31 protein-coding genes and 1 riboswitch (1 of these 32 running past the window's edge) are annotated in these 57,671 nt (G+C 74.8%); of the genes, 12 read left to right on the top strand and 19 right to left on the bottom strand.

Going from position 1 to position 57,671, the window contains the following annotated elements:
- Positions 1–343, bottom strand: the beginning of a protein-coding gene (locus ACGF15_RS28730; RefSeq protein WP_392803183.1) for a ScbA/BarX family gamma-butyrolactone biosynthesis protein. 617 nt of this gene lie to the left of the window's left edge; 343 of the gene's 960 nt are visible here — the first part of the coding sequence; it begins with the start codon at positions 341–343; its stop codon lies beyond the left edge, outside the window.
- 100 nt (positions 344–443) lie between these two features.
- On the opposite strand from ACGF15_RS28730, the gene ACGF15_RS28725 reads away from it, so the two are divergent.
- Entirely contained in the window at positions 444–1,115 is a 672-nt protein-coding gene (locus ACGF15_RS28725; protein ID WP_345615918.1) for a ScbR family autoregulator-binding transcription factor, read from the top strand.
- Positions 1,116–1,770: 655 nt separating this feature from the next.
- Here the strand turns inward: ACGF15_RS28725 and ACGF15_RS28720 are convergent.
- The 4 genes from ACGF15_RS28720 to ACGF15_RS28705 form a co-directional block, all read right to left on the bottom strand.
- The gene (locus ACGF15_RS28720) at positions 1,771–3,474 is read right to left on the bottom strand and encodes an AMP-binding protein (RefSeq protein WP_362607186.1); all 1,704 of its coding nucleotides are present in this window, start codon (positions 3,472–3,474) and stop codon (positions 1,771–1,773) included.
- Positions 3,471–4,226 (bottom strand): class I SAM-dependent methyltransferase, encoded by a 756-nt coding sequence (locus tag ACGF15_RS28715; protein WP_345615916.1) that lies wholly within the window; start codon positions 4,224–4,226, stop codon positions 3,471–3,473. The genes ACGF15_RS28720 and ACGF15_RS28715 overlap by 4 nt, the downstream gene beginning before the upstream one ends.
- Before the next feature lie 62 nt (positions 4,227–4,288).
- Positions 4,289–5,200 (bottom strand): helix-turn-helix domain-containing protein, encoded by a 912-nt coding sequence (locus ACGF15_RS28710; protein WP_345615940.1) that lies wholly within the window; start codon positions 5,198–5,200, stop codon positions 4,289–4,291.
- A gap of 531 nt (positions 5,201–5,731) precedes the next feature.
- The gene (locus tag ACGF15_RS28705; RefSeq protein WP_345615915.1) at positions 5,732–6,094 is read right to left on the bottom strand and encodes a metalloregulator ArsR/SmtB family transcription factor; all 363 of its coding nucleotides are present in this window, start codon (positions 6,092–6,094) and stop codon (positions 5,732–5,734) included.
- Between the two features lie 213 nt (positions 6,095–6,307).
- On the opposite strand from ACGF15_RS28705, the gene ACGF15_RS28700 reads away from it, so the two are divergent.
- Positions 6,308–7,672 carry an NAD(P)-binding domain-containing protein gene (locus ACGF15_RS28700; RefSeq protein WP_362607192.1) on the top strand — a complete coding sequence of 455 codons (1,365 nt, stop codon included), beginning with the start codon at positions 6,308–6,310 and terminating at the stop codon, positions 7,670–7,672.
- A 476-nt stretch (positions 7,673–8,148) separates the two neighbouring features.
- Here the strand turns inward: ACGF15_RS28700 and metE are convergent, their stop codons facing one another.
- The 4 genes from metE to aceA form a co-directional block, all read right to left on the bottom strand.
- Complete coding sequence (gene metE, locus ACGF15_RS28695) at positions 8,149–10,467, bottom strand: 5-methyltetrahydropteroyltriglutamate--homocysteine S-methyltransferase (RefSeq protein ID WP_392803177.1); 2,319 nt, start codon at positions 10,465–10,467, stop codon at positions 8,149–8,151.
- Positions 10,468–10,631: 164 nt separating this feature from the next.
- A riboswitch (cobalamin riboswitch) is annotated at positions 10,632–10,850 on the bottom strand.
- 197 nt (positions 10,851–11,047) lie between these two features.
- The gene (locus ACGF15_RS28690) at positions 11,048–11,941 is read right to left on the bottom strand and encodes a 3-hydroxybutyryl-CoA dehydrogenase (RefSeq protein ID WP_392803174.1); all 894 of its coding nucleotides are present in this window, start codon (positions 11,939–11,941) and stop codon (positions 11,048–11,050) included.
- Positions 11,938–13,530 (bottom strand): malate synthase A, encoded by a 1,593-nt coding sequence (gene aceB / locus ACGF15_RS28685; RefSeq protein ID WP_345615911.1) that lies wholly within the window; start codon positions 13,528–13,530, stop codon positions 11,938–11,940. The genes ACGF15_RS28690 and aceB overlap by 4 nt, the downstream gene beginning before the upstream one ends.
- A 107-nt stretch (positions 13,531–13,637) precedes the next feature.
- On the bottom strand, positions 13,638–14,921 hold the full coding sequence (gene aceA / locus ACGF15_RS28680; RefSeq protein ID WP_345615910.1) for an isocitrate lyase: 1,284 nt from the start codon (positions 14,919–14,921) through the stop codon (positions 13,638–13,640).
- Positions 14,922–15,311: 390 nt separating this feature from the next.
- Between aceA and ACGF15_RS28675 the strand changes: the two genes are divergently transcribed.
- Entirely contained in the window at positions 15,312–16,763 is a 1,452-nt protein-coding gene (locus ACGF15_RS28675) for a short-chain fatty acyl-CoA regulator family protein (RefSeq protein ID WP_392803171.1), read from the top strand.
- Positions 16,764–16,835: 72 nt separating this feature from the next.
- On the opposite strand, the gene ACGF15_RS28670 is transcribed toward ACGF15_RS28675, so the two are convergent.
- Together ACGF15_RS28670 and ACGF15_RS28665 are read right to left on the bottom strand one after the other, a co-directional pair.
- Positions 16,836–17,927 carry a winged helix DNA-binding protein gene (locus ACGF15_RS28670; RefSeq protein ID WP_392803168.1) on the bottom strand — a complete coding sequence of 364 codons (1,092 nt, stop codon included), beginning with the start codon at positions 17,925–17,927 and terminating at the stop codon, positions 16,836–16,838.
- Between the two features lie 213 nt (positions 17,928–18,140).
- Positions 18,141–19,088: a methionyl-tRNA formyltransferase gene (locus ACGF15_RS28665; RefSeq protein WP_392803165.1), complete on the bottom strand. Its 948-nt coding sequence runs from the start codon at positions 19,086–19,088 to the stop codon at positions 18,141–18,143.
- A 256-nt stretch (positions 19,089–19,344) separates the two neighbouring features.
- On the opposite strand from ACGF15_RS28665, the gene ACGF15_RS28660 reads away from it, so the two are divergent.
- From ACGF15_RS28660 to ACGF15_RS28625, 8 genes are all read left to right on the top strand, one after another.
- Positions 19,345–20,682 carry a lysine N(6)-hydroxylase/L-ornithine N(5)-oxygenase family protein gene (locus tag ACGF15_RS28660; RefSeq protein WP_392803162.1) on the top strand — a complete coding sequence of 446 codons (1,338 nt, stop codon included), beginning with the start codon at positions 19,345–19,347 and terminating at the stop codon, positions 20,680–20,682.
- 213 nt (positions 20,683–20,895) lie between these two features.
- A complete protein-coding gene (locus tag ACGF15_RS28655; protein ID WP_345615905.1) occupies positions 20,896–21,957 on the top strand; it encodes an iron ABC transporter permease in 1,062 nt (353 codons plus the stop codon).
- 80 nt (positions 21,958–22,037) lie between these two features.
- Complete coding sequence (locus ACGF15_RS28650; protein ID WP_392803159.1) at positions 22,038–23,096, top strand: FecCD family ABC transporter permease; 1,059 nt, start codon at positions 22,038–22,040, stop codon at positions 23,094–23,096.
- Positions 23,097–23,311: 215 nt separating this feature from the next.
- Complete coding sequence (locus tag ACGF15_RS28645; protein WP_362607213.1) at positions 23,312–24,163, top strand: ABC transporter ATP-binding protein; 852 nt, start codon at positions 23,312–23,314, stop codon at positions 24,161–24,163.
- Positions 24,164–24,263: 100 nt separating this feature from the next.
- Entirely contained in the window at positions 24,264–25,325 is a 1,062-nt protein-coding gene (locus ACGF15_RS28640; protein ID WP_392803156.1) for an iron-siderophore ABC transporter substrate-binding protein, read from the top strand.
- 139 nt (positions 25,326–25,464) lie between these two features.
- Positions 25,465–27,252 (top strand): ABC transporter ATP-binding protein, encoded by a 1,788-nt coding sequence (locus ACGF15_RS28635; protein WP_392803153.1) that lies wholly within the window; start codon positions 25,465–25,467, stop codon positions 27,250–27,252.
- Positions 27,253–27,308: 56 nt separating this feature from the next.
- On the top strand, positions 27,309–38,252 hold the full coding sequence (locus ACGF15_RS28630) for an amino acid adenylation domain-containing protein (RefSeq protein ID WP_392803150.1): 10,944 nt from the start codon (positions 27,309–27,311) through the stop codon (positions 38,250–38,252).
- A complete protein-coding gene (locus ACGF15_RS28625; protein ID WP_345615897.1) occupies positions 38,239–39,942 on the top strand; it encodes an ABC transporter ATP-binding protein in 1,704 nt (567 codons plus the stop codon). The genes ACGF15_RS28630 and ACGF15_RS28625 overlap by 14 nt, the downstream gene beginning before the upstream one ends.
- 128 nt (positions 39,943–40,070) lie before the next feature.
- On the opposite strand, the gene ACGF15_RS28620 is transcribed toward ACGF15_RS28625, so the two are convergent.
- Positions 40,071–41,243: an alpha/beta hydrolase-fold protein gene (locus ACGF15_RS28620; protein WP_392803147.1), complete on the bottom strand. Its 1,173-nt coding sequence runs from the start codon at positions 41,241–41,243 to the stop codon at positions 40,071–40,073.
- A gap of 251 nt (positions 41,244–41,494) precedes the next feature.
- Here ACGF15_RS28620 and ACGF15_RS28615 point away from each other — a divergent pair, with 251 nt between their 5' ends.
- Positions 41,495–43,069: an amidohydrolase gene (locus ACGF15_RS28615; RefSeq protein WP_392803144.1), complete on the top strand. Its 1,575-nt coding sequence runs from the start codon at positions 41,495–41,497 to the stop codon at positions 43,067–43,069.
- A gap of 161 nt (positions 43,070–43,230) precedes the next feature.
- On the opposite strand, the gene ACGF15_RS28610 is transcribed toward ACGF15_RS28615, so the two are convergent.
- The 7 genes from ACGF15_RS28610 to ACGF15_RS28580 form a co-directional block, all read right to left on the bottom strand.
- A complete protein-coding gene (locus tag ACGF15_RS28610) occupies positions 43,231–43,899 on the bottom strand; it encodes a 4'-phosphopantetheinyl transferase family protein (protein WP_392803141.1) in 669 nt (222 codons plus the stop codon).
- A gap of 11 nt (positions 43,900–43,910) precedes the next feature.
- Positions 43,911–44,534 carry an isochorismatase family protein gene (locus tag ACGF15_RS28605; protein WP_392803138.1) on the bottom strand — a complete coding sequence of 208 codons (624 nt, stop codon included), beginning with the start codon at positions 44,532–44,534 and terminating at the stop codon, positions 43,911–43,913.
- Between the two features lie 82 nt (positions 44,535–44,616).
- Positions 44,617–46,278 carry a (2,3-dihydroxybenzoyl)adenylate synthase gene (locus ACGF15_RS28600; RefSeq protein ID WP_392803135.1) on the bottom strand — a complete coding sequence of 554 codons (1,662 nt, stop codon included), beginning with the start codon at positions 46,276–46,278 and terminating at the stop codon, positions 44,617–44,619.
- Positions 46,275–47,486 carry an isochorismate synthase DhbC gene (gene dhbC / locus ACGF15_RS28595; RefSeq protein WP_345615891.1) on the bottom strand — a complete coding sequence of 404 codons (1,212 nt, stop codon included), beginning with the start codon at positions 47,484–47,486 and terminating at the stop codon, positions 46,275–46,277. Before dhbC ends, ACGF15_RS28600 begins: the two co-directional genes overlap by 4 nt.
- 80 nt (positions 47,487–47,566) lie before the next feature.
- Complete coding sequence (locus ACGF15_RS28590; protein ID WP_392803131.1) at positions 47,567–48,382, bottom strand: 2,3-dihydro-2,3-dihydroxybenzoate dehydrogenase; 816 nt, start codon at positions 48,380–48,382, stop codon at positions 47,567–47,569.
- Positions 48,383–48,502: 120 nt separating this feature from the next.
- The gene (locus ACGF15_RS28585) at positions 48,503–55,660 is read right to left on the bottom strand and encodes an amino acid adenylation domain-containing protein (RefSeq protein ID WP_392803188.1); all 7,158 of its coding nucleotides are present in this window, start codon (positions 55,658–55,660) and stop codon (positions 48,503–48,505) included.
- 20 nt (positions 55,661–55,680) lie between these two features.
- On the bottom strand, positions 55,681–57,671 hold a 1,991-nt coding region (locus ACGF15_RS28580; RefSeq protein ID WP_392803128.1), incomplete at its 5' end, for a condensation domain-containing protein.

Raw genomic sequence — 57,671 nt, 5'->3', positions numbered from 1 at the left:
AGTGGAGGTCCTCCATGAGGAAGTGGTGGTCGAGCGGGACGGCGAACGCGGCGTGGCACAGTAAGATCGCGCTCTGCCGCAGGGTCTCCACGAGGAGCACGGGGTCGGGCCTTCCGTCCGGCGCGACGAAGACCTCATGGGTGTCCGGCCACGTCACCCGCACGGTGAAGCGGTCCTCGCCGAGGCTCTCCCAGGAGGCCGGCAGCACATCGGTCTCGCGGGCACGGTGCACCAGTTCCCTGGTCGCCGTTCCGCGTCGGGCCGCCGCGGGGCCGATCGGCTCCCCGGTCCGCTCCGTTGTGCCGGCGGGCTGCGGGACGCCGAGCACGGGTGTCCGGTCCATGGCTCCTCCTTCTCACGGGCACGGAAGGGCCATCGATCCCCCCTTGCGGAAAGATACGTGCACAGCGGTATGGTTTCAAGGAATTAAGGGGTTGGTGCAAGTGAGCCAGCAGGAACGCGCGATCAGGACCCGGGAGCTGATCCTCGAAGCGGCGGGCGAGGTGTTCGCCGAACGGGGTTACGACGGTGCGACCATCTCCGACGTCTACTCGCGGGCCGGGCTGACCAAGGGCGCGTTCTACTTCCACTTCGCCTCCAAGGAGGAGCTCGCCGAGGCGATCCTGGAGGTCCAGGTGGGGTCGGGGGCCTATCCCGTCGTACGGCGCACCCTGAAGCTCCAGGAGCTGGTGGACGCCGGGTTCGTCTTCGGGCACCGCCTGATGTACGACCGGATGCTCCAGGGGAGCGTCGGTCTGTCGTTGGAGCGCGGAGCGCACCAACTCGACCGCAGGAGGCCCTTCCTGGCCTGGGTCGACCACAATCTGGCCGCGCTGACGGAGGCGAGCGAGCAGGGCGAGCTCTACGGGTACGCCGACCTGAGGGCCACCGCCGAACTCCTGGTGGGCGCCTTCTCGGGAATCCAGATGCTCTCCCATGTGCTCGCCGACCGCAGGGACCTCACCGAGCGGCTGTCGGTGCTCCTGGCCCAGGTGCTGCCGTCCGTCGCCGTCCCCGGCGTGCTGGCGCAGCTCGACCTCAGCGCCGACCGGGGCGAACGGGTGCTGGCCGAGGCCGAGGCGCTGGCCGCCGCGCAGGCCGGCGGCACCGCATGACCGGGTGCGGCGCCCGGGGCCGGACCGGAAGCCGCCGGGCTCGGCCGAGGTGCCCGAGGTGCCCAGGACGCCCAGTGCGCCCCGAAGAACCTGCACCCCGGTTTCTTTCTGCTCCCGTCCGCCGTCCCCGGCCCCTGAGCCGCCCGGAGGGTGTACCCGGCGCCGGAGGCCGCTGAGGAGGCGCAGCACAGGGCGGAACCACCCGCGGCGTACCGGACGGCCCCCGGACGCACGGACCGGGGCCCCGTGTCCCCCGACCGCCCCCACACGGCCGGCTCCGGCTCCGCGCGGTGCTCCGGGCCCGGCCCCCCGGACAGCGTGCTCCGGGCCAGGTCCCCGGGGCGGCCGGAGGACTGCCGCCCGCGGGCCGCCCCCCGGGCCGCCCCCGGGCGGCGGAGCGCGCGGGCGCTCCCGGCCCGGGTGAGGAGACCCCGGGCAGGGAGCGCCCGCGCAAGGCCCTCCGTGCGGTGCCGGTTCCACGGCGTCGCAGCCCACCGGAGCACACGGGCCGCGCTCGGCGCCCTGCGCTCCGCGCGGTCCCCGGGCGCCGCCGACCGGCACGGACGGCGTGCGCCTCCCGCCCCCACCCGGTCCGGTGGGTGGCGCCGGCCGTCCGCCCGACACCACCGCGCCCGCCGCCCCGAACGGGAGGGGGTCAGGGCCGCGAGGCCGCCGCGTCGGCTCCCCGGGCCCGCCCCGAGGACTCGAAGCGCTTCCGCAGCTGCGCCCTGCGGAGCTTGCCGATACCGGTCTTGGGCACGTCCTCCTTGGTGACCGGCACGACGTGCACGGAGCCGACCCCGAAGGACTCCCTCACCCGGGAGCGCACCCGTTCCCCGGCCGAGGCGGCGTCCGCCCCCTCGCGCGGATGGAAGAAGACGGCGAGCTCCTCGTCCTCACCCTCGGCGGCGTTCACCGCGCAGGCCACGGTGTACGAGGGCGCGACGCAGTCGAGTTCCTCCACCCGGGCCTCGATCTCGTGGCCGTGGAACGTGACGCCGCGGAGCTGGATGACGTCGTCCGCACGCCCGGTCACCGTCAGGATCCCGTCGCGGACATAGGCGAGGTCGCCGGACTTGAACCAGCCGTCGGGGGTGAACGACTGGCGGTTCTGCTCCTCGTTGCGGTGGTATCCGGCGGTCACGGTGGCGCCGGTGACCTGGAGCCGGCCCGTGACGCCGGGCGGCACCAGCTCGTTGCGCTCGTCGACGACCCGCAGGGCGGTGCCCGGCTGCGGACGCCCCACGGGGACGTAGCGCTCGTCTTCGGCGCTGACGGAGGAGAACTCGCAGTCGGCCACCCCGGCGGAGGTCTCCGACATGCCCCAGCCCGGGTACATGGCGTCCGAGGGCAGCCCGAAGGGGGCGAGCACCTCCAGGAAGCGGCGGACCACACCGCTGCGGACCGCCTCCCCGCCGTTCATGATGTAGCGCACGCAGGAGAGGTCCCAGGACCGCCCGGCGAGCCTGTCCGCCTGGTCGTTGATGAGCCCGAAGGCGAAGTTCGGCGCCCAGGTCGTGTCCGAGCGGTGACGGTCCATCACGTCGAGCCAGCGCAGCGGGTCGTCGAGCACCCACTCGAAGCGGGCGTGGACCTGGCGGCAGCCGAGGTAGACGTCCCGTGCGTGGAACATCACCAGACCGCCCACATGGTCCAGGGGCATCCAGTTGAAGGTGCGCGTCCGCTCGCCCAGCCGGTTCACCCGGGCGGTCGCCGCGGTCCGGCTGAGCACGTTGCGGTGGGTGAGCACGACGGCCTTGGGCACGCCGGTGCTGCCGGAGGTCAGCAGCCGCACGGCGGGATCGTCGGCGTCGGCCCGGTGCCAGGTCCGGTCCGGCGCGTGCGCGAGCAGCTCGCGGGTCGTCCCGAGCCAGGCGTCCGCCCAGCGCGGGTCGGCCGCCGTCTCCGGTGCCGGCTCCTGGCCGGCACCGGTGAGGACCCGGGGCGCGCCGTAGCCGTCCCACACCCGCCCCAGCAGGCCGGGGGCCTCCGCACGCTGGTCGGCGGTGGCTCCGGCGTTGACGGGCATCGGTACGAACCCGCCCAGGACGCAGGCCCAGAAGGCGGTCAGCAGCTCGGGGTCGTCGGCGACCTGGAGGACCACGGCCTCCCCGGGGAGGAGGCCCGCCGCACGGAGCCCGGCGAGCATGCGCGCGGCGTCGTCCAGCAGCCGCCGGTAGCTCATGCCCGTCTCGCTGCCGTCCGCGCGGATGAACCGGATGCTCTCCTCGGAGGCGTCCTCGCGCTCCGCCGCCCGCACGAGTGCCTCGCCGAGGTCGGCCACCGCCGGGGGGACGGCGGGCCCGCCGTCGAGGAAGGAGGTGCCGGAGGCCGTCGCCGCGGTGTCCGAGGTCGTCATTCCGAGTCCTCCCCCTGCGCGGTCGCCACGATCACCAGGGGGCCGCGCCCGTGGAAGGGCACCGGCTCCTTGCGGAAGCCGCCGTACTCCGCGATGATCCGCAGCCCCGCGTCGGCGAGCAGCTCCCGCACCTCCGGTCCGGTGAGGACCGCCTGGTCGAAGAAGTTGTCGTACAGGGACACCCGGCCGTCGCTCTCCCGGACGAGCAGGGTCTCCTCGTTGCGCCAGTTCGCCGCGTGCGGGTTGATCGCCTGGCGGGCGAGCCGGGTGATCAGCACTCCGTCGCCGCCACGGTGGTGGGCCACCGTGTGCTGCTGGAAGCCCTCCACGAAGTTCAGCAGGTGGCCGAACTCCAGCACCACATGGCCCCCGGGCCGCAGCAGCCCCCGCATGGTCCGCAGCACCGTGCGCAGCTCGGCGCGGGGGAGGTAGTTGAGCGTCATGAAGATGCTGTAGACGAGGTCGAACCGGTCGTCGGTGGTGAAGGTCTCGGCCCGTTCGTGCACGTACTCGACGTTCCTGCCACCGGCGCCGCGCGCGTACTCGATGAAACGTGCACTCTGGTCTGCTCCGAGGCACGAGAAGCCCCGTGCGCCGAGCTCCCGGAGGTTGGTGCCCGTCCCGCAGCCCAGATCCAGGACACGTCCGCCGGCCGAGGCGAAGGAGGACAGGAAATCCGTTTCCGCGGCAAGATCGCGGAAATCGCCCCGCATGATCTCGTAGTACTCTCCGGGGAATTCGAAGCTGGTCAATGCATTGCCTTCCGTGGGAGTGGTGACAGCATTTCCTGGAATGGAAAGGGGGGCGTCGCGTGCTAGCCGGCGAGCGCGGTTCCTCGGCTCTTTCGGAACTCCCGGGGCGTGACGCCGTACCGGTCCCTGAACAGGCGGCTGAAGTGCGAAGCCCCGTAGAACCCCGAGCGTTCGCCGATCGCCGCGATGGACAGGTGGTCGAATCGGGGGTCGGCCATCTCGGACCGGCAGCGGGCGAGCCGCTCGTCCCTGATCCAGCGCGCCGGGCTGGCGTTGTGCTCGTGGAAGATCTTCTGCAGGTAGCGCAGCGAGACGTTGTGCTGCTGGGCCACGACCGACGGGCAGAGGTCGGGGTCGGAGAGCCGCTCCCTGATGAACGCCTGGATGCTGAGCATCAGCGTCGGCCGGCCCGTTCCCGACTCCTCGGCCATCGCGCGCAGCCGCTCCGCGAAGAGCGCCGCGGCCAGCCCGGCCATGCTGCCGCCGAGCAGGTCGATGCCGGTGTCGACATGCTCGGCGTGCTGTTCGAGGCCGACGAGCAGGTTGGACAGCAGTGCTCCGAGGCCGTGCGATCCGGGCCACACCTTGGCGGTGAGCATCTCGGTGTCCTTCGCCGTCAGGCCCATCAGGCGGCGCGGCATCATGAGGGCCACCATGCGGAAGCGCTCCGGCATGACGACCTTGTACGGACGGGAGCTGTCGTAGCAGACGAGCTGGGCGCCCCGGGCCGTCGCGTGCTTCCCGTCCTGGAACACCAGGATCTCGCCGACCAGGGGGCGGCAGATGCTCAGCTGCCCTTCCCCGTGCGGTGCGAGCAGCCTGCCGGGTCTGATCATCTCGTGAGGGCCGCCCTCGACGAGCAGCGCCCGCACTTCGCCGAACCTGTTGCTCACCGTCGTTCCGTGCGGTTCTTCGTCGTGCTCCCGGATAATCTGCACACGGTCGTGGGACCGTGCGGTCACGTTGAAGCGCATCGCGGTCCGGCTCTCGGTTCGAACATCGACACGTGTCATCGGCCACATCCCCCCGTCTACTGAGGATTCAGGGGCACTCTTCACGACACGGCCGCACCACATGGCCGCCGCACCCGCGATGGGTGCGGGAGTCACCCCCTGCATCCGTAAGCCGCATCCATTGGAACATACCAGGATGCTGGTTTTCTATAGCGTTCGATTGCTGGACGGAGCTACCGCAGGCATGTGCCGCAGGCCCGCACCCGGTCCTGGCTGCGCCGACGGCTTGGGTGGACCCGTGCCGGCGCGCACGGCCGGGCCCCTGACGGAACGCAACTCGGTCAGGCCGTGTGCGCGATTCGTCAAACGGGGCCCGTGCCGCCCGTCGGCGGGGCGCCCCGTGGCGCGGGTGGCTGCCCCGCGGGGCCTCGCTCGCGGCGGCGTGCAGTGCTCGCGACGGCGTGCGGGGTGTCCCCCGGTGGGGCCGCCGGGTGGTCGCCGCCCTCGCGCGACCGGGCGCGGTGCGCGTGCGGTGGGGCCGGCTCCGGGACGTCAGGTCGCGGCGGCCTGGGTGAGCAGTGCGCCCATCGCCGCCAGGGCGGCCGGCTCGACGCGGTAGTAGACCCAGGTGCCCCGCCGCTCGGAGGAGAGCAGCCCGGCCTCCCTGAGCTTCTTCAGATGGTGGGAGACGGTCGGCTGGGAGACGCCCACGTCCGAGATGTCGCACACGCAGGCCTCGCCGCCCTGGTGGGAGGCGACCGCCGAGAACAGCCGCAGGCGGACCGGGTCGCCCAGCGCCTTGAACATGACGGCGGTCCGCTCGGCCTCCTCGGCGGTCAGGGGCCGCTCGGTGAGCGGCGGGCAGCACCAGTCGCCCTCGGGCTTGAGCAGCGGCAGGTCCCTGGTCCTCGGCATGTCCCTATGTTGACACATGTCGAAGCAGCGGGTCCCGGGGTCACCGGGTCGCGACGCCGCCCGCCGGGGGGCGGTGGAAGTACGGGGGCCGCCATGACGCCCGGGCCGCCCTCCGCGCCATGATTCGATGAACGTCTATGTTGACGCATGTCGAATCAAGTGTCACTCTGGCGGCACAAGGCATCGACGGATATCGAATCAATGAGGAGTGCCGTGAGCACCACAGCCACCGACCACCTGCCCGTCCTCGTGATCGGCGCCGGACCCGCCGGCCTGGCGGCCGCCTCCCATCTCCTGGGACGGGGCATCGAGCCCCTGGTCCTGGAGGCGGGCCCGGGCGCCGGTGCGGCGGTGCGCGAGTGGGCACACCTGCGGCTGTTCTCCACCTGGGGCGAGGTCGTCGACCCGGCGGCCGGGAAGCTGCTGGCGTCCACCGGCTGGGTGGCGCCCGACGCGAAGGCGTACCCGACCGGCGGCGACTGGGTGGAGCGGTACCTCGAGCCGCTGGCCGAGGCCCTCGGCGGCCGGGTCCGCTACGGCGCCACCGTCACCGGCGTCTCCCGCGCCGGGCGCGACCGGATCGTGGACGCGGACCGCGAGGCCCGGCCCTTCGCCGTGCACCTCGCGTACGCCGGCGGACGTGAGGAGCGCATCCTCGCCCGGGCGGTGATCGACGCCTCCGGAACCTGGTCCACGCCGGGACCGGCTGCCGCCTCCGGCCTCCCGGCCCTGGGGGAGAAGGCCGCCGCCGCACGGATCGCCTACCGCGTCCCCGACCTGAGGGACCCGGCCGTCCGCGCCCGCTACGCGGGCAGGCGCACCGCCGTCATCGGCTCCGGCGCCTCCGCCTTCACCGCGCTCGCCGCGCTGGCCGACCTGGCCGCGTCGGAGGGCGGCGCGGGGACGAAGGCGCTGTGGATCCTGCGCAGGGGGATCTCCGGCTCCACCTTCGGCGGCGGCACCGCCGACCAGCTCCCCGCCCGCGGCGCCCTCGGCCTCGCCGCCAGGGCCGCCGTGGACGAGGGCCACGCCGAGGCGGTCACCGGCTTCCGCACCGAGGCGATCGAACGCGACGGCGACCGCCTCGTCCTCGTGGCCGAGGACGGCCGGCGCCTCGACCCGGTCGACGAGATCATCGTCCTCACCGGTTTCCGTCCCGACCTGTCCTTCCTCGGCGAACTCCGCCTGGACCTCGACGAGCGCCTCCAGGCGCCGGTCCGGCTCGCCCCGCTGATCGACCCCAACCAGCACTCCTGCGGCACCGTCTACCCGCACGGCGTGAAGGAGCTCTCGCACGCCGAGTCCGGCGTCTACCTGGTCGGCATGAAGTCCTACGGGCGCGCTCCGACCTTCCTCGCCCTCACCGGCTACGAGCAGGTCCGCTCCGTGGCCGCCGCCCTCGCCGGCGACCACGAGGCCGCCGGACGCGTCGAACTCGCCCTCCCCGAGACCGGCGTCTGCGGAGGCTCCGGCCTCTTCGACCAGCCCGAGACCGGCGAGACGGCCGGCGAGGGCGGCTGCTGCGCCCCCGTGCCGGTCCCTCTCGGCACGACCGGATCCGCACCCTCCGGCGGCTGACGCAGCCCGCAGCCCGCAGCCCACCCGGCCGGCGTCCGCGCACGGTGGCGGCCGGACCGCGGCACCGCACCCCGAGGCCCCCTGGACGCAGCGCATCTGACGGGGCAACTGCCGACCGGGGCGCCGAAGGCCGCCACCGCGCACGGCAGGCCGGCCGCAGGGGCGCGTGACCGGGGGAAGCGGGTGCCGGCCCCGCCGGCCAGACTGCCCACGGTGGTGGACCACCGCCCCCGTCGGGGGCCGGACCCCGCGGACCGCGGCCTCGGGTACGCCGAGAACCTCTTCCGCACGGCACCTCGCCGAACAGCCCGCCCGCAGCGCCCAGGTCCGCCCGCCGGCCCCGTACGACGGGCCGGGCCGGCGGGCGGTGCCGGGCACCGGGTCCGGGGCGGCCGGCACCTGCTCCCGGGTCATCCGCGGCCTACCGCGGGGCCGGGGCGCAGCCGCGCCCCGGCCCCGGCAGACCGAGGAGAGGGTCAGGACGTCGCGAGCTCACCGCGGACGGTGCGGGCGGCGGCGACCAGGTTCTCCAGCGAGGACCGCGTCTCCGGCCACCCGCGGGTCTTCAGGCCGCAGTCCGGGTTGACCCACAGCCGCTCGGCGGGGATGGCCTCCAGCCCCGTGCGCAGCAGCCCGGCGGCCTCCTCGGCGCTCGGGACGCGCGGGGAGTGGATGTCGTACACGCCGGGGCCCGCCTCGCGCGGGTAGCCGTGCGAGGCCAGCTCGCGGGCCACCTGCATACGGGAGCGGGCGGCCTCCAGGCTGATGACGTCCGCGTCGAGGTCGTCGATGGCCTGGACGACGTCCCCGAACTCGGCGTAGCACATGTGGGTGTGGATCTGCGTGTCCGGGCGGACCCCGCTGGTGCTCAGCCGGAACGCCTCGGTAGCCCACGCCAGATAGGCGGCCCGGTCGGCGGCCCGCAGCGGGAGGGTCTCGCGCAGCGCCGGCTCGTCGACCTGGATCACCGAGCTCCCCGCCGCCTCCAGGTCGTCCACCTCGTCGCGCAGGGCGAGCGCGACCTGGCGCGCGGTGTCGCCGAGCGGCTGGTCGTCCCGGACGAAGGACCAGGCCAGCATGGTGACCGGACCGGTGAGCATGCCCTTCACGGGCCGGTCCGTGAGGGACTGGGCGTACGTCGTCCAACGGACCGTCATCGGCTCGGGCCGCGAGATGTCGCCCGCGAGGATCGGCGGGCGGACGTAGCGGGTGCCGTAGGACTGGACCCAGCCGTGCTGCGTGGCGAGATAGCCCGTGAGCTGCTCGGCGAAGTACTGGACCATGTCGTTGCGCTCGGGCTCGCCGTGCACCAGGACGTCCAGACCGCTCTTCTCCTGGAAGGCGATCACCTCCTGGATCTCCGCCCTGATGCGCTCCTCGTACCCGGCCGGGCCGATGCGGCCGGCACGCAGCTCGGCGCGGGCGGTGCGCAGTTCCGCGGTCTGCGGGAAGGAGCCGATGGTGGTGGTCGGCAGCAGCGGCAGGCCGAGGTGGGCACGCTGGGCGGCGGTGCGCTCGGCGTACGGCTGGGAGCGGCGTGCGTCGGCCTCGGTCACCGCAGCGGCACGGGCCCGCACGGCGGGGTCGCGGGTGACGGGGGAGTCGGCGCGGGCGGCGAGGTCGGCGCGGTTGGCGGCCAGCTCGGCGGCGATGGCGCCGGTCCCCTGGGACAGGCCCTTGGCGAGGGTGGCGATCTCGGCGGTCTTCTGCCGGGCGAAGGCCAGCCAGCGCAGGAGCTGCGGGTCGATGTCCCGCTCGGCCGCCGCGTCCAGGGGCACGTGGAGCAGTGAGCAGGAGGCGGCCACGTCGACCCGGTCGGCCAGACCCAGCAGGGTGCCGAGCGTGGACAGGGACGCGGTGAGGTCGTTGACCCAGACGTTCCGGCCGTTGACGACGCCGGCGACCAGGCGCTTGCCCGGCAGCCCGCCCGCGGCGGCGAGCGCGTCCAGGTTGGCGGCGGCGGCCCCGGTGAAGTCCAGGGCGAGACCCTCGACCGGGGCCTTGGCGAGCAGGGGCAGCGTCTCGCCGAGCCGGTCGAAGTACGAGGCGACCAGCAGCCGGGGCCGGTCAATGAGAGAGCCCAGCTCGCGGTAGGCGCGTTCGGCCGCGTTCAGCTCGGCCGGGGTGCGGTCCTGCACGAGCGCGGGCTCGTCGAGCTGCACCCACTCGGCGCCCGCCGCGCGCAGGTCGGCCAGCACCTCGGCGTAGACGGGCAGCAGCCGGTCCAGCAGGGTCAGCGGGTCGAAGCCGGCGGGGACGCCGGGGGCGGGCTTGGACAGCAGGAGGTAGGTCACGGGTCCGACGAGGACCGGTCGGGCCGCGAGACCGAGGGCCAGCGCCTCCTTCACCTCGCCGACCTGCTTGGCCGGGTCCGCCGCGAACGCGGTGTCCGGTCCCAGCTCGGGCACCAGGTAGTGGTAGTTGGTGTCGAACCACTTGGTCATCTCCAGCGGCGCCACCTCCTGCGTGCCGCGGGCCATGGCGAAGTAGCCGTCCAGGGCGTCGGCCGCGACGGCGGTGCGGTGGCGCTCGGGGATCGCGCCGACCATGACGGTGGTGTCCAGGACGTGGTCGTAGTACGAGAAGTCGCCGGTCGGCACCTCGTGGACGCCGGCGTCGGCGAGCTGCCGCCAGTTCTCCCGGCGCAGCTCGGCGGCCGTGCCACGGAGGGCGTCGGCGGTGACGCGGCCCTTCCAGTAGCCCTCGATCGCCTTCTTCAGTTCCCGGTTCCGCCCCTGGCGGGGGTAGCCGTACACGGTGGGCCGTGCTGCCGCGGCTGCGGACTTCGCTGTCACGGAGATCTCCTTCGCGAGATGAATCCCTGAGATCCCGGAGACGGGACGAGAGCGCGAAGGAACGGCGGACCGGACGGGAACGATCCCGCGCGGCAAGACGCGGTCGACCGCCTGGTGTGATCGCCGACCCGCCCTCGAGGTCACCGGGATTCCGCGCGCGAGCGGGTCGCACGCGGGCAGTCGGCAGGTCTTCGGACTCGCGGGCTCGCCCTCCCGGGGGAGGACACCTACTGGCCGTCGCTTCCCAGGCCCTTCGGGCCCAGTGCGTATGACGGCGGTCGTTCCCGCTCACCGCTGCGGGGCAGTCCCGGATTCCCACCGGGTTCCCTCTTACGACGCATCCCGCCTGGCGGACGGGGCGAACCAGCTGCACCGGGAAGCCTACGGGTAGTCGCATTGGAACGTACGCAGGTGTCCGTCATCCGGATGGGATCCGTCTCACGCGGGCACCGCCCCGGCCCCTGCCGGGGACGGGAGCCGGGCGCCGCCCGCACCCGCCGCGGGGCGGGAAGCGCGGCATCCGCGCCTCCCGCCCTCTGCCGCCCCCGGGACCCTCACCCCGGCGGGCGGTGCGGGCCCCTCAGCCCGCGTCCGGACCGGGCGGTCGGCCCCGGTCGTAGGTGTGGAACCCCCGCCCGCTCTTCCGGCCGAGGAGCCCCGCCTCGACCATGCGCTGCAGCAGCGGCGGCGGCGCGTAGAGCGGCTCGCGGAACTCCTCGTACAGGGACCGTGCGATCGAGGCGACGGTGTCCAGGCCGATCAGGTCGGCGAGCTTCAGTGGCCCCATGGGATGGGCGCAGCCCAGCTCCATGCCCGCGTCGATGTCGGCCGCGGTCGCGAAGCCCGACTCCGCCATCCGGACGGCGGACAGCAGGTACGGGACGAGCAGCGCGTTGACGACGAAGCCCGACCGGTCCTGGGAGCGGATCACCGTCCTGCCGAGTGTGCCGGTGGCGAAGTCCCGCACGGCGGCGATCGTCCCGGGGGAGGTGTGCAGGGAGCCGACGACCTCGACCAGCGGCAGCACCGGGACCGGGTTGAAGAAGTGCAGCCCCACCACCCGGTCGGCGCGCCCGGTCGCCATCCCGAGCCGCATGACCGGCAGGGAGGAGGTGTTGGTCGCCAGCACCGCGCCCGGATCCTCGACGATCTTGTCCAGCGCCGCGAACACCTCGGTCTTGGCCGCCGGGTTCTCCACCACCGCCTCGACGACGAGCTGCCGGTCCGCGAGGTCGTCGAGGGTGCCGGTGAAGACCATCCGGGCGAGCGCGTCCCGGGCGTCCGCCTCCTCGGCCTTGCCCCGCCGGACCGCCCGGTCGAGCGAGGCCACCACCCGGTCCCGCGCGGCGCGGGCGGCGGTGGCGTCCACCTCGCACACCACCGTGTCCAGCCCCGCCCGCGCGCAGACCTCCGCGATGCCTGCCCCCATCTGTCCGCCGCCGACCACGCCGACGCGCCGGATGTCCCCGCTCACGCCCCCGCCCCCGTCCGCCGCACCAGGTGCTCCGTGTAGGCCTCGGGGGTGAAGAACAGCGGCAGTTCGCCGCCCAGCGCCGTCCGCTCGAACAGCCCGCGGACCTCGTCGAGCGGAGCCCACGGGTACGCGGCACCGAGGGCGGCGAGTTCGTCGTCGAGGATGCCGAGCACCTCCTCCCTGCCGATCACCCGGTGCCGCAGCCACTGCCAGATCTGCACACGCGCGATCTCGGCGGTCGCCGCGTCCTCCATCAGCCCGTCCACGGCGACCGCGCCCCGGCCGCGGAGCCAGGCGGAGAAGTACCGCAGTGCGACCGCGACGTTGGTGCGCACGCCCTCGGGCGTCGGCGGGCCGCTGATCCTGCGCACCGACAGCAGGTCGGCGGGCGCTGCCTCCACGTCCCCGCGGGTGCGGTCGAGCTGGTGGGGCCGGTCGCCGAGGACGCCGTCGAAGACCTCCCGGCACACCCGCACCAGCGCCGGGTGGGCGACCCAGGAGCCGTCGAAGCCGTCCTCGGCCTCGCGCTCCTTGTCCAGACGGACCGTGGCGAGCGCCGCTGCGTCGGCGGCCGGGTCCTTCTGCGGCACCTGGGCGGCCATCCCGCCGATGGCGTGGGCGCCGCGCTTGTGGCAGGTGCGGACGAGGAGTTCGGTGTAGGCCCGCATGAACGGGGCGGCCATCGTCACCTTCGCCCGGTCCGGCAGGAGGAAGTCCGTGCGGTGACCGAACGTCTTGATCAGGCTGAACAGGTAGTCCCAGCGACCGGCGTTGAGACCGGCGCTGTGCTCGCGCAGCTCGTAGAGGATCTCCTCCATCTCGAAGGCGGCGGTGATCGTCTCGATGAGGACGGTCGCCCGGACCGTGCCGCGCGGGATGCCGAGCAGCTCCTGCGCGAGGACGAAGACGTCGTTCCACAGCCGCGCCTCGTAGCGGTTCTCCAGCTTCGGCAGGTAGAAGTACGGACCCCGGCCCGCGTCGATCTGGCGCCGGGCGCAGTGGAAGAAGTACAGGCCGAAGTCGACGAGGGCGGCGGGCACGGGGGCGCCGTCGTACTCCAGGTGCGCCTCGTCGAGGTGCCAGCCGCGCGGGCGGACCATGAGGGTGGCGACCCGGTCGCCCAGGTGGTGCTCCGTGCCGTCCGCCGTGCCGAAGTCGATGCGGCCTTCGATCGCGTCGAGCAGGGCGAGCTGACCACCGACGATGTTGTTCCAGGTGGGGGCGGTGGCGTCCTCGAAGTCCGCCATCCACACCTGCGCACCCGAGGTGAGCGCGTCGACGGCCGTCCGGCGGTCGGGCGGCCCGGTGATCTCCACCCGCCGGTCGCTCAGTCCGGGCGCGGGCGGCGCCACCTGCCAGGAGTCGTCGGCGCGGACCGCGGCGGTGGCCAGGGGGAAGCCGAGCGGTGAGCCCGAGGCCAGGCGCAGCGCCTGCCTGCGGCGCTCCTTCATCAGGTCCCGGCGGCGCTCGCCGAACGCGGCGACCAGCCGGCCGACGAAGTCCAGGGCGGCGGGGGTGAGGATCTCGTCGTGCCGGTGGCGCGGAGCGGCGAGCACGCGGATGCGGCGGGGCGGTGCGAGGGTGGTCATCGGAGTTCTCCTCGAAGAGGGGAGCGGAGGGCGGCGGAGACGGTCGTCCGCCCTCCGCCCCTGCCAGGGGCGGGCCGGATGCGCGAGGGGCGCCCGGCTCGGGCGGCCTAGTGGAACTGCTCCTCCTCCGTGGACCCGGCCAGGGCTGTGGTGGAGGAGGCGGGGTTGACGGCGGTGGAGACAAGGTCGAAGTAGCCGGTGCCGACCTCGCGCTGGTGCCTGACGGCGGTGAAGCCCTGCTCCTGGGCGGCGAACTCGCGCTCCTGGAGGTCGACGTAGGCGGTCATGCCCTGCTCGGCGTAGCCGCGGGCGAGGTCGAACATGCCGTGGTTGAGGGAGTGGAAGCCGGCCAGGGTGATGAACTGGAACCGGTAGCCCATCGCCCCCAGCTCGCGCTGGAACTTGGCGATCTGGTCGTCGTCGAGGGCGGCCTTCCAGTTGAACGACGGCGAGCAGTTGTACGCGAGCATCTGGTCCGGGTACCGCGCGTGGACGGCCTCGGCGAACTCGCGGGCCTGCGCCAGGTCCGGAGTGCCCGTCTCCACCCAGATCAGGTCGGCGTACGGGGCGTAGGCGAGGCCGCGGGCGATCACCGGCTCCATGCCGTTCCGGACCCGGTAGAAGCCCTCGGCGGTGCGCTCGCCGGTGCAGAAGCGGGCGTCGCGCTCGTCCACGTCACTGGTGAGCAGGTTCGCGGCGAGGGCGTCGGTGCGGGCGATGACCACGGTCGGCGTGTCGGCGATGTCGGCCGCCAGCCGGGCCGCGTTCAGCGTGCGGATGTGCTGCGCGGTGGGGACGAGGACCTTGCCGCCGAGGTGGCCGCACTTCTTCTCCGAGGCCAGCTGGTCCTCGTAGTGGATACCGGCCGCTCCGGCGGCGATCATCGCCTTGGTCAGCTCGAAGGCGTTCAGCGGCCCGCCGAAGCCCGCCTCGGCGTCGGCGACGATCGGCGCGAGCCAGTCGGTGGTGTCGCCGGCGCCCTCGGCGGTGGCGATCTGGTCCGCGCGCAGCAGCGCGTTGTTGATCCTGCGGACCACCTGGGGAACGGAGTTGGCCGGGTACAGGCTCTGGTCGGGGTAGGTGTGGCCCGCCAGGTTGGCGTCGGCCGCCACCTGCCAGCCGGACAGGTAGATCGCCTGCAGCCCGGCCTTGACCTGCTGAACGGCCTGTCCGCCGGTGAGTGCGCCGAGCGCGTGGACGTAGTCGCGCTCGTGCAGCCGGCGCCACAGCCGCTCGGCACCGCGCCGGGCCAGGGTGTGCTCCTCGCGGACGCTGCCGGAGAGCCGGACCACGTCCTCGGCCGTGTGCGTGCGCTCGATCCCCTGCCACCTGGGGTCGGTGGCCCAGCGCCGCGCGAGTTCCCCGGCCGCCTGCGTCCTCGCCTCTGCCATGACTGTCACCGTCTCCTCGGTCTGTTGTGTCTGCCAATGCGAAGCCGTTCGGCCTTCGATGGCACTGGGTGTCTCCTGAGAGGGTGCGGCCCGCCGCCCCCCCCGTAAAGGGTGGGTGTGAGCAATGCTGCCGGTGCAAAACCCCACCATCGCCGGGATCTCCGACGTCAGGGCCGTGAATCGTGCCCCGGTTCCCGGTGGTGCCACCGGTTCCGGCGGGCCGCACTACGACTGTGACACTGGCACCCAGTGCCATCAACCGTGGATGCCTGCCACGTTCTGCCAATCTTTCTCCCGGCCTTTGCCAAGATTGCGAAGGTCGAAGCGGCGGTTCGGTCACGTAGGCTGACCGGCACGCGGTGCGGCAGGAGGGGCAGGAGGGAGCGGACGGTGGGCAAGACCTACGCGGGAGCGCGCCTGCGCCGGCTGCGCGAGGACCGGCGGATGAGCCAGGCGGAGCTCGCCCGTGCCCTGGGCATCTCCCCGAGCTACCTCAACCAGATGGAGCACGACGCCCGGCCGCTCACCGTGCCCGTCCTGCTCAGGTTGACCGAGACCTTCGGGGTCGACCCCGGGTTCTTCTCCGAACGGGACACCACACGCCTGGTCGCCGATCTGAGGGAGGCCCTCGCCGGTGAGATCGCCAAGGGGCGCGTCACCCCCGCCGATCTCGCCGAACTCGCCGCCCGGATGCCCGCGGCGGCCGGGGTCCTGCTCGACCTGGGCCGCCGCAACCAGCAGCTCTCCGAGCGCCTGGCCGGCGCGGCCGACGGGCGGGACGGCGAGCCCGCCGCGGTGACCTCGCCCCACGAGGAGGTCCGGGACTTCTTCTACCGCCGCCAGAACTACCTGCACGACACCGACCTCGCGGCCGAGGACCTGGCCGCGGACATCGGCATCCGGCCCGGCGAGGTGATCGGCGCCCTCACCGCCAGACTCGCCGGCGCCCACGGCGTCCACCTGGCGGCCGAGAGCGGGGACCGGCTGCACCACTACGACGAGGCCACCCGGGTCCTCCACCTCTCCACCAGGCTGCGGCCCGGCCGGCGGGCCTTCCGCATGGCCACCCAGCTCGCCCTGCTCGAACACGGCGACGCCATCGGCCTCCTGGCCGCCGAGGACTTCCCGCGCGGCTCCGAGACGCACAGCCTGGTCCGCATCGGCATCGCCCACTACTTCGCCGCCGCACTGATCCTGCCGTACACCGCCTTCCACTCCGCGGCCGAGGAGGCGCGGTACGACATCGAACGGCTCACCGACCGCTACGGCCTCGGGTACGAGACGGTCTGCCACCGGCTGAGCACCCTCCAGCGCCCCCGGCTGCGGGGCGTGCCCTTCTCCTTCGTCCGCGTGGACCGGGCGGGCAACATGTCCAAGCGCCAGTCCGCCACCGGCTTCCACTTCTCCCGGGCCGGCGGCACCTGCCCCCTGTGGAACGTCTACGAGGCGTTCGCCGCCCCGGGCCGCATCCATGTGCAGATCGCCGAGATGCCCGACGGCCGCCGCTACCTGTGGACCGCCCGCGCCGTCACCCGCCACCGCGGCGGCTGGGGCGAAGCCGGCAGGACCTACGCCGTCGGCCTCGGCTGCGAGATCCGCCACGCCCACCGTCTCGTGTACTCCGACGGCCTCGACCTGGACAACACCTCCGCGGCCACCCCGATCGGCATGGGCTGCCGCGTCTGCGAACGCCTCGACTGCTCCCAGCGCGCCGCACCGCCGCTCGGCCGGACACTGCTCATCGACCACAACAGCAGCACCTTCGTGCCCTACCCGGTCACCGGAGAGGGGCCCGCGGGGCGGGGCCGCGCCGTGCCCCCCGGGCGACCCGGCCCGGCCTGAGGTCCCCGCGCCGTACCCGCGCCGTACCCGCACCTTCCGCGGACCGGTCCGCGGGGTCCGGGTGCCCGGGGCTCAGCCGCCCGTGCGCAGCACCGTTCCCGGGGTGCCGAAGTAGTCCCCGGCCGCCACCTCCTGCCCGTCCTCGGTGCGCAGCAGGTGCACCACGAGCCCGTGGTCGTCCTGTCGCGGGCTCTCCGGACCCGTCACGATCACCACCCCCTCGGGCTCGTGGGGGAGCACCAGTCCGGGCCGGCCCGGGTAGCGGTCCGCGGAGACCTCGGCGGAGAGGAGCTCCAGGCGCCTGCCCCTGTGGTGGGTGTACGCCGTGGGGTGTTCGCCGCGCCGCCTTCTGACGAGCGCCTCGATCTCCGGGGCCGGACGGGTCCAGTCGATGCGTCCGTCCTCGGGGGAGCGGGGGCGGACCACGTCCGCTACCGGGGCGGCAGGGACGTGCCCGGTGCCCTCGTGGACGACGTTGGCCCGGGTGAGTTCGAGGTGGGCGTGGACGCGGCGCAGCAGCGAGGACAGCTGGTCCCGTTCCGCGGGGCCCAGCGGGGCCATCAGCTCGTCGTCCGCCCGCGCGATGTCGGCGTTGAGGTCGTCCAGGGCGCTTCGGCCCTCGGGGGTGAGCCGTACGTCGACCCTGCGGCGGTCCCCGGTCCGGCGCACGCACTCCACGTGCCCGGCCTTGGCCAGATCTCCCACGATCTTGGCCAGGTCGCTCGCGTTCATGTCCAGCCGCGAGGCCAGGACCCCCTTCGGCTGGGGGCCGAGGTCGGCGACCATGGCCAGGACGGTCAGGTGCCACAGCCGCAGGCCTCTGGCCCCCAGTCGCTCCGAGAGCCTGCGCCGCGCGGCCTTGCCCGCCGCGTACATGAGGTACGCGTTGAGGCCCAGCACGCTGGGGGGCGTGGTCCGCATCCGGGGCGGGCCCGCGGTCCCGCGGCGGGCGTGCGGTGCCTCGGGGCGGCTCCCCCAGGCCCCTTCCGTGGGGTCGCCGGTGGTGGGCGCGCCCGCGGCCCGGGGCGCGGGCCCGTCGGCCAGGTCCCCGCCGAGGGCGCGCAGCACCCCGGCCCAGTCGGTCGGCGTGTTCGACAGCCCGATGAACGCGAACCTGGCTCCGGAGGGATCCTGAGCGGTCCCCGAGACGACCGATGGCTCCATGGCCCTTCCCCTCTCCCCGTTGAGACGGCGCCCCGCCGGCCTCCCCCGGGCTGCGCCGTGGTCGCGGCCGTGGCCGGGGGCATGCCGGGTATCCCCTTGACGAGGCATCACATAAGGTTAGCCTAACCTATCTATGAGGTCCGGGTCCGGAGCGCCCGGGCCTGCACGGAGGGGCGGGGTGGCGGCCCGGGTGCTCCCGGGCGTCCGCGGGGCTCAGGGCCGTGCGGTGAGGTAGCCGCCCAGGGAGGTGAAGTACTCCGGTGCGGGCAGCTCGCGCCCGTCCTCGGTCCGCACCCGGGTCAGGGCGAGTCCGCGGTTGGCGCCGGTGTGCGCGTCCGGGCCGGCCACGATCACCACGCCGTCGCCCTCGCGGTGGAAGATGCGCCCCGGCGTGCCGCCGTAGCGGCCCTCGGAGAGGACGGCGGACAGTACCTCCAGGCGCCGGCCCCGATGGTGGGTGAAGGCGCTCGGATAGGGGGCGGACTGCGCGCGGACCAGTCGCTCGATCTCCTGCGCGGGGCGGCTCCAGTCGATGCGCCCGTCCTCGACCGAGCGCTTGTGGAAGAAGCTCGCCAGGGAGCGGTCCTGCGGGGTGAACTCCGTCTGCCCCGAGGCGATGAGGTCGAGGGCCCCGACGGTCACCGGCGCGATGAGCCCGACCGTCTTGTGGAAGAGGTCGGTGGCCGTGTCGGCGGGGCCGACCGGGACGGCCTCCTGCCGGACGATGTCGCCCGCGTCGAGTTCCTCGTTCATCAGGTGCGCGGTGACCCCCACCTCGCTCTCGCCGTTGATCAGTGCCCAGATCAGCGGGGAGAAGCCGGCGTACCGGGGGAGCAGGGAGTCGTGCACGTTGAGGGTCCCGTGGCGCGGGAGGGCGAACACGCGCTCCGGGATGTGGGTCCGCCAGTTGTTGGCGACGAAGACGTCCGCGTCGGCCTCCTTGAGCCGGGTCAGCAGCTCGTCGTCGTCGGGCCGGTTGCGGATCAGGACGGGGATGCCGTGCTCCTCGGCGAGCTCGGCGACCGAGTCGTTCCAGATCCTCTCGTAGGCGTGGTCGCTCCGGGGGTGCGTGACGGCCAGCACCACCTCGTGTTCGGAGTCCAGGAGGGCGCGGAGGGTCCGATGGCCCCAGGTCTGGTAGCCGAACATGACGACCCGCATGGGTTCCTCCTCGGGGCAGGGGATGGGCGGCGTCAGTAAAGCAAGGCTTACCTAAGTTTTCAACGGGGCGCATTCGGGGGCGTGTTGAGCCCCCCGCGCTCCTGCCGGTCCGAAATGTCCATCGACAGGGCAGGTCGGTGAGCTTAGCCTTGCCTAAGTTTTCGGCATGCCGTCCCGGCACGCCCGACCTCGCGTACATCCCTCGACCACAGGCCCGCCGTCTCCGCGCGGGCGGGCCCCGAACGGCGGGAGTGACATGGCACAGGCCGGTCCCGGCGGCGAGCCGCCGATCCACGACCTCATCGGTGTCGGCTTCGGTCCCTCCAACGTGGCCATGGCGCTCGCGCTCAGCGAGCACCGGGCCGGGCCGGACGCCGAGACGCCGAGCGCGCGCTTCTTCGAGCGGCAGCCCCGCTTCGGCTGGCACCGCGGGATGCTCATCGACGACGCGACGATGCAGGTCTCCTTCCTCAAGGACCTGGTGACCCTCCGGAACCCCGCCAGCGAGTACAGCTTCCTGTGCTACCTCAAGAGCCGGTCGCGCCTGGTCGACTTCGTCAACCACAAGAGCCTCTTCCCGCTGCGCGTGGAGTTCCACGACTACTTCGAGTGGGCGGCCTCGCACGTGGAGGACCTGGTCTCCTACGGCCACGAGGTCGTCGGCGTGGCCCCGGTCGTCGAGGGAGGGTCCTTACGGCACCTGGACGTGACGGTCCGCTCGGCCTCCGGCCTCTCGGTGCACCGGACGCGCAACCTGGTCCTCGGTACGGGGCTGAGCCCGCGGATGCCCGAGGGCGTGGAGCGCGGCGAGCGGATCTGGCACACCTCCGAACTGCTGTCCAGGGTGGAGGCGTTCCACCGGGCGCCGCCCTCCCGGATGATCGTGGTGGGGGCGGGCCAGAGCGCCGCGGAGAACGTCGCCTACCTCCACCGCCGCTTTCCCGAGGCCGAGGTCTGCGCCGTCTTCTCCCGCTACGGCTACAGCCCGGCAGACGACAGCGGCTTCGCCAACCGCATCTTCGACCCGGAGGCGGTGGACGACTTCTTCACCGCCCCGGAGGACGTCAAGCGCCGGCTGATGGACTACCACCGCAACACCAACTACTCCGTGGTGGACATCGACCTCATCGACGAGCTGTACCGGCAGGTGTACCGGGAGAAGGTGCTCGGCACCGAGCGACTGCGCTTCCTCAACGTCTCGCGCATCACCGAGGTCGTGGCCAAGCCCGACCTGGTACGGGCCACCGTCGCCTCCCTCGTGACGGGAGAGGAGACGGTGCTGGACGCGGACGCGGTGGTCTTCGCCACCGGCTACCGTCCCGCGGACCCCCTCGGACTGCTCGGCGCGGTCGCCGGGCACTGCCTGAGGGACGCGGAGGGCCGCGTGCGGGTGGAGCGCGACTACCGCATCGCGACCGAGGACTCCATGCGCTGCGGCATCTACCTCCAGGGCGGCACCGAGCACACCCACGGGATCACCTCCTCGCTGCTGTCCAACACGGCCGTCCGGGTCGGCGAGATCCTCCGGTCCATCCTCGAAGAAGCGCCCCGGCGGCTGCGCACCGCGGGCCGACCGGGGGGCAGCGCGGCCTGACCCACCCGCCCCGCCCCCACCGCCTCCGCCCGGAACCGCCGGAGCACGGACGCAACGCCGACCCGCACCTCCGGATCCCGACACCCCCGTGCACCCCGCACCGAGAAGCCGTCACCCCGTACACCCCGCACCGAGAACCGCCGTGCCGCGTCCGCCCGCGGCACCGGGCCGCCCCGGCCAGGCCCCCGCACCGGAAGGAAGACGACCATCTCCATGAGCACGATCGCGCGGGAGCGCCCCGCGCCCGAGAAGGCCCCCGGCGCTCCCCGCCGGGGCCGAGCCCGCGGGCTGGGCACGGTGTCGGGGGCACTCCTGCTCGCGACGGTCCTGTCCCTGGCCGTCGGGGCGCGCGCGCTGAGCCCGGCGGAGGTCTGGCACGGGCTGTTCGCCGCGCCGGAGGCCGACCAGCGACTCACCGAGATCCGCCTCATCGTGCACACCGTGCGGCTGCCGCGCACGGCCCTGGCCGTCGCGGCCGGGACGGCCCTGGGCGTCGGCGGGGCGCTGATCCAGGGCTTCACCCGCAACCCCGTCGCGGACACCGGGCTGCTCGGAGTGAACTCCGGGGCCTCCTTCGCCGTCGTGTCGGCCATCTCGCTCCTCGGGCTCGCCAACCCCTTCCACTACGTCTGGTTCGCCTTCCTGGGCGCAGCGGCCGCCGGTGCGGTGGTCTTCTCCCTGGCGAGCATCGGCCGGGGGGCGGGCAACCCGCTGACCCTCGCCCTCGCCGGCCAGGGGGTCACGGTGTTCCTCGCGGCCATGACCACCGCCGTCGCACTGTCGGACCAGGCCGCGCTGAACGCCCTGCGGTTCTTCAACGCGGGCTCGGTGGCCGGGACCGGCTTCGACGTCATCGGTCCGGTCACCGTGTTCATCGCCCTGGGGCTGGTCCTGGCGGCGAGCGTGCTCCCCTCGCTCAACCTGCTCACCCTGGGCGACGACGTGGCCCGCGGGCTGGGGGTGGGCGTCGCGCGCACCCGGATCGCCGGCATCGCGGCCGTCACCCTCCTCGCGGGCGCCGCGACGGCCGCCTGCGGTCCCATCGCCTTCCTCGGCCTGATGGTGGCGCACCTGGCCCGCCGTCTGACCGGCCCCGACTACCGCCTGCTGGTGCCGTACGCGGGCCTGCTCGGCGCCCTCGTCCTGCTCGTCTGCGACATCACCGGGCGCCTGGTGGTACGGCCGGGCGAGCTGGACGCCGGAGTCGTGGTGTCCCTCCTCGGGGCCCCGTTCTTCGCGCTGCTGGTGTGGCGCGGGAAGTTCAGGAACACATGAGGGGCCGGGAGCCGGGAGCCGTGGACACGGCGGGCGTGCGAGGCGCGGGGACGGCGGGGCCGAAGGGAGAGGGCGGTGCGGTGCCCGGGGCGGACGGGGGAGCGGTGCCCGGGGGCGTGCGGCTGGGCACGGTGTCCTTCGTGTGGCGGCCCTGGCCCCTGTGCACGGCGGTGCTGCTGGCGGCGGCGGCCTTCCTCGTCTTCTGCCTCTCCGTCGGCGTGGGGGAGTTCCCCATCGGGGTGCCCCGGGTGATCGCCACCATCGCCGGTGGGGGCGAGCCGGTGGACCGGTTCGTCGTGATGGACCTGCGGATGCCGCGGGCGCTGGCCGGACTCTGCGTCGGCGTCGCCCTGGGCGTGTCGGGCGCCGTCACCCAGTCCGTCGCACGCAACCCGCTGGCCAGCCCCGACATCCTGGGCATCACGGGGGGCGCCGGCATGGTCGCGGTGCTCCTGGTGACGGTCTCGGGCGGCACCGCCGCGGCCGTCGCGAACTCCGTGGGGGTCTCGGCGGCGGCGCTCGCGGGCGGACTCGCCGCCGGGCTGCTCGTGTACCTCCTGGCCTGGCGGCGCGGAATCGACGGCTTCCGCCTCGTCCTCATCGGCATCTCGGTCAGCGCCGTGACCCAGGCGATCACGACCTGGCTGCTCGTCACGGCGGACATCCGGGACGTGGGGCGGGCCCAGGCGTGGCTGGTCGGCTCGCTGGACAACCGGTCCTGGCGGGAGGTCCGGCCCGCGCTGTGGTGCACGCTCGTGCTCCTGGCGGTCGTCGCGGGTGTCGCCTTCCAGTTCAGGCCCCTGCACCTGGGCGACGACGTGGCCGCCGGTCTGGGGGTGCGCATCACCCCGGTGCGGGCGGTCCTGCTGCTCTGCGCGGTGCTCCTGGCCGCGGTGTCGGTGAGCGCGGCCGGTCCGGTTCCCTTCGTCGCCCTGGTCGCGCCGCAGGTGGCGATGCGCCTGGCACGCTGCCCGACGCCACCGCTCGCGGCCTCCGGGCTCGTGGGGGCGCTGCTGCTCATCGGTGCGGACCTCCTGGCGCGCACGGTGCTGCCGACGGCGCTCCCGGTCGGCGTGGTCACCGCGGCGGTGGGCGGCCCCTTCCTGGTGTACCTGCTGGTCCGGGCGAACCTGAGGTGAGCGCGGACGGCCTCCCCGACGGGGCACGAGGCACGACCCGCCAGGACGCGGGAGCCGCCCGGGCGCCCGAACCGCCGCGGCGTACGAGCAGCCAGGACGCCCGGGCGGAGGCACGACGGCCCGTGCCGGGCACCGACCGGCGACCGCACCACCGAGCGGGAGCACCACCGAACGAGCGGGGCAACGCGCGACCGCGCCGACGAAAGGAGGGCCGGGTGGCCGTCCGGTTCACCACCACCACCAGCGAGTCGGACACCGGGGAGAGGGCCCGGCTCGCAGCCAGGGGCGTCACGGTCGGCTACGGGGACCGGACCGTGATCCGGGACCTCGACGCCGTGATCCCGCCCGGTGCCGTCACCACGATCATCGGTCCCAACGGCTGCGGGAAGTCCACACTGCTGCGCACGCTCTCACGCCTGCTCAGGCCGAGCAGGGGGACGGTGGTCCTGGACGGCCAGGACATCGCGGGCCTGCGCACCAGGGACGTGGCGAGAAGGATGGGCCTGCTGCCCCAGTCGCCCGTGGCGCCCGAGGGGCTGACGGTGGCGGACCTGGTCGCCCGTGGGCGCCACCCGCACCAGAGCTGGCTGCGGCAGTGGTCCTCCGACGACGCCGCCGTGGTGGAACGCGCCCTGGCGATGACCGGCGTGCTGGACCTCGCCGACCGGCCCGTGGACGCCCTGTCCGGCGGGCAGCGCCAGCGGGTGTGGATCTCCATGACCCTGGCCCAGGGGACGGACCTCCTCCTGCTCGACGAGCCGACCACCTACCTGGACCTGGCGCACGCGGTCGACGTGCTCGACCTCGTCGACGACCTCCACGAGGCCGGCCGCACCGTGGTGATGGTGCTGCACGACCTCAACCTGGCCGCCCGGTACAGCGACAACCTCGTCGTCATGCGGGAGGGGTCGGTCCTCGCCCAGGGGCATCCCCGCGAGGTGGTCACCGAGGAGCTGCTGCGGGAGGCCTTCGGGCTGCGCGCCCGGGTCATCGACGACCCGGTGGGGGACCGGCCCCTCGTCGTCCCGGTGGGCCGGACCCATGTGGTGACCGACCGGTTCCCCTGAGCAACGACGTCGACCGAGGCGGGGCTCGCCCTGGTCGACCGCACAAGGCGTTCCGGCGAGGTGCCGGACGCGGCAACGGCACGAAAGCAAGGGATCGCTGATGCTTCTTCGGAGAACGACCCCCACGGCCCCTCGGAGGCGGTGGACGACCGCCCTGGCCGCCGCCCTGCTCGGCGCGGGCCTCCTCTCGGGATGCGGCTCCGGCTCCGACTCCGGGAAGGCGGCCGACGGCGACGGGGCCTCCCCGGCCGCCGCCGGCGCGTTCCCGGTCACCGTGGAGCACGCCTTCGGGACCACGGAGGTCACCAAGGCGCCCGAACGGGTCGTCACCGTCGGCTACACCGACGACCAGGCCGTCCTGGCGCTCGGCACCCGGCCGGTGGGCATGGTCGACCAGTACCCGAACCCGCCCGGGCGGTCGCCCGACATCAACACCCAGTGGCCCTGGGTGAAGGACGCGTGGGGCGACGCCCGTCCCGAGGTCGTGATGAGCAACGGCGACTCCGGGCCCGACTACGAGAAGATCGCCGCCCTGAGGCCCGATCTGATCATCGCCGTCTACTCCGAGATCGACAAGGCCGGCTACGGGAAGCTGTCCAGGATCGCGCCCACCGTCGGGCGCACCAGGGCGGAGAAGGAGCCCTTCAGCGCCCCCTGGCAGGACAACGCGCGCCATATCGCCGCCGCGCTCGGCAAGGCCGAGGAGGGCGCGGCCCTGGTCGAGGGCATCCAGGACAAGCTCGACGCGGCACGCGCGGACCACCCGGAGTTCGCGGACCGCACCGCCGTCGCGCTCTCGTGGTACAAGGACTCCGTGGCACCGTTCACCACCACCGACGTACGCGGCCGCCTCGTGACGGGCATCGGCTTCCAGGGGGTCACCGAGATCGACGAGATCGCCGACGGCAGCTTCTACACCGTGCTGTCCCCCGAGCGCATCGACCTCGTCGACGTCGACCACCTCTTCGTGGTCAACGACCGGGCCGACCAGGAGGCGCTGAAGAAGTTCGAGCTGTTCGCCAATCTGCCGGCGGTGAAGCAGGGGAACGTCTCCTATCTCCTGGACAGCGAGGGTCCGGCGGTCGGCGCGGCCATGAGCCAGGGCACCCTGCTGTCCCTGCCGTACGCGATCGACGAACTCGTCGCGTCGGTCCGGCCGTGACGGCGGAGCCGTCGGCGAGCCGGGGCGCCGGACGCCGGTCCGCGGCGAGGCCCGCCGATGCGGCGCCGCGGCCCGGCTCCGCGCGGGTCCCGGCGGTCGCTGCGGTGGCGGCGCCCGCCCGGGTCCCCGGGGACACGGCGTGAGCGCCGTCGGCACCCGGCCGCCGGCCACCGCGCTGCGCACCACGAGCGGCCGGGAGGCTGCCCGCTGGGTCGCGGCGCGGTGCCGGGAGCTGCCCTGGTGGACCGCCGCCACGGTGACCACCACCGTGGCCGGTGCGGCCTTCCAGGTGCTGCCGGTGCTGCTGCTCGGCCGGGTCGTCGACGGCGTGGTCGGGGGCGGGGACCGCTCGTCCCTTCTCGCGGTCGGCGTGCTGCTGGTGGCCGCCGCCCTGCTCGGCGCGGCGGCCACCGCGGCCTCCACCTGGCTGATCGGGCGGCTGGGCGCGGAACTGCTGGCGACGCTGCGCGAGGCGGCGGTGCGGACGGTGCTGGGCATGCCCAGTGCGCGCGTCGAGCAGGTGGGGCGCGGGGACGTGCTCTCCCGGGTGGGCGACGACGTGGCCGTGCTCTCCCGGGGCATCCGCACCGCCGTGCCCACGGTGTTCTCCGCGGGCGTCCTGGTCGCCATCGCCACCATCGGCATGTTCGGGCTCGACTGGCGGCTCGGCCTGGCGGGTGCCGGCGCCCTGCCCGCGTACGCGCTCGCGCTGCGCTGGTACCTGCCCCGCTCCGCTCCCCTGTACCGGCGCCAGCGCGTCGCCCAGGCCGATCGGGCCCAGGCGCTGATCAGCGGGCTGGACGGGATCGGTACGGTGCGCGCCTACCGGCTGGAGGGCGCGTTCCAGGAGAAGGTCACCGAGGAGTCCTGGCGGGTGCGCACCCTCGGCATCGAGGTGTTCCGGCTCTTCGGCCGCTTCGTCGGCCGGGAGAACCGCGCCGAGTTCATCGGCCTCGTGCTGATCATCGGCGTCGGCTACGTCCTGCTGGAGGCCGGTGCCGCCAGCCTGGGCGAGGTGTCGGCCGCGCCGCTGATGTTCCACCGCCTGTTCACACCGCTCGGCGCCATCATGTTCACCTTCGACGAGGCGCAGAAGTCGGGCGCGAGCCTCACGCGGCTGGTCGGCGTGCTGGGGGAGCGCGCCGAGGCCCGCCTGGTCGGCGACGCGGAACCGGTCGGGGACGGGGCACCGCCCCCGGCGGTCGCGGTGGACGCGGTCACCTTCCGGTACCCGGGAGCCGAGGAGCCCGTGCTGAGGGAGGTGTCCCTGGCCATCCCGGCCGGCCGGTCCCTCGCCCTGGTCGGGGCGACCGGGGCGGGCAAGTCGACGCTCGCCGCGCTGGTCGCGGGCATCGGCACGCCCCAGGAGGGGGTGGTGCGCATCGGCACCACCGACCTGGCCGGCGTCGACGGGGCCGGGACCCGCAGGCTGGTGGGCATCCTGACCCAGGAGACCCATGTGTTCTCCGGCACCCTCGCCGAGGACCTGCGGCTGGCCGCCCCCGGGGCGACGGAGGCCGAACTGGAGGACGCGCTGCGCACCGTCGGGGCGGAGGCCTGGGTGCGGGGCCTGCCGCAGGGGCTCGACACCCCGGTCGGCGAGGGGGGCGAACGGCTCGACGGCACCCTGGTCGCGCGGATCGCGCTGGCCCGGCTGGTACTCGGCCGGGCGCCCGTGGTGGTCCTCGACGAGTCGACCGCGGAGGCCGGCAGCGAGGGCGCCGCCGAACTGGAGCGGGCCGTCTCCGCGGCCTGCGCCGGCCGCACCGTGCTGTTCGTGGCGCACCGGCTGACCCAGGCGATGGCCGCCGACCGCATCGCCGTCCTGGGCTGCGGACGGGTGGTGGAGGAAGGGACGCACGAGGAACTGGTGGCTCTCGGGGGCCGGTACGCACGCCTGTGGAGGGCATGGCGGGAAAGTAGTTAGGCAAGCCTTAGTTAGGCTAGGCTAACTTCCGTATCCGGAAGGGGTGTTGGGCTTCGATGATGGATCCGACCGCTCGTCGCGTACTGCTGTCACCCGCGTGCCTGGACGGCGTCAGGCGCCGGACCGGCGACTACACCGACGCCACGATCGCCGGCGCCTGCGCCGTCGGTCTGGCGTACTGGGCCACCGGGGCAGCCCCCCGGGGCCTCGACCTGGGCCCCGGGACGCACTTCGCCGACCTCCTGGGGTGGATCGACAACGGGGGCCCGGTGACCGCCGGCTGGGAGGTGGCCCCCGGCGCCGGGAGCATCGCCCTGCCGCACGGGGTGGACCCGGTCGAGGCCCAGCGGGCCCTCGACGACCTCGCGGACTTCCCCGACCGGCCCGTGGGCACCATAGGCCCGGCGGACGCGGCCTCCCGCCTCGCCCAGCTGGCGCGGTGGAACGACACCGCCGCCCACCGGGAGCGCCCCACCCTGATGGAGCTGTTCCGCGAACAGGCACGTACCCGGCCCGACGCCGTCGCCGTCGTCGACGACACCCGGACCCTGACCTACCGGGAGACCGCCGAGCGCTCGGCCCAGCTCGCCCACCACCTCCTCTCCCTCGGGCTCGGTGAGGAGGCGGTGGTCGGCATCTCCCTGGAGCGCTCCGCCGACATGGTGGTCGCCCTCCTCGGGGTGCTCCAGGCGGGGTGCGCCTTCGTACCGCTCGACCCGCACTGGCCGGCCGCGCGCCGCGCCGTCGTCATCGAGGACGCCGGTGCGGTGCTCCAGCTCAACCACTCGGGCGAGCACCCTCCCCGGGAGGTCGAGGCGCTGGCCGTGGACCTCGGCGACTGGCGGTACGCCACCCGCCCCGAGCGGGCTCCCGGGCTCACCGTGCCCGGCCAGGCCCTGGCCTACGTCATCTTCACCTCCGGCTCCACCGGACGTCCCAAGGGCGCCATGATCCGGCACGAGGCGATCAGCGAACGCCTGCTGTGGCAGGCGGAGGAGATCCTGGGCTTCGGCCCCGAGGACGCCTCGCTGTTCAAGGCGCCCCTGTCGTTCGACATCTCGATCAACGAGATCTTCCTGCCGCTCGTGCGCGGCGGGCGCCTGGTCGTCCTGCGCCCCGGAGGCGAACGCGACCCGCACCACCTGCTGAGCGTGATCTCCGGCAGGCGGGTCACCTTCGCCTACCTGGTGTCCTCCATGCTCGACGTCCTCCTGGAGATCACGGGCGACACCGGACGGCTGGACAGCCTGCGCCACGTCTGGTGCGGGGGCGAGGTGCTCACGCCCGAGCTGTACGAACGCTTCCGCGCCCGGCTCGGCATCCCCCTGTACCACGGCTACGGGCCCGCGGAGACGACGATCGGCGTCTCCCACGTCGTCTACCGCGGTGCCGCGGAGCGGCTGTCGACCTCGATCGGCAGGGCCAACCCCAACACCCGGCTCTACGTGCTCGACGAGCGGCTGCGCCCGGTCCCCGTCGGCGTGGGCGGCGAACTCTACGTGGGGGGCTTCCTCCTCGGACGCGGCTACGCGGGCGCCCCCGGGCTGACCGCCTCCCGGTTCGTCGCCGACCCCTTCGCCGCCGACGGCTCCCGGCTGTACCGGACCGGCGACCTGGCGCGCTACGCCCCCGACGGGACCCTCGACTTCCTCGGCCGCGCCGACAACCAGGTCAAGATCCGCGGGATGCGCCTGGAGATCGAGGACGTCGAGGCGGCACTCGGCGAGCACCCGGGCGTCAGGCACACCTGCGTGGTCGCGAGGAAGAACAGCGCGGGCGGCACCTACCTGGTCGGCTACGTCATCCCCGCCTCCGGCACCGGGGAACTCCACGCGGACGAGGTCGCCGCCTGGGCGTCCGAGCACCTCGTCGAGTACATGGTGCCCGCCCACATCGTCGTGCTCCCCGGGTTCCCGCTCACCGAGGGCGGCAAGGTCGACCGGCGGGCGCTGCCCGAACCCCGCCCGCCGGCCGTCTCCTTCCAGCCGCCCGCCACGGACGCCGAGCGCGCCGTCACCGCGGCCGCGGCCGCGGTGCTCGGGCTCCCGGAGGCCGGCACCGACCAGGACTTCTTCCACCTCGGCGGCGACAGCATCCTGGCCATCTCCCTGATGGCCGCGCTCCGCGACGCCGGACTGTACGTCACCGCCCAGCAGGTCTTCACCCGCTCCACCCTCGGCGCACTGGCGGCGGTGGCGAGCCGCGAGGACCCCTTCACCGCCGCCGCGGACGACGTCCCCACCGGCCCCGTCACCGGGTCGCCCATCGTCCGGTGGCTCGGCGCCACCACCGACGCCGTCGACGGCTTCCTGCAGTCCGTCGTCCTCAACACCCCCGCCGGGCTCACCACCGACGCCCTCGGCACCGTCCTCACCGCCGTACTGCGCCGGCACGACATGCTCCGCGCCACCCTGGTGCGCGGCGAGCACTGGAGCCTGGACGTGCCGGAGGCCGACGGCGCCGTCGCCGCCTGGCAGGAGAGCTCCCTGCCCCTGGACGACTGCCTCGCCCTCGCCGCCGCCGCACTCGACCCCGACCGCGGGGCGATGCTCCACGCCGTCTGGCGCCGCGACGAGCGCCAACTGGTCCTCGCGGCACACCACGTGGTGATCGACGGGGTGTCCTGGCGGATCCTCATGGACGACCTCGCCACCGCGTGGCGGCAGTACGCCGCGGGCCGGCCCGTGGAACTCCCCCCGGTGGGGACCTCCTTCCGCTACTGGACCGGACTGCTGCAGCGCGCGGACTTCGGCGCCCACCGGGCCCGGGCCGCCCGGCCCCTCCCCGGCCCCGACCTGCCGCTCGGCCGCCGGGCGCTGTGCGCGGACGACACCGTGGCACGGGAGCGGGCGCGGACGGTGACCGTGGACGAGGCCACCACGGCCGCGTTGCTGGGCGAGATCCCGGCGCGGTTCCACGCCGGCGTCGACGACGTCCTGCTGACCGCCCTCGCCGTCGCCCTCGCCCGCCTGCGCCGCGACCGGGGGCAGGACCAGACCTTCGCCCACATCGAACGGGAGGGCCACGGACGGGAGGTGCGGGTGGTCGCGGAGGCCACCGGCCACGAGGCGGACCTCTCGCGCACCGTCGGCTGGTTCACCACGCTCTTCCCCGTCACCGTCGACCCCGGCGGCACCGGCGACTTCACCCGTCCCGACTACCTGGCGACCGCCCTGAAGGCCGTCAAGGAAGACCTCTCGCAGGTGCCGGGCAACGGCCTGCCCCACGGCGTGCTGCGCCATCTGGACGGCATCGACACCGGCACCCCGGCCCCGCAGGTCCTCTTCAACTACCTCGGCCGCTTCGAGGCCGGCTCCTCGCAGGACTGGCGCCCCGCCGGCACCACCACCGGCCGGCTCGGGGAGCGGCGCGACCCGGGGATGCGCCTGCCGCGCCCGCTGGAGTTCAACGCGATCGCCGAGCCCGGACCGTCCGGCGGCCACGAACTGGCCTTCACCGTCACCTGGCCGGAGGGCGTCTTCACCGACGAGGACGCCGCCGCCCTGGGAAGCCACCTCCAGGAGGCCCTGCGGGGCCTCGCCTCCCTCGAAGGAGGCGGCCACACCCCGTGCGACTTCCGGCCCCTGCGCCTGACCCAGGCCGATGTCGACGCCCTGGACGGACCGGCCCTGCGCGACGTGCTGCCGCTGACCCCGCTCCAGGAGGGCCTGTACTTCCACTCGGTCTTCGACGAGGACACCGCGGGCGCCTACGTGGAACAGCAACTGCTGGAACTGGAAGGGGAAGTGGACGCCGAGCGCCTCTCGGCGGCGGCCACCCGGCTGCTCGCCGTCTTCCCCAACCTGGCGGCCCGGTTCACCGCCCTCGCCGACGGCCGGGTCGTGTCGGTGATCGAGGACGGCCGCACGGCCCCCTTCAGCACCCTCGAACGCCCCGGCATCACCGACACCGAACTCCGCGCCCTGGCCGAGCGGGACCGGCGCGCCGGCTTCGACCTCGCCGAGGGCCCGCTGATGCGCTACCTCCTCGTCCGCGCCGGGTCCGGGCGGAACGTCCTGGTGCAGACCGTGCACCACATCGTCGCCGACGGCTGGTCGGTCGCGCCGATGCTCCGCGCGCTCCTCGACGAGTACCACGCACCCGGCTCCGTCCACCCGGTCGGCCGGTTCGCCGACCACGTACGCCGGCTCGCCGCGCTGGACCGGCAGGAGAGCGCCCGCGTCTGGGACGCGGAACTCGCGGGCCTGACCTCCTCCTCGCTGGTGGCCGAGGGGCACACCCCCTCCGCACGGTTCGCCGAGGTCCGCCGGGCCGCCGGGCTCGACCTCGACGCGGCGGCGCGGGCGGCCGGGGTGCCGCTGAGCGCCGCCGTGCACAGCGCGTGGGCCCTCGCGCTGGGCCGCATCCTCGACCGCACGGACGTGGTGTTCGGCTCCACGGTCTCCGGACGGGACGCGGACGTGCCGGGGATCGAGGACATGGTGGGCCTGCTCATCAACACCGTGCCCGTACGCGCCAGGTGGACGGCCGCCACCACCGCCCGGGAACTGCTCGACTCCGTGCGCGCGCACCAACTGGCGGTGCTGCCGCACCTGCACGTCGCGCTCACGGACCTCGGACGCCGGGCCGGTGACGGCACCGGGCCGCTCTTCGACACCCTGGTCGTCTTCGACGTCGCCACCGACCCCGCCGCCCTGCGCCGCCCCGGACACACCCTCGCCGTGACCCGGGTGGACAGCGAGGGCGCCCCCCACTACCCCCTGACCCTCGTCGTGGAGCGCACCCCCGCGGGCCGCCCCCTGCTCCACCTCGTCCACGACGGCGCCCTGCTGCCGCAGACCGGCGCCCGCGCGCTCCTCGACACCGTCGACGAGATCCTCACCGCGCTGCTCACCCGGCCGGACACCCCCGTCGCCCCGCTCGCGACCCGGCCGGAGAAGCTCCCGGCCCCCCTCGCCCCGGTGACCCTGCACGGCCTGTTCGACGCGGCGGCGCGCCGCGACCCGGCCGCCTCCGCCGTCACCGAATGCCGCCTCGACGGGAGCACCCGCACACTGACCTACGGCGAACTGGCCGCGGCCAAGGACGGCCTCGCCCGCACCCTGCGCGCCGCGGGCACCGGGCCGGGCTCCCGCGTCGCCGTGGCCGTGCCGCCCTGCGCGGACCAGACCGTCGCCCTGCTCGCCGTCGCCTCCGCGGGCGGCGCCTACGTGCCCCTGGACCTCGCGCACCCGGACGAACGCCTGGCCCACCTGCTCGCCGACGCAGCCCCCCAGGCCGTCCTGGTGGCCGCCGGCCTGCGCGAGCGCTTCACCCGCCTGCTCGCCCGCGCAGGCGTCCCGGCCCGGCTCCTCGTCCAGGGCGAGGAGCCCGCGCCCTCCGACGACCCGCCGGAGCCCCCGGCCGCGGGATCCGCCGCCGCACGGGACGCCGGACCGCAGGACCCCGCGTACGTGATCTACACCTCCGGCTCCACCGGACGCCCCAAGGGCGTCGTCGTCCCGCACCGGAGCGTGGTCGCCCTGCTCGCCCGCACCCGGGCGGAGATGGACGTCGGCCCCGCGGACGTATGGGTCCAGTTCCACTCCTACGCCTTCGACTTCGCCGTCTGGGAACTGTGGGGCGCCCTCGCCCACGGCGCCGAACTGCTCGTTCCCGAGTACGCGCTGACCCGCTCCCCGGTGGACTTCCACCGGCTGGTCCGCGAACGCTCCGTGACCGTGCTCAACCAGACCCCCTCGGCCTTCCACCGCTTCATCGAGGCCGACCGGCGCTCCGGGGCACCCGTCACCTCGCTCCGGCGCGTCGTCTTCGGAGGGGAGGCGCTCGACCTCTCCCGGCTGCGGGACTGGGTCGGGACGTACGGCACCACCGCCCCCGAACTCGTCAACATGTACGGCATCACCGAGACCACCGTCCATGTCACCCACCGCGTGCTCACCGCCGAGGACTTCGAGGCCGACGAGGACGCCGGCCCCCTCGGGGGCCCCATCCCCGGCCTGGCCGTCCATCTGCTCGACGAGCGCCTGCGCCCGGTGCCCCCGGGCCGCGTGGGCGCCCTCTACGTCTCCGGCGACCAGCTGTCGCTCGGCTACCTCGGGCGGCCCGGGCTCACCGCGGGACGCTTCGTGGCCGACCCCTTCCGGGCCGACGGCTCCAGGATGTACCACACCGGCGATCTCGCCCGGCGCACCATCGACGGCGAGCTGCGCTTCGTCGGCCGGGCCGACGACCAGGTGCAGCTCAAGGGCTACCGCATCGAGCCGGGCGAGGTGGAAGCGGCGCTCCGGGCACTCGACGGGGTCGTCGACGCGGCCGTCACCGTCGCCGAGGAGGGCGACCACCTGGTGGCGCACCTCGTCGGGACGCCGCCCGCGGACGCCGCCGCCCGGCTCGCCGCCACGCTCCCGGCGCACATGGTGCCCGCCCGGATCCTGCCCCTGGACGCCCTGCCCCTGACGGTCAACGGCAAGCTGGACCGTGCGGCCCTGGCCCGCCGCGCGGCCGAGGCACCCGAGCCGGCGCCCGCCGGCCGGGGCGCGGCGGCCGACGCGCTCGCCGTGCTGATGGAGGTCTTCGCCGAGGCACTGCCCGGCTCCTCCGTCGACGCCGACACCGACTTCTTCGCCGCGGGCGGCGACAGCATCGTCGCCATCACCGTCATCAACCGTGCCCGCGCGCTGGGCCTGCCCATGGCCCCGCGCGACGTCTTCCTGCTGCGGACCCCCCGGGCCCTCGCCGGGCACCTCGCCGGGCGCACCCCGGCGGCCCCCGCCCCCGCACCGGTCTCCGCGCGCCCCGCCGACGGCCCGCTCGTACCGACGCCGATGATCCTGCGCCGGCGCGCGATGGGCGCGACGACCGCCCGGTTCGCGCAGGCCAGGGTCCTCGACGCCCCCGAGGGCACCGGCCCGGCGGACGCCGTGCGCGCCGCGGACGCGGTCCTGGCCGCCCACCCGGCGCTCCGGCTGCGACTGCGCGACGAGCACGGGGTGTGGTCCCTGCGCACCGAGCCCGCCCGCGCGGCGCGGGTGACCCGCGCCAAGGACACGGCCGCCGCGACCGCCGCTCACGCGGCGGCCGGGGCGCTCGACCCCGCCACCGGGGAGGTCGTCGCCTTCACCTGGCTGGAAGACCGCCGCGCCCTCCTCGTCACCGCCCACCACTTCGCCGTCGACGCGGTGTCCTGGCTGATCCTGCTCCAGGACCTCGCGGCCGCGATGCGCGGCGAGCCCCTCCCACCGCCGACCACCTCCTACGCCGAGTACGCCGAGGCGCTGGCCGCCGACGCCGCACCGGCCGTCGAGCACCTCGGCCACTGGCTCGACACCCTCGCCGCCCCCGCGCTGCTGCCCGGGCCCGCGCGGGTGCGCCGGATCGCCGTCGCCCTCCCCGCCGAGGTGAGCGACCGGGTGACCCTCACCGCTCCCGCGGCCCTCGGCATCGGCCTCACCGAGCTGCTGTGCGGCGCGCTGCGGACCGCGCTGACGGCCGTCCAGCCCGTTCCGGGCGACCTCGCCGTCGACCTGGAGCGGCACGGCCGGGACCCCGTCCGCGCGGACCACGACTACACCCGCACCGTGGGCTGGTTCACCGCCATCGCGCCCGTGCGCCTGGGCCCGCACACCGATCCCGTCGCCGCCGCCCGCGAGGTGGCCGGCCGGCAGACCGACGGCACCGCGCACCTGTCCTACGGCCTGCTCCGGTACCTCAACCCGCAGACCGCCCCGCTGCTGGGCGCCACCCGCCCCCAGGTGCTCTTCAACTACCTCGGGCGGGGCGAGGAGTCCCTCGCGCCCCACATCGCCGCCGAGGACGACGGCCGCCCCTACGCCGTCGAGGCCGACACCTGGACGGACGCCGCCACCGGCCGCCTCCACGCGGCCTTCACCCTCGCCGAGGGCATCCCCGACGCCCTCGCCGGGCACTGGTCCGAGGCGCTGCACCGCATCGCCGACGCCGCCCTGTCCGCCGAGCGCACGGCGCCCGTCACCCCCCTCCAGCGCGGCCTGTACTACCAGGCCCAGCTGGCCGGGACGGGCGCACCCTACGTCGCGCAGAGCTGGTTCACCTTCGACCGGCGCCTCGAACCCGCCGCCCTGTCCCGGGCGATGGAGCACGTCGCCGCCCGCCACCCCGTGGTGGGCGCGGGCTTCACCTCCGACGGGGACGGCGCACCCGTCCAGGTGCTGGCCGCGGGCCGGCGCTTCCCCGTGAGGGAGGCCGAGGCCGCCGACGAGGCGGAGGCGGAGGCGCTGCGCGCCCGGGACCGCGAGGCGGGCTTCGACCCGGCCGAACCGCCGCTGGTCCGGCTGACCGTGGTCCGCCTGCCCGGCGGTCGCGACGGCCTGCTGCTGAGCTACCACCTGCTGCTGTGGGACGGCTGGTCGCGGGAGACCGTGCTGCGCGAGCTGTTCGACGCCTACCGGGCCGTCCTCGCGGGCGAGGTACTCCGGCCCGTCCCCGCCGCGCCCTCGTTCGAGGACTGCGCCCGCGCGCTCGACGCCCGGGACCCCGAGGCGGCCGAGCGCTTCTGGGCCGGGCATCTCGCCGGGCTGAGCGGGCCGACGCTCGTGTCCGGCGCCACCCCGCCGCAGGGCGACGGCGCACCGCGCACCCTGGTCCGGGCGCTGTCCGAGGAGGAGTCGCAGCGGCTGCGCCGGGCCGCGACCGAGCACGGCGTCACCCTCAACTCGGTGCTCACCGGGGCTCTCGGCCTGGTGCTGGGCGCCCGCACCGGACGCGCCGACGCGGTCTTCGGCACGACCGTCTCCGGTCGCGAGGGAGAGGGGCTCGCCGGCGTGGTGGGCGTGCTCCTCAACACCGTGCCCCAGTGGACCCGCCCCCGCCCCGGCGACACGGTCGCCGCGTACCTGACCGCCGTGCAGCGCGACCGCGTCGCGGCCATGGACCACGAGTGGCTCGGGCTCGGCGAGATCCAGCGGGCCGCCGGCCACGACACCCTCTTCGACACCCTCTTCGTGCTCCAGAACTTCCTGGACACGGACGCGTTCGCCCGGATGAACGCGGCGAACGGCATCACGGGCGTGAGCGCCGACGACTCCACCCACTACCCGTTCACCTGGGTCGTCACCCCCGGCGACCGGCTCACCGTCAAACTGGAGTACCGCGACGGGGACACCGCCCGCGCGCAGCGCCTGTTCGACGACTACCTGCGCACCCTCGGCGACCTGGTCCGCTCCGCAGGACCGGTGGCCGCACTGGGGCGCAGGCCCGCGGAACCGCGCCCGGCCGAACGCGTCGCCATCGGCACGGACACGGTGGTCGACCACTTCGACCGCGCCGCCGACCGCCACCCCGGGCGGGTGGCCCTCGTCGCCGACGGCCGGGCCATGACCTTCGCCGAACTGCGCGACCGCAGCCGGGCCGTGGCCGGGGTGCTGGCCCGGCGGGGCATCGGCCCCGGGGCGACCGTGGGGCTCGCCCTCCCCCGCTCCCTCGACTCGATCGCGGCGATCTTCGCCGTGCTGCGCACCGGCGCCGCCTACGTGCCCCTGGAACTGGACCACCCGGACGAGCGCCTGGCCGCCGTCGTGGAAGACGCCCGCCCCCGGGTGATCCTCACCGTCTCCCCGGTAAGCCCGCGGCTCGGCGGGGAACTCGTGGAGCTGGACCGGCCCCTTCCCGAGGCCCCGCCCCTCACCGCCTTCGCCCCGGGGGACCCCGAGCGCCTGCGGAACCCCGCGTACGTCATCTACACCTCCGGCTCGACCGGGCGGCCCAAGGGCGTGGTGACCGAGCACGCCGGCCTCACCAACATGCTGCTCAACCACCGGCGCCGGATCTTCGCCCCGGTGCTCGCACGGCACGGGGGGCGGGTCCTCAGGATCGCCCACACCGTGTCCTTCGCCTTCGACATGTCCTGGGAGGAGCTGCTGTGGCTCGCCGACGGGCACGAGGTGCACGTCTGCGACGAGGAACTGCGCCGCGACGCCCCCCGGCTGGTCGCCTACTGCCGCGACCACGCCGTCGACGTCGTCAACGTCACGCCCACCTACGCCGGTCACCTGGTGGCCGAGGGCCTGCTCGACCCGGCCGGGCACCCCCCGGCGCTGGTGCTGCTCGGCGGGGAGGCCGTCACCCCCGCGCTGTGGCGGCGGCTCGCCGACACCGGGGGGACCGTCGGCTACAACCTGTACGGGCCCACCGAGTACACCATCAACACGCTCGGGGCAGGCACCTTCGACTGCGCCGACCCGGTGGTGGGGGTGCCCGTCGACAACACCGAGGCCCATGTGCTCGACCCCTGGCTCAGGCCGGTTCCGGACGGCGTCCCCGGCGAGCTGTACGTCTCCGGCGTCGGACTGGCCCGCGGATACCTGGACCGGCCGGACCTCACCGCCGGATCGTTCACGGCCTGCCCCTTCGGCGCGCCGGGCGAGCGGATGTACCGCACCGGCGACCTGGTCCTGCGGCGCCCCGACGGACGGCTCGCGTACCTGGGGCGCACCGACCGGCAGATCAAGATCCGCGGTCACCGCGTCGAGCCGGCCGAGGTCGAGGCCGCGTTCGCGGCCCACCCGGCGGTGCGCTTCGCGGCCGCCGTCGCACAGCCCGACCCCGCCGCCGACGGCGCCCACCGGCTGGCCGCCTACCTGGTGCTCGACGGCTCCGACCTCGCCTCGGTCGCCGCCGAGGTGGGCGCCGGACTGCCGGACTTCCTGCGTCCGACCCACTACGCGGAGGTCGGCGGCATCCCCCTGACCGTGAACGGGAAGGTCGACACCACGGCCCTGCCCGACCCCAGGCCCCTGGGCCTCCTGCCCGGCGCGAAGGGGCGGGCCCCGCGGCCGGGGACCGAGACCGAGGTGTGCGCCTCCTTCGCCGAGGCACTGGATCTCGACGACGAGGAGGTGAGCGCGGTGAGCGACTTCGTGTCCCTCGGCGGGCATTCCATGCTGGCGGTACGGTTGGCCGGACTGCTGCGCCGTGCGTACGGCCCGGTGGTCACCATCCGCGACCTGCTGACCCTGCGCACCCCCGAAGCGATTGCCCGGCACCTCGATGACCGATCCTGACATCCCGGGGCCCCGGACGGGGGCGGGCATCCTGCGGACCGCACTGCGGCGGAACATCGGCGCCATGGCCTCGGGCACGGCCCTGATGGGCCTGTACCAGGCGGGGGAGACGGCCTTCCCCATCGCCCTGGGCCTGATCGTCGAGCACACGATGCAGGACCGCAGCCCCGGCTCGCTGGCCCGTTCGGTGGCCGGGCTGGCCGTGATCATCACGGTCGTCTCGCTCTCGTGGCGCTTCGGGATGCGCGTCCTGCAGAAGGCCAACACGACCGAGGCGCACCGCTGGCGCACCCGGGTGGCGGCCTGCGGGCTCCAGCCGGTGGCCAGGGACGTCGGGCTGAAGTCCGGGGAGGTGCTCACCGTCGCCACCGAGGACGCCGACCAGACCGCCGACATCATCGAGGTGGTGCCGCTGCTGATCAGCTCCCTGGTCGCGGTGGCGGTCGCCGCCGTGGCACTGGGAAGGGCCAGCGTCCACCTGGGCCTGCTGGTGGTGCTCGGCACCGCGGCCATCCTGTCGGTGCTGGGCGTGATGTCCCGGCGGATCGGCACCGGCACCCGCGAGCAGCAGGCCCGGGTGGCGCGTGCGGGGGCCAAGGTCGCCGACCTGATCACCGGGCTGCGGGCCCTCCACGGCTTCGGCGGCAACCACGCGGCCTTCCGCTCCTACCGCAAGGTCAGCGAGGAGGCGAAGCGGCAGGCCGTCACCGTCGCCCGGGTGAACGGCGTCTACGCGGGCACCGCCCTCGCCCTGAACGCCGCCCTCGCCGCGGCCGTCACCCTCACCGCGGGCGTGCTCGCCTTCGAGGGCGCCATCGGCATCGGCGACCTGGTCATGGCCGTGGGACTGGCGCAGTTCATCATGGAGCCCCTGAAGCTGTTCTCGGAGATGCCCAAGTACGTGATGATGGCGCGGGCCTCGGCCGACCGGATGGCCCTGGTGCTCGCCGCGCCACCGGTGGCGGTGCCGGGCACCGGGAGCCCGGCCGCCGACCGCCTGGACCTGCGGGTGACGGACCTGCACCACGGCTCCCTGCGGGGGCTGACGTTCCGGGTGCGGGCGGGCGAGTTCGCGGCGATCGCCGCCCGCCGCCCCCGGGAGGGTGCCGACCTCGCATCGGTGCTCGCTGCCGAGGCCCCGCCCGGCTCCTACCGGGGCGCGGTGCACGTGGGCGGCGAGGAGCTCGCCGGGCTGGCGGTCGAGGCGCTCCGCGCCCGCATGCTCGTCAACCCCTACGACGGGGAGATCTTCGCGGGCACGCTGCGCACCAACATCGACCCGGCCGGGACCAGCGGTCTGGTGGCCGAGGCCGTCGAGGCGTCCCTGCTGACCGATGTCGTGGCGCTGCACCGGGAAGGGCTCGACCACGGCGTCCGGGACCGGGGCGCCAACCTGTCCGGGGGGCAGCGGCAGCGGCTCTCCCTCGCCCGCGCCCTCGCCGCCGACGCCGGCATCCTGGTGCTGCACGACCCCACCACCGCCGTGGACGCGGTGACCGAGCAGCTCATCGCACGCAATCTCGCCAAGCTGCGCCGGGGGCGGACCACGGTGGTGATCACCAGCAGCCCGGCCCTGCTGGACGCCGCCGACCGCGTGCTGGTGCTGGAGGACGGCGCGGTCACGGCCGAGGGCGACCACCGTGTGCTGCTGGCCGCGGACGAGGACTACCGGCGGGCCGTGGCCCGCTGACGGGACCTCAGGGCCCGCGCTCCGGCCCGGGGACGCGCTCCGGGCCCGGCTCGCCGCGTCGTCCTCCCGCCCGGGCCCGCCCCGCCGCCCGGGCCCGGGCGCCCGGGCCCGAGAGGCGGGGCGGCCGCTCAGCCGCCGAGCGCCCAGGCCACGTCCCGCAGCAGGGCGCCCCGCCAGCCCGCCCGGTCGTGCCCCGAGTCCGCCCGCCCGACCCGCACCGTCGCCCCGGCCCGGCGGGCCAGTTCCTCGACCGCCTCGCAGTGCGGCAGCATGCCCGTCTCGTGGCGCCCCACGTCGAACGCCGCGCGCAGACCGGACAGATCGGGGCCGCGGCGCAGCAGGGCGGCGGCGTCCCCGCCCACAGGGCCGCCCAGCGGGTCCGCCGGGTCCACCTCCCCGCCCCACCAGAAGGAACCCGACTGGCAGGCCAGGCGTGTCACCAGCCCCGGGAACCGCAACGCCGCGTACAGGGCGCTCAGACCGCCCAGGCTCTGTCCCGCGACCACCAGCCGGCCGGTGTCGGCGGGGACCTCCAGGTCCGCCACCCGGGGCAGCAGGTCGTCCCGGACCGCCTCCCACAGCTCGGGCCGGCAGCCGAACTCCGCCTCCCGGTCGCGGGCGGGCAGGAAGACGAGCGTCACCGGCGGCACGGCGCCCCGCGCCACCGCGTGGTCGAAGGCGGCCGCCGCCGGATGCAGATGGAGCCAGTCGTCCCCGTCCAGCAGCAGGACCAGGGGACCGCCCCCGCCCACCGGGTGGAGCCGCACCGTGCGGCGCCCCAGCGGCCCGCCGGGCGCCCACCGGATGCGGGCGGCGGGCAGGGGAAGCACGTCCCCCGGGCCGAAGAGGGGCCAGTCCGGCTGCGGCGGGGTGTCCGGGGTCGCCGCGACGGACTGCTCCCCGCCGACCCCGACCGGGTTCAACGGGTCCCCGTACGCGCCCTCCTCCGTGTCGAACCGGTAGGTCACGCGCAGCCGGCCGGGCATCCGCACCCGTGCGTACCAGCAGTCCGTGCCGCCCCAGCGGCGCAGCGGGACCGGCTCGGACCAGCTCTCGAAGACCACGCTGCCCGGCCCGCCGCGCCACAGGAACAGGGTGTCCCAGCCGCCGTCGCCCACCGGGACGGACACCGGGGACCTCGCCTGCGCCCAGAAGGCCGCGGTCCCCGGGGCCTCCGGCAGCCCGAAGGCGGCGAAGCCGGCCGCGCCGGCGGGGGCGGGACCGCCGGGAGGTCCGGGCGGGGGGACGGCGGGCGCCGGAAGGCCGGCGGCGGCCGGCGGCCGTGCTGCGTCCTGAGGCATGGACGTCTCCTTCTTCGGGAAACCGTGGTGTGGTCCGGGAAAGCGGGGGAGAAGCTGACCTCATCTGCTGTTAGGACAGGCTAACCTAAGGGGGGTCGGCCGTTCCCTCCGTTCGTGACGGTCCACGGCGGTGCGGAGCGGCCGGCCCTCCCGCGGGCACGCCGGCCCGGCCACCCGCGCCCCGCTCGCGAGGAGCGGACGCCCGACAGCGGCGTACCCGCCGCCCGTTCCGTCCCGGGGGGACACCGCCCATGCTGGACACCAGACTCACCAACGCGAGGTTCCTCACCATGGACCCCGCGCACCCCGTCGCCCGCGACCTCGGCATCTGGCGGGGCAGGATCGTCGGCCTGGACGCGGCGGTGACCTCTCTCCCCGCCCGCCGGGTCGTCGACCTCCAGGGCGCCACGGTGCTCCCCGGCTTCGTCGACGCCCATGTGCACCTGGCCTGGACCGGCTTCAAGCAGACCACCCCGAGCATCGCCGGACGCGGCCGGACCGAGGAGGTGCTGGCCGCCGTGGCGCGGGCGGCCGCGGAGCGCCCGGCCGGAGCCTGGGTGGACCTCGCCGGATACGACCAGCGGCCCCTGGGCCGCCATCTGACCGCCGCCGAACTGGACCGCGTGAGCGGCGGGCGGAAGGTGTTCCTGATGCACGAGTCCGGGCACGGATGCCTGGTCAACTCGGCCGTCCTCGCCCTGCTCCCGCCCGGCACACCCCACGAGGACGGCTTCCTCGCCGAAGGGGCGATGGGAGCCGCCCGCGCCCTGCGGCTGCCGCACTCCCAGCAGGACCTGGCCGAGGCGATCGGACGGGCGGCCCGCACCTGTCTGGCCGAGGGGGTGACCTCCTGTGCGGAGGCCGGTATCGCGGGCAGCCTCCTGGGCCACAGCCCCGTCGAGCTCGGTGCCTACCAACTCGCCCGGGAACAGGGGCTGCTGCCCCTGCGCGTGCAGCTGATGGTGTCCGCGGAGCGGCTGCGGCCGGTCGCCGCCCACCGCCTGGACGGCATGCCGAGCGCCGTCGACCTGGGGCTCCGCACCGGCCTCGGTGACTCCTGGCTGTCCGTGGGCGCGCTCAAGGTCTTCACCGACGGCGGGATGATGGCCCGCACGGCCGCCCTCAGCCGCCCCTACGAAGGGCTGGTCCACGCGGGCCAGTTGCAGGACGACCCCGAACGGCTCGTCGACACCATCGTCCGCGGCCACCTCGCGGGCTGGCAGCTCGCCGTCCACGCCATCGGCGACCGCGCGGCCGACGTCGCCCTGGACGCCCTCGCACGCGCCCAGGACCTGCGGCCCCGGCCGAAGGCCCGCCACCGTATCGAGCACGCCGGTCTGATCCGCCCCGACCAGCTCGAACGCTTCGCCCGGCTCGGCGTCGCCGCCGTGGTCCAGCCCTCGTTCCTGCGCAGCTTCGGAGACGACTACGCGGACATCATGGGCGGGGAGCGCGCCGACTGGCTCTACCGCGGGCGGGCGTTCCTGGACCGGGGCATCACGCTCGTCGGCAGCTCCGACCGCCCCGTGGCGGACGGATCCCCCCTGCGCGCCGTCCAGTTCATGGTCGAGCGGGCGAGCCACTCCGGCCGTCTGATCGGCCCGGACGAGGGGATCACCGTGCAGCAGGCGCTGCACGCCTACACGGCCGCCGGGGCGTTCGCCTGCCACCGGGAGGACGAGCTGGGCAGCCTCGCTCCGGGCCGCCTCGCCGACCTGGTGGTCCTCGGCGACGACCCCTCCCGCGTCGAACCCTCGCGGATCGGCGGCATCGAGGTGGTGCAGACCTGGGTGGACGGCCGCCCGGTCCACGGCGCGGGGACCTGAGGCCGCCACGCCCCCGGCCGGGCGGGAGCACCCACCGGCTCGGGGCGTGGCGGGACGGGGCCCGGGCCTCGCCGCCGACCGGGCGAAGCCGCGCGACCTCGCCCGGTTCCGGGACATGGCGTGGTGCGTCGGTCCTCCGGTCTCCTCCTGCGCCGGGTGCGCTACGGTCCACGGCGCCCGACGGGCTCCGCCACGGCCAGCGCCGCGCGGTGGCCCCCGGGAGCCGGGAGATCGGTCAGGACCAGCCCCGGGACCTGTGCCGGCCGCCCGGCCGAGCCGACGTAGGGCTCCTCGGCCCCTTCGGTCAGGGCCAGTCCGGTGGCCTTCAGCGCGGCCTCCTTGCGGGCCCAGCAGCGGGCCAGCCGCGCGGCCAGCTCCGCGTCCGCGAGGCCCGTCAGCTCCTCGCGCTCGCGCAGGTGCAGCGCGGGCAGCACCTCGCGGGCGGTGGCCGCGCCCGGCACCGCCTCCACGTCCACACCGACCGGCGCGCAGGCCAGGGCGAGCAGGACGTGGTCGGCGGTGTGCGAGAGCGAGAAGTGGACCGGGTGGCCGTCGAGGTACGGCTTGCCGTGGGGGCCGCCGCACCCCGGGCACGCCCGGCGGCGGAACACCAGGCGCTCCGGGGCCTCGCCCAGGTGCGCGCCGAGGACCAGCCGCAGCAGCACATGGGCGACCCGGTGGCGCTCGGCGTCCCGGGCCCGGCGGAACCCCTCGGCCCGCCGGGTCTCCTGCGCGTCCAGCATCCCGGCCATGGCCCGGGCGGCCGCCGCGTTGCCGGCCACCGGGGCGTGGAACACCCCCGGGTGACCGGCCAGTTCCTCGTAGCGCATGGCGGTCCGCCTCAGAAGACGCGGTCGGTGGTGGTGACGGCGGCGCAGCGCCCCGCGGCCCATTCGAGCGCCATGCGGTGCTCCCGCTCGGAGAAGTCCGCCACCGCGTCGGCGACCACGAACGCCCGGATGTCCTGCATCCAGGCGTCGCAGGCCGTCATCAGCACACCGATGTGGGCGTAGACACCGGTGATCACCAGTTGGTCGCGTCCCTGTTCGCGCATCCGCTCCAGCAGGTCGGTGCGGACGAAGGCGCTGTACTTCCACTTGGTCAGCACGGTGTCCCCGTCGGCCGGGGCGACCGCCTCGGCGATCGCCGAGGCATGCGCGTCGGGCGGCACGCCCGGCCCCCAGAAGTCCTGCTGGAGACCGCGTTCCTCGGGGGTCTGGCCCCCGGGCTGGGCGGTGTAGACGACCGGGACGCCGAGCGGGCCCGCCTCGCGGCGCAGCCGGTTGACGTTGTCCGTCAGGATCGTCGCCGGTTCCGCATCGGTGTCGAAGGCGGAGAGGAAGTGGTTCTGCAGGTCGTGGACCAGCAGGACGGCGCGGTCGGGGTCGACTGTCCAGGAGACCCGGTTGGCGGGCAGTTCCCGGGCACGGGGCATGGGGTAGGGCGAGACGGCGGGCAGAGCCATGGTGGTTCGCTTTCGGGGCGTTGCGCGGCGCGCGGGGCGCCGCGTACGGAGACGGGACTGCGGGAGGGGCGGGGGGCGGAGGTCAGGCGGAGGGCGCGGCGGCCGTCCGCAGGTCCTTCTTGGACACCTTGCCCACGCCCGTCGTGGGGAAGGCGTCCACGAAGACGATCCGGTCGGGGATCTTGTACGCGGCGAGGCCCCGCCCCCGGAGGAAGGACTTCAGGGCCATGGCCCCGACCGGCTCGGCGCCGTCCCGCAGGATCACATGGGCGCAGCTCCGCTCGCCCAGGTAGGGGTCGGGCTCGGCGACCACGTTGGCGTCGTGCACCGAGGCATGGGCGAGGAGGTGGTTCTCGACCTCCTCGGCCGCGATCTTCTCGCCGCCGCGGTTGATCTGGTCCTTGGCCCTGCCCTCCACCACGAGGTGGCCGCTCGGCGTCAGCCGGACGAGGTCGCCGGTGCGGTAGAAGCCGTCCTCGGTGAAGGCCCGCTCGTTGTGCTCGGGCGCGTTCCAGTAGCCGCGGATGGTGTACGGGCCCCGGGTGAGCAGGTGGCCCGTCGTGCCCACCGGCACCGGGCGGTCCTCGTCGTCGACGACGAGGATCTCGTCATCGGGGGAGATGGGCCGGCCCTGCGTGGTGACCCGGAGTTCCGGGTCGTCGTCCAGGCGCGTGTAGTTGACCAGTCCCTCGGCCATGCCGAACACCTGCTGGAGCGTGCATCCGAGAGCGGGGGCCACCCGCCGCGCGGCTTCCTCGGAGAACGTGGCCCCGCCGACCAGCAGCACCTGGAGCGAGGACAGGTCGTAGGCGGTGCGCGGCGCCGCCTCCGTCCACACCAGGGCCAGCGGCGGCACCAGGCCGGTCAGGGTGACGCCCTCGTCCTGGATGATGCGGAACGCCGTGTCCGGGGAGGGCTGCGGGCACATCACCACCCGGCCCCCCGCGTGCAGGGTGCCGAGCGAACCGGGCGAGGAGAGCGGGAAGTTGTGTGCGGCGGGCAGCACGCACAGGTAGACGCTGTCCTCGGTGACCGCGCAGATCTCGTTGGAGCCGCGCAGCGAGTACAGGTAGTCGTCGTGGGTGCGCGGGATCAGCTTGGGTACGCCCGTGCTGCCGCCCGACAGCTGGAGGAACGCCAGGTCGGAGGCGGAGGGCCCGGTGTGCCGGGGTGCCGGTCGGGCGTAGACCTCGGAAAGGGCCTCGAAGGGGCCCGCGTCGTCGGAGGCGACGAGCACGTGCCGCAGCGAGGGGCACGAGGCGAGGACCTGGGTGGCCAGGGCGCGGTAGTCGTACCCGCCGTGCTCGCCGGGGACGATGTAGGCGGCCGCCCCGGTGAAGCGGCAGAAGTAGGAGATCTCGCTGAGGCGGTGGGCGGGCAGGGCGAACACGGGCAGCGCCCCGAGCCGGAAGAGGGCGAAGACGACCTCCAGGAACTCGCCCACGTTGGGCAGTTGGACGACGACCTTGTCGCCGTGTCCGATGCCCCGCGCCGCGAGCCCGGTGGCCAGGGCGTCCGCACGCCGGTCGAGTTCGGCGTAGGTCCAGGTGCGGCGGGAGCCGTCCGGGCCGCCGAAGTCGACGACGGCGACGCGCCCGGGGTGGGCCCCGGCCCGTTCGCGGAGCATCCCGCCGAAGGTCTGCCCCCGCCACCAGCCGGCGGCGCGGTAGCGTTCGGCGAACTCCGCGGGCCAGGTCGGTGCGGGCCCGGCCGGGGCGGTGAGGGCCTCTGCGGTGTCGGTCACAGTACTGCTCCCACGGCGTTCAGGAAGGTGCGGAACTTGGCGGCGGTCTCGGCCGTCTCCGCTTCGGGGTCGGAGGCGGCGATGACGCCGGCGCCCGCGTACAGGCGCAGGGCGCGCTCCTCCGCCTCGGCGCAGCGGATGGTCACCACCCATTCGCCGTTGCCGTCCGCGTCGCCCCAGCCGACCATGCCGGTGAAGAAGCCGCGGTCGAAGGGCTCGGTCTCCCGGATGACCCGGCGCGCGAGGTCGGTGGGTGTGCCGCACACCGCGGGGGTGGGGTGGAGCGCGGAGGCGATGTCCAGTGCGGACACCTCGGGGGACGCGAGGGTGCCGGTCACGGTGGTGGACAGGTGCCACATGGTGGCCGTGCGGATCAGGGACGGCCGCGCGGGGACCTCGATGGCCGAGCAGTAGGGCGCCATGGCCTGGTGGACGGCGTCGACCACGACGGCGTGCTCGTGGAGGTCCTTGGCCGAGGAGAGCAGGGCCGCCGCCCTCGTCACGTCCTCGGCGAGGTCCTCGCTGCGCGGCGCGGAGCCGGCCAGGGGGTTGGAGACCAGGCGGTCGCCCCGGCGCGAGACGAGCAGTTCGGGGCTGGCGCCGAGGAGGGTGCGGCCCTGGCCGACGGGCAGGGCGAAGGTGTACCCGGAGGGGTCCCTGCGGGCGAGGCGCTGCACCATGGCGGGCAGGTCCAGGACGTCGGGCCCGGAGATCCGCAGGGTGCGGGCCAGGACCACCTTGCTGAGCTCGCCCCGCCACATCCGGTCCACGGCCGCGGCGACGCCCTTGGCGTACACGTCCGGCTCGGGGTCGGGGGTGATCGTCCAGGCGGCGTCGGCGGGCCCGGCCTGCGGGGGAAGGGCGACGAGCGGGTCGGCGGCGAGCGGCGGCCCGGTGCGCAGCGTCTCCGGGACGACGAGCGCGGACGGGGCGCCGGCGTCGAAGGGGACGGCGCCGATCACGACCGGGGCCGTCGCGCCGCCGGCGCGGGCCGCGCGCAGGGCGCCGGCGACGCGTTCCGCGACCGGTTCGGCGCCGTGCGGTATCTCCGTGCGGGTCCCGTGGGCCAGCAGGGTGCGGGTGGGGGTGGCGAGAAGCCGGTCGCCGGACCGGAAGGCGTCGAGGAGGCCGGTGGCGGCTCCCACGGCCGGGTGCGAGGGGGCGGGGGGTGCGGGTCTGTGCGCGGTGGCCTGATGGACCGTCGACACGGGAGGCTCCTTGGTCGGGGCTGCGGGTGGGGTGCGGGGGCTGGTGCCCTGGTGGGGCGGGCGCGTTCGGTGTGTCGCCGTCAGCGCAGTGTCGCGCCCCCGTCGACGTAGACGTCCTGCATGGTGATGTGGCGGGCGCGGTCGGAGCACAGGAAGACGACCGTCTCCGCGACGTCCTGCGGTGTGGCGATGCGGCCGAGGGGGATGCCGGTCCGGTGGGTGGCGAGATCGCCGTCGAGGACGCGCCGCTCGGCCGCCGGACCGTCCCACAGGGCGCGCTGCATGGGGGTGTCCGTCGAGCCGGGGCACACCGCGTTGCAGCGCACGCCGGCTGCGGCGACCTCCAGCCCGAGGCACTTGGTGAACATGACGGCGGCGGCCTTGGAGGCGGCGTAGGCGCTCATGCCCGCCCGGGGGATTCCGGCCGCGTTGGAGGCGACCGTGACGACCGCGCCCCGGCCGCGCTCCGCCATCCCGGCGACCACCGCACGGCTGAGGTGGAGGACGCCGGTGGTGTTGACGGCGAACACGGCCGCCCAGTCCTCGTCGGCGAGTTCCAGCACGGGGCCGGTGCGGAGCACCCCGGCGACGTTGACGAGGATGTCGACGGGGCCGAGTTCCCGCTCGATCCGTGCGACGGCCCGGTCGACCCCGTGCCGGTCGGTCACGTCCAGCGGGTATCCGGTGATCCTGCCGGCCGCGTTGCCCTGCCCGTGGCCGTCGGCCAGGGTGCGCACGGTTTCCGCCAGTTCCGCCGGGGCGCGGTCGGTGGCGGCCACCGCGGCCCCCTCGCGCAGCAGTGCGGCGGCCACCGCCTCGCCGATGCCCCGTGCGGCGCCGGTGACCAGGGCCACGCGGCCGCTCAGCGTGCCGTTCGCGATGCCGTTCTCGGACACGATCCCTCCCTTTCTTAGGCAAGGCTAACCTAAGTTGCTATGTCGTGTGCGAAGCCCCCGGCCGGGGCCCGCCTGCGTCGGATCGGCGGACCCGCGGCCGGGGACGGGGGAGTTGACGGATCAGCGCCCGGCGGACCGCAGCGCCTCGTCCAGCACGGGCCCGATCCGGTCCAGCATCCGCGGCGACATCAGCTCGTCGTGCGAGCAGTCCAGCGCATGCTCCTCCAGGGTCCCGTCCACATACGGCGGCCACACCGCCGCCGGGGCGTCCCCGGCGGCCGTGGACCGCGTGGCCGTGAAGAACAGCACGTCCCCCCGGTAGTGCCGGGTGGTGCTGCGCGACAGCAGGCGGACGCAGTGCACATTGGTGTCCACGATGCGGTGCAGGAGCTCCTCGTCGAACCCGGCGAGCAGGCCCCGGCTGTCCCGGATGGCGGCCACGGCCTCCTCGCGGGACACCCCGTGGCCCGCCCCGTCCTCGGAGCCCAGACCGGCGACGGAGAGCAGGAACCCGCTCTCCTCCCGCTCCAGCCGCTCCCGCCGGTCCGGCGAGTCCAGGGCGGTCCAGTCCTCCCGCTCCGGCGGGTAGGCGTCCAGCAGGGCGAGGAACGCCACCTCCTCGCCGCGCTCCTGGAGCAGCGCGGCCAGCGTGTGGGCCACCGTGCCGCCGAAGGAGTAGCCGGCGAAGTGGTAGGGGCCCTCCGGCTGCACCGCGCGGATCCCCTCCAGATACAGCTCGGCCAGCTCGGCCGCGTCCGCCGCCTCGGGCAGCGGGCCGGACAGGCCCGGGGACTGCACCGCGTACACGGGGCGGCCCCGGTCGAGGTGGCGCAGCAGCCCGGTGTACTGCCAGCCGAAGCCGGACGCCGGGTGGAAGCAGAACAGCGGCAGTTCGGACCCGCCCTCCCGCAGCGGCATCAGCACCCGCAGCGCGTCCCGCCGGGCGTCCGAGCCGATACGGGCGGCCACGTCGGCGACCGTGGGGGCCGACATCACCGTGCCGACCTGCACCGGCACGCCCAACTCGGCCCGGATGCGGCCGACCAGCCTCATCGCCAGCAGGGAGTGCCCGCCCAGCTCGAAGAAGTTGTCCTCCACCCCCACGCGTTCGAGCCCCAGCACCTCGGCGAAGACCCGGCACAGCAGCTCCTCGCGGGCGTCCCGCGGGGCCCGGCCGCCCCCGGCCTCGCCGAGGTCGGGTGCAGGCAGCGCGGCCCGGTCCACCTTGCCGTTCACGGTCAGCGGCAGCGCGGGCAGCGTGACGAACGCGCTCGGCACCATGAACTCCGGCAGCACCGCCGACAGCCGCGTCCGCAGCTCCGCCGCGTCCGGCCCCGCGGACGCCTCCCCGCCGGCCCCCGCGGGGGCGGCCGGGACGGTGTAGGCCACCAGGCGCCGGACCCCGTTCGGGGCCGTGTGCACCACGACCGCCGCCGCCGCGACGCCGGGCACGTCGGCCACCGCGGACTCGATCTCGCCCGGCTCGATGCGGAAGCCGCGGATCTTGACCTGGTGGTCGGTGCGGCCCAGGTAGTCGATCCGGCCGTCCGCGCGCCGGCGGACCAGGTCGCCCGTGCGGTACATCAGGGTGCCCGGCTCCCCGAACGGGTCGGCCACGAACCGCTCGGCCGTCAGCCCGGGACGCCGGAAGTAGCCGCGGGCCAGGCCCGCGCCCGCCAGGTACAGCTCGCCCGGGACGCCGACGGGGACCGGGCGGAGCGCCCCGTCGAGCACATGGGCCCGGGTGTTGAAGATGGGTCTGCCCACACAGGACGTGGTGCTCTCCGCCACGTCCGCGCCGAGCGCGTTGATCGTGTACTCCGTCGGGCCGTAGAGGTTGTAGCCCTTCACGCCCTCGGTGTCCCGCAGCAGCGTCCACAGCGCGTCGGGGACCGCCTCGCCACCGAGCAGCACCAGCGTCGGACGGTGCCGGCCGGCGTCGAGGAGGCCCGCGTCGATCAGCTGCTGGCCGTACGACGGGGTGACGTTGACGACGTCGATGCCCACCCGGTCGTAGTGCGCGGTGAGCGCCACCGGGTCCAGCCTCAGCTCCTCGCCGATGACGTGCACCTCATGACCGTCCACCAGCCAGAAGAACTCCTCCCAGGACATGTCGAAGGCGAAGGACACGGTGTGCGCCACCTTCATCCGGCGTCCGCCCGCGAGCTTCACCGCCCCGTCGAAGATCCGCTCGCGGTGGTTGGCGAGCATGTTCGTCAAGCCGGAGTACGGCACCACGACGCCCTTCGGGCGCCCGGTGGAGCCCGAGGTGTAGATCAGGTACGCCGGGTGGCGTCCGTCCCGCACGCCGCCGAGCTCGTCGTCCGCCACCGGACGGCCGGGGAGCGAGGCCAGCTCCCCTGCCGTCGCCTCCTCGTCGAGCCGGAGCGCCGGCACACCGGGCACCTGCGGGACCCGGTCCGCCACGCCCGAGGTGGTGACCAGGCACAGCGGCTCCGCATCGGAGACCATCGCCGCCAGCCGGTCCACCGGATGGTCCAGGTCCAGCGGCAGATAGGCGGACCCCGTCTTGAGCACGGCGAACAGCGAGACCACGAAGTCCGCCGACCGCGGCAGCCCCAGGGCGACGCACCGCTCGGGCCCGGCCCCCCGTGCGATCAGGGCCCGCGCCAGCCGGCAGGCCCGCTCGTCCAGCTCGGCGTAGCTCAGGCGCTCGTCCTCGAACACCAGGGCCGTGGCCTCCGGTGAGGCGGCCGCCTGACGGGCGAACAGGTCCGCCACCGACACCTCGGGCACCTCGTGCCCCATGTCGTCGCCGAGCGCGTGCAGGGCCTCCCGCCGGGCCGCGGGGAGGGTGTGCAGCCGTCCCACCGGGAGGGCTCCGCCGTCCGCGAACTGCTCCACCAGCAGCCGCAGCCGGCCGGCCACCTCCTCGGCCGCCTCACGGTCGTAGAGGTCCGGACGGTAGGCGACGCTCAGCTCCAGCGACCGCTCCGGGGTGACCGCCAGCGTCAGCGGGTAGTGGGTGCCGTCCACACTGTGCGTCCAGCCGATGTGGTGGGCCTCCTTGACCTCCTCGCGCGTCGCGTCGTCCAGCGGCGTGTTGCGGAACACGTACAGCGTGTCGAAGAGCTGCCCGAGCCCGGTGGTCCGCTGGATCCGGCCGAGGCCCACATGGTGGTGCGGCAGCAGGGCCGCGTGCTCCCGCTGCACCCGCACCAGCAGCTCCCGCAGCGTCTCGGCCGGCCGCAGCGCCACACGGAACGGCAGCGTGTTCATGAACATGCCGATCATCCGGTCGACCCCCGGGATGTCCCCCGGGCGCCCCGACACCGTGGCACCGAAGACCACGTCGTCCCGGCCGGTGAGCTGCGCGAGCGACAGCGCCCAGGCCGTCGACAGCACCGTGTTCAGGGTGACGCCGCAGCCCCGGGCGAAGCCCCGCAGCCGGTCGCTCGCCGCCTCGTCGAGAGTGACGTCCACGACCTCGGCCGTCACCGGCCGGCGCGCCGGATCCGCCGGCGCCACCAGCGTCGCCTGGTCCAGGCCCGCCAGGTGCGCGCGCCAGGCGCCGACCGCCGCCTCCGCGTCCGTACCCGCCAGCCAGGCGAGGAAGTCGCGGTACGGGGTGACCGGCGGCATGCCCTCCGCGTCCCCGCCGCGGCCGTACAGGGTGAACAGCTCCTCGAAGAACAGCGACTCCGACCATCCGTCGGTGAGGATGTGGTGCTGCGTCACACACAGCATCCAGCGCTCCTCCGCGAACTTCAGCAGGGTCACCCGCATCAGCGGGGGCGCCGCCAGGTCGAAGCGGGTCGCCGCGTCGGCCAGTGAGAACTCCCGCTGGACCTCCCGCTGCGCCGCCTCGTCCAGGCCGGTCAGGTCCCGCACTTCGAACGGCAGCTCCCAGGAGCCCGGCACCACCTGCACCGGGCCCTCCAGCCCCTCGTGCCAGAAGCCCGCCCGCAGGTTGGGGTGGCGGCCCAGCATCCCGTCGAAGGCCGCCCGCAGCGCCGGGACGTCCACGGCGTGCCGAAGCTCCACGAAGTTCTGCATGAGGTAGACGTCCAGCGCCCGGTCGTCGTAGACGGCGTGGAAGTACAGCCCCTCCTGGAGCGGCGCCGTCGGAAGGACCTCCGCGACGTCGCCGAACACCCCGTCGACCACCGCGCGCCCGGCCTCGTCGAGGACCGGCGGCAGCCCGGCCGGGCCCGCCCCGGCGGCCTCCTCGCCCAGGGAGCGGGCGGCGGCCGCCAGACCGGCCACCGTGCGCTGCTCGAAGACATCGCGCGGGGTGAGCACCAACCCCTCCTTGCGCGCACGGGTGACCAACCGGATGGAGACGATGCTGTCCCCGCCGAGCGTGAAGAAGTCGTCGTCCACACCGGTCGATTCGAGGCCCAGCACCTCGCGGAAGACCCGGCACAGCGTCTCCTCCCGTGCGTCCCGCGGAGCCCGCGAGCCGGCGGAGCCGCCCAGCACCGGAGCGGGCAGCGCGGCCCGGTCCAGCTTGCCGTTCACCGTCGTCGGCAGGGCGGGGAGCACCACCACCGCGGCCGGGACCATGTGGTCCGGCAGCCCGGCGGCCAGCTCCTCGCGCAGCCGCCCGGGCTCGGCCGTCCCGGTGACGTAGCCGACCAGCCGCTTCACCCCCGGGGTGTCCTCGCGCACCACCACCGCGGCCGAGCCCACCCCGGCGCACGCGGTCAGCGCGGCCTCCACCTCGGCGGGCTCGATCCGGAAGCCGCGCAGCTTGACCTGGTCGTCGGTGCGCCCCAGGTACTCCAGCTCGCCGTCCGGACGCAGCCGCACCAGGTCGCCCGTGCGGTACATCCGGGCCCCCGGGCCCCCGAACGGATCGGCCGTGAACCGCTCCGCGGTCAGCGCGTACCGGCCCAGGTAGCCGCGGGCCAGACCGTGCCCGGAGAGGTACAGCTCGCCGGCCGTCCCGGCCGGCACCGGGCGCAGCGCCGCGTCCAGGACATAGGCGCGGGTGTTGCCGATCGGGCGGCCCACCACGGGTTCGGCGCCGGCGGACAGATCGGCCGCGAGCGCGTCCACGGTGTACTCGGTCGGGCCGTAGAGGTTGACCGACATCACGCCGTCGGCGGCGCGCACCTCGGACCACAGCGCCGGCGGAACCGCCTCGCCGCCGAGCAGCAGCAGCCCCGGACGGTGCCGGTCCGCGTCCAGCAGGCCCCAGTCCACGAGCTGCCGGGCATAGGTCGGGGTGACGTCCATGGCGTCGATCCGCCGCTCGCGCACATAGCCGACCACGAACTCCGCGTCCCGGCGGCCCACCTCGTCCAGTACGTGCAGCTCATGCCCGGCGACCAGCCAGAACAACTGCTCCCAGGAGGTGTCGAAGCTGAACGAGGCCGTGTGCAGGGCCCGCAGGGCGCGGCCGCCGGAGGCGGCCACCACCGGGCCGAACACCTCGGTCAGATGGTTGGTGTACAGGTTCGACAGACCCCCGTGGGTCAGCACCACACCCTTGGGGCGGCCGGTGGACCCGGAGGTGTAGATGACGTACGCGGGGTGCTCGGCGCCCACCTCGCACACCGCGGGCGGGGCCGAGGAGAGCGCCGCGGCGGTCGGCTCGGCGTCCAGGACCAGGCGCTCCGGCCCGTCCGCGGGCAGCAGCCCCGAGGCCTTCTCGGTGGTCACCACGCACACCGGAGCGGCATCCCGCAGCATGTGGTCGAGGCGGTCCACCGGGTGGTCGAGGTCCAGGGGCAGATACGCGCCGCCCGCCTTCAGCACCGCGAGGACCGCCACGACCGTGTCGGCCGAGCGCGGCACCGCCAGGGCGACCACCGACTCCGGCCCGACCCCGCGCCGGGCCAGCAGTCCCGCCAACCGGCCCGCCCGCTCGTCCAGTTCGGCGAAGGTCAGCGACACCTCGCCCGCCACCACCGCCGTGCGGCCGGGGGTGCGGGCCGCCTGCTCCGCGAACCGGTCCGCGACCGTGCCGCCCGGCACGTCGCGGACGGGACCGCCCCAGGTCGAGCGGACCCGCTCCAGCTCGGCCGGGGTGAGCAGCTCCAGCGCCCCGACCGGCGTCGTCGGCGCTGAGGTGATCCGCTCCAGCGTCTGCACCAGCCGCTCCGCCACCGCGGCGGTGCGGCGGGCGTCGAACAGGTCCGGCCGGTGCTCCAGGCGCAGTTCCACCCGCTCGTCCAGGGACACCGCGAGGGTCAGCGGGTAGTGGGTGGCGTCCCGCGCCTCGACGCCGGCCACCCGCAGCCCGTCCGCGGACTCGTGGCGGGCGGCGGGGTCGACCGGATAGTTCTCGATCACCACCAGGGTGTCGAACAGCTCTCCGCCGCCCGCCTGCTTCTGGATCCGCCCGAGCCCGAGGTGGTGGTGGGCGAGCAGCGCGTTCTGCTCGTCGCGGAACCGGCGCAGGAGCTGCTCCACGCTCTCCTGCGGGCGTGCCGTCATCCGCACCGGCACCGTGGTGATGAACAGGCCGAGCATGGACTCCACGTCCGGCAGCTCGTCCGGCCGACCGGAGACGGTCAGGCCGAAGACCACGTCCCGGCGCCCCGTCAGCCCTCCGAGGACCAGACCCCAGGCGCACTGGATCAGCGTGCTCGGCGTGGTGCCGAGCCGCCGTGCGGTGGCCGCCAGCCGTGCCCCGGCCTCGGCCGACAGCTCCACCCGGTGCGCGCCGGGCCGCGAGGCGCGCCGCGCGGGGTCGGGCGGGGCCACGAGCGAGGCGTCCTCCAGCCCCTCCAGCGCGGTGCGCCAGGCCGCCTCGGCGGCCGGCGCGTCCTGCCGCCCCAGCCAGCGCAGGTAGTCGCGGTAGGGACGCACCGCGGGCAGCGCCCCGGTGTCCCCGTCGTGCTCGTACAGGGCGAGGAGGTCCTTCACCAGCAGCGGCATCGACCAGCCGTCGACCAGGATGTGGTGGACGGTGACCACCAGCCGGTGGTCCCCCTCGCCGCAGCGGGCGAGCACCAGCCGCAGCAGCGGGGGCCTGTGCAGGGCGAACCGCTCGGCCTGCTCCGCACGCTCCAGCTCGCGCAGCGCCTCCGCAGGGGGGACCGCCCCGGCCGCGAGGTCCACGAACCGCAGCGGAGTGCGTACCCCGGCGGGCACGAACTGGACCGGCTGCGGCACCCCCTCGTGCCAGAACCCGGCGCGCAGGTTGGGGTGGCGGCGCAGCAGCGCGGCCGCGGCCCGCTCCAGGCGGGCGGTCTCCAGCGGCCCCCGAAGGGTCACCGACACCTGCACGGTGTACACGTCGGTGGACTCCTGGTCGTACACCGCGTGGAACAGCATGCCCTGCTGCAGGGGGGACAGCGGCAGCATGTCCTCGATACGAGCCTGCGTCACTGCTGGGCCCTCCACATTTCTTCGAGCATGGTGATCTGGTCCTGGTCGAGGTCGAGCAGGTCGAGGTCCGAGGGCGTGTGCCCGGCGGTGGAACCGCCCGCCGCCCACGCGGTCAGCGCGTCGAGGGCGGCCGTCCAGCCGTCCACGAGTTCACCGACGGCGTCCTGGGGCAGGGCCTCGCCCGCCCAGATGAAGGTCGCGGACAGCTCGGGGCCGTCCTCCCCGCCGACGATCTCCGCGTTGATCTCCAGGACGTGGGAGAGCGGAGTGGCGGGGTCCGGCCGCACCGCGAGGGCGTCCGCCTCGGGGGCGGGCCCCCAGTCGCCGGCGTCCGGTCGCGCGGTCTGCCGCCCCAGGTAGTTCCACAGGATCTCGGGGCGGGCATCCGGATCGAACAACCTTGCGGTGCCCGCGTTCAGATACCGCAGCAGCCCCGCGCCGAGGCCGCCGTCCGGCACGCCCCTGAGCAGCTCCTTGACCTCCTTGAGCGCCGCGCCTGCGTCCTCGCGCCCGTCGACCACGGCCGCCGGGTCGTAGCCGCCGGCCGCCAGGCGCAGCGGGTACAGGCTGGTGAGCCAGCCCACCGTGCGCGACAGGTCCGCGTCCGGCAGCAGTTCGGACTCCCGGCCGTGCCCCTCCAGGTCCACGGTGAGACCGGCCGCCGCCGCAGCACGCCCGTTGCGTGCGGCCCACGCGCCCACGGCGAGCGCGAGCGCGGTCAGCAGGGTGTCGTTCACGGTGCCGTGGAAGGCGGACGGCACCTCGCCGAGCAGCGGTCCGGTGCGCTCGGCCGGCAGCCGCAGCGTCAGATGCCGCGCGGTGGCCACCGTGTCGCGCTCCGCATCCAGGGCGCGGTCGGCCAGGACCCGCTCCCGGGGAGCCGCCTCCAGCCACCGGCCGAGTTCGGCGAGCCGCCGTGCGCTGTGCGCCTCCTGGAGCAGTCCGGCCGTCCACCGGCGCAGGGAGGTCGGCACCGCGTCGAGCGCCGCTCCCCGGCCCGCCGCGGCCGACTCCCAGGCCGAGCGCAGGTCCGGCAGCAGGATCTGCCAGGACACCTCGTCGACCACCAGGTGGTGCGCCACCAGCAGCAGCCTGCCCGGGGCGCCGGGGCCGGCGTCGAGGTGCACCGCCCGCAGCGTCTCGCCCGCGGCGGGGTCCAGCGCGCCGGCCGCACGGTCGGACTCGCGGGCCACGGCCTCGCGCAGGGCGCCGGAGGCCGACGCGTCGACCTCCACGGTGCGCAGCAGCGCCTCCGCGTCCAGCCCTCCCACCGGGGCGACCTCGGCGCTCCACACCCCGGGGCGGACGACGGTGAGCACCTGCCGCAGCCCGTCGTGGCGCTCGATCACGGCGCGCAGCGCCGAGACGAGGTCCGCGCGCCGCACCCCGGCGGGCAGCCGGACCAGGCGTGCCTGGCAGAAGCGGGCGAACGGGCCGCCGCGGGAGGCGAACCAGTGCGCCACGGGGGGCAGGACCAGGGCACCGGTCCCCACGTCCGCCGCCTGCGGGCGGGGTGCCTTCTCCGGGGCCGGGGCGCAGACGGCGGCCAGCCCTGCCGGCGTCGGGTGCTCGAACACCTGCCGCGCGGTGAGGGACAGCCCCTGCTTGCGGGCCAGGCCGACGAACCGGATGGAGACGATGCTGTCCCCGCCGAGCTCGAAGAAGTTGTCCTCGGGACCCACCGCGGGCACACCGAGCACCTCGGCCATCAGCCCGGCGAGCACCGCCGCCGGCCCGTCCGGCGGACCGGCCGGCACCGCCGCGCCGGCGCCGGTCACCGGGGCGGGGACAGGGGTGGGGACAGGGGTGGGTGGTGTGGGGAGTGCGGTGTGGTCGAGTTTGCCGTTGGGGGTGGTGGGGAGGGTGTCGAGTTCGATGAGGGTGGTGGGGATCATGTAGTCGGGGAGGTGTTGGGCGGTGTGGTGGCGGAGGGTGGTGGGGTTGAGGGTGTGTCCGGGGGTGGGGATGGTGTAGGCGATGAGGCGGG

The sequence above is a fragment of the Streptomyces sp. NPDC048001 genome (genome assembly GCF_043203115.1).
GTDB lineage: Bacteria > Actinomycetota > Actinomycetes > Streptomycetales > Streptomycetaceae > Streptomyces > Streptomyces sanyensis.
Note: the sequence above shows the minus strand (reverse complement) of the source record. Positions and strands in the feature narration are given on the sequence as shown.

What these genes read in the sequence shown, in the direction of transcription:
- ACGF15_RS28615 (WP_392803144.1), top strand. Translation starts at nt 41,495, where the DNA reads ATGCTGGACACCAGACTCACCAACGCGAGGTTCCTCACCATGGACCCC.
- ACGF15_RS28660 (WP_392803162.1), top strand. Translation starts at nt 19,345, where the DNA reads ATGGCACAGGCCGGTCCCGGCGGCGAGCCGCCGATCCACGACCTCATC.
- ACGF15_RS28705 (WP_345615915.1), bottom strand. Translation starts at nt 6,094, where the DNA reads ATGCCGAGGACCAGGGACCTGCCGCTGCTCAAGCCCGAGGGCGACTGG.
- ACGF15_RS28720 (WP_362607186.1), bottom strand. Translation starts at nt 3,474, where the DNA reads ATGACGACCTCGGACACCGCGGCGACGGCCTCCGGCACCTCCTTCCTC.
- ACGF15_RS28605 (WP_392803138.1), bottom strand. Translation starts at nt 44,534, where the DNA reads ATGGCTCTGCCCGCCGTCTCGCCCTACCCCATGCCCCGTGCCCGGGAA.
- ACGF15_RS28670 (WP_392803168.1), bottom strand. Translation starts at nt 17,927, where the DNA reads ATGGAGCCATCGGTCGTCTCGGGGACCGCTCAGGATCCCTCCGGAGCC.
- ACGF15_RS28630 (WP_392803150.1), top strand. Translation starts at nt 27,309, where the DNA reads ATGATGGATCCGACCGCTCGTCGCGTACTGCTGTCACCCGCGTGCCTG.
- ACGF15_RS28665 (WP_392803165.1), bottom strand. Translation starts at nt 19,088, where the DNA reads ATGCGGGTCGTCATGTTCGGCTACCAGACCTGGGGCCATCGGACCCTC.
- aceA (WP_345615910.1), bottom strand. Translation starts at nt 14,921, where the DNA reads ATGGCAGAGGCGAGGACGCAGGCGGCCGGGGAACTCGCGCGGCGCTGG.
- ACGF15_RS28655 (WP_345615905.1), top strand. Translation starts at nt 20,896, where the DNA reads ATGAGCACGATCGCGCGGGAGCGCCCCGCGCCCGAGAAGGCCCCCGGC.
- ACGF15_RS28585 (WP_392803188.1), bottom strand. Translation starts at nt 55,660, where the DNA reads ATGCTGCCGCTGTCCCCCCTGCAGCAGGGCATGCTGTTCCACGCGGTG.
- ACGF15_RS28625 (WP_345615897.1), top strand. Translation starts at nt 38,239, where the DNA reads ATGACCGATCCTGACATCCCGGGGCCCCGGACGGGGGCGGGCATCCTG.
- ACGF15_RS28620 (WP_392803147.1), bottom strand. Translation starts at nt 41,243, where the DNA reads ATGCCTCAGGACGCAGCACGGCCGCCGGCCGCCGCCGGCCTTCCGGCG.
- ACGF15_RS28710 (WP_345615940.1), bottom strand. Translation starts at nt 5,200, where the DNA reads ATGCGCTTCAACGTGACCGCACGGTCCCACGACCGTGTGCAGATTATC.
- ACGF15_RS28610 (WP_392803141.1), bottom strand. Translation starts at nt 43,899, where the DNA reads ATGCGCTACGAGGAACTGGCCGGTCACCCGGGGGTGTTCCACGCCCCG.
- ACGF15_RS28640 (WP_392803156.1), top strand. Translation starts at nt 24,264, where the DNA reads ATGCTTCTTCGGAGAACGACCCCCACGGCCCCTCGGAGGCGGTGGACG.
- aceB (WP_345615911.1), bottom strand. Translation starts at nt 13,530, where the DNA reads ATGACCACCCTCGCACCGCCCCGCCGCATCCGCGTGCTCGCCGCTCCG.